Source organism: Acinetobacter sp. (assembly GCF_041919735.1).
Taxonomy (GTDB): domain Bacteria; phylum Pseudomonadota; class Gammaproteobacteria; order Pseudomonadales; family Moraxellaceae; genus Acinetobacter.
Genome location: NZ_JAYRTF010000027.1, coordinates 1 through 48,991, shown reverse-complemented (window position 1 = coordinate 48,991; position 48,991 = coordinate 1). Strand labels below are relative to the sequence as shown.

The 48,991-nt window shown below is 47.9% G+C and carries 45 protein-coding genes and 1 pseudogene; 23 read left to right on the top strand and 23 right to left on the bottom strand.

What is annotated here, in order from left to right; translation table 11 throughout:
* Positions 1-204: 204 nt before the first annotated feature.
* On the bottom strand, positions 205-768 hold the full coding sequence (locus ACE3T3_RS13960; protein ID WP_374667938.1) for a peptidylprolyl isomerase: 564 nt from the start codon (positions 766-768) through the stop codon (positions 205-207).
* A gap of 285 nt (positions 769-1,053) precedes the next feature.
* On the opposite strand from ACE3T3_RS13960, the gene ACE3T3_RS13955 reads away from it, so the two are divergent.
* Positions 1,054-1,320 (top strand): hypothetical protein, encoded by a 267-nt coding sequence (locus ACE3T3_RS13955; protein WP_374667936.1) that lies wholly within the window; start codon positions 1,054-1,056, stop codon positions 1,318-1,320.
* A 74-nt stretch (positions 1,321-1,394) separates the two neighbouring features.
* Here the strand turns inward: ACE3T3_RS13955 and ACE3T3_RS13950 are convergent, their stop codons facing one another.
* Positions 1,395-2,468, bottom strand: coding sequence for an alpha/beta hydrolase (locus ACE3T3_RS13950; protein WP_374667934.1), 1,074 nt, complete (start codon positions 2,466-2,468; stop codon positions 1,395-1,397).
* A 197-nt stretch (positions 2,469-2,665) separates the two neighbouring features.
* Between ACE3T3_RS13950 and ACE3T3_RS13945 the strand changes: the two genes are divergently transcribed.
* The gene (locus ACE3T3_RS13945) at positions 2,666-3,112 is read left to right on the top strand and encodes a hypothetical protein (RefSeq protein ID WP_374667932.1); all 447 of its coding nucleotides are present in this window, start codon (positions 2,666-2,668) and stop codon (positions 3,110-3,112) included.
* On the opposite strand, the gene ACE3T3_RS13940 is transcribed toward ACE3T3_RS13945, so the two are convergent.
* The 3 genes from ACE3T3_RS13940 to ACE3T3_RS13930 all read right to left on the bottom strand — a co-directional run bounded on the left by ACE3T3_RS13940 (position 3,109) and on the right by ACE3T3_RS13930 (position 5,232).
* Entirely contained in the window at positions 3,109-3,321 is a 213-nt protein-coding gene (locus tag ACE3T3_RS13940) for a hypothetical protein (RefSeq protein WP_374667930.1), read from the bottom strand. The genes ACE3T3_RS13945 and ACE3T3_RS13940 overlap by 4 nt on opposite strands.
* 234 nt (positions 3,322-3,555) lie before the next feature.
* Positions 3,556-3,792 carry a hypothetical protein gene (locus ACE3T3_RS13935; RefSeq protein WP_374667928.1) on the bottom strand — a complete coding sequence of 79 codons (237 nt, stop codon included), beginning with the start codon at positions 3,790-3,792 and terminating at the stop codon, positions 3,556-3,558.
* A 579-nt stretch (positions 3,793-4,371) separates the two neighbouring features.
* On the bottom strand, positions 4,372-5,232 hold the full coding sequence (locus ACE3T3_RS13930; RefSeq protein WP_374667926.1) for an MBL fold metallo-hydrolase: 861 nt from the start codon (positions 5,230-5,232) through the stop codon (positions 4,372-4,374).
* Positions 5,233-5,351: 119 nt separating this feature from the next.
* On the opposite strand from ACE3T3_RS13930, the gene ACE3T3_RS13925 reads away from it, so the two are divergent.
* From ACE3T3_RS13925 to ACE3T3_RS13905, 5 genes are all read left to right on the top strand, one after another.
* Positions 5,352-6,239 (top strand): LysR substrate-binding domain-containing protein, encoded by an 888-nt coding sequence (locus tag ACE3T3_RS13925; protein WP_374667924.1) that lies wholly within the window; start codon positions 5,352-5,354, stop codon positions 6,237-6,239.
* A 167-nt stretch (positions 6,240-6,406) separates the two neighbouring features.
* Entirely contained in the window at positions 6,407-6,949 is a 543-nt protein-coding gene (gene grpE / locus ACE3T3_RS13920; protein WP_374667922.1) for a nucleotide exchange factor GrpE, read from the top strand.
* A 120-nt stretch (positions 6,950-7,069) separates the two neighbouring features.
* On the top strand, positions 7,070-9,010 hold the full coding sequence (dnaK, locus tag ACE3T3_RS13915) for a molecular chaperone DnaK (protein ID WP_374667920.1): 1,941 nt from the start codon (positions 7,070-7,072) through the stop codon (positions 9,008-9,010).
* 117 nt (positions 9,011-9,127) lie between these two features.
* On the top strand, positions 9,128-10,042 hold the full coding sequence (locus ACE3T3_RS13910) for a matrixin family metalloprotease (protein WP_374667918.1): 915 nt from the start codon (positions 9,128-9,130) through the stop codon (positions 10,040-10,042).
* Positions 10,043-10,152: 110 nt separating this feature from the next.
* Entirely contained in the window at positions 10,153-10,536 is a 384-nt protein-coding gene (locus ACE3T3_RS13905; RefSeq protein ID WP_374667916.1) for a hypothetical protein, read from the top strand.
* Between the two features lie 103 nt (positions 10,537-10,639).
* On the opposite strand, the gene erpA is transcribed toward ACE3T3_RS13905, so the two are convergent.
* The 4 genes from erpA to ACE3T3_RS13885 all read right to left on the bottom strand — a co-directional run bounded on the left by erpA (position 10,640) and on the right by ACE3T3_RS13885 (position 14,611).
* Positions 10,640-10,975, bottom strand: a complete 336-nt coding sequence (gene erpA, locus ACE3T3_RS13900; protein ID WP_374667914.1) for an iron-sulfur cluster insertion protein ErpA — start codon at positions 10,973-10,975, stop codon at positions 10,640-10,642.
* Positions 10,976-11,085: 110 nt separating this feature from the next.
* The gene (locus ACE3T3_RS13895) at positions 11,086-12,057 is read right to left on the bottom strand and encodes a putative solute-binding protein (protein ID WP_374667947.1); all 972 of its coding nucleotides are present in this window, start codon (positions 12,055-12,057) and stop codon (positions 11,086-11,088) included.
* 280 nt (positions 12,058-12,337) lie between these two features.
* Complete coding sequence (locus tag ACE3T3_RS13890) at positions 12,338-13,348, bottom strand: putative solute-binding protein (protein ID WP_374667912.1); 1,011 nt, start codon at positions 13,346-13,348, stop codon at positions 12,338-12,340.
* 255 nt (positions 13,349-13,603) lie between these two features.
* The gene (locus tag ACE3T3_RS13885) at positions 13,604-14,611 is read right to left on the bottom strand and encodes a putative solute-binding protein (RefSeq protein WP_374667910.1); all 1,008 of its coding nucleotides are present in this window, start codon (positions 14,609-14,611) and stop codon (positions 13,604-13,606) included.
* 223 nt (positions 14,612-14,834) lie between these two features.
* On the opposite strand from ACE3T3_RS13885, the gene ACE3T3_RS13880 reads away from it, so the two are divergent.
* Positions 14,835-16,772, top strand: coding sequence for an ATP-binding cassette domain-containing protein (locus ACE3T3_RS13880; RefSeq protein ID WP_374667908.1), 1,938 nt, complete (start codon positions 14,835-14,837; stop codon positions 16,770-16,772).
* A gap of 564 nt (positions 16,773-17,336) precedes the next feature.
* Here ACE3T3_RS13880 and ACE3T3_RS13875 read toward each other — a convergent pair.
* From ACE3T3_RS13875 to dnaA, 5 genes are all read right to left on the bottom strand, one after another.
* Positions 17,337-17,705, bottom strand: coding sequence for a hypothetical protein (locus tag ACE3T3_RS13875; protein ID WP_374667906.1), 369 nt, complete (start codon positions 17,703-17,705; stop codon positions 17,337-17,339).
* Between the two features lie 167 nt (positions 17,706-17,872).
* The gene (gene gyrB / locus ACE3T3_RS13870; RefSeq protein ID WP_374667904.1) at positions 17,873-20,344 is read right to left on the bottom strand and encodes a DNA topoisomerase (ATP-hydrolyzing) subunit B; all 2,472 of its coding nucleotides are present in this window, start codon (positions 20,342-20,344) and stop codon (positions 17,873-17,875) included.
* A 52-nt stretch (positions 20,345-20,396) separates the two neighbouring features.
* Positions 20,397-21,479, bottom strand: a complete 1,083-nt coding sequence (gene recF, locus ACE3T3_RS13865; protein ID WP_374667901.1) for a DNA replication/repair protein RecF — start codon at positions 21,477-21,479, stop codon at positions 20,397-20,399.
* Positions 21,480-21,495: 16 nt separating this feature from the next.
* Complete coding sequence (dnaN, locus tag ACE3T3_RS13860; RefSeq protein ID WP_374667899.1) at positions 21,496-22,644, bottom strand: DNA polymerase III subunit beta; 1,149 nt, start codon at positions 22,642-22,644, stop codon at positions 21,496-21,498.
* Positions 22,645-22,754: 110 nt separating this feature from the next.
* Entirely contained in the window at positions 22,755-24,134 is a 1,380-nt protein-coding gene (gene dnaA, locus ACE3T3_RS13855; RefSeq protein WP_374667897.1) for a chromosomal replication initiator protein DnaA, read from the bottom strand.
* Between the two features lie 660 nt (positions 24,135-24,794).
* On the opposite strand from dnaA, the gene rpmH reads away from it, so the two are divergent.
* From rpmH to mnmE, 5 genes and pseudogenes are all read left to right on the top strand, one after another.
* Positions 24,795-24,929: a 50S ribosomal protein L34 gene (rpmH, locus tag ACE3T3_RS13850; RefSeq protein WP_000831329.1), complete on the top strand. Its 135-nt coding sequence runs from the start codon at positions 24,795-24,797 to the stop codon at positions 24,927-24,929.
* A 34-nt stretch (positions 24,930-24,963) separates the two neighbouring features.
* The gene (gene rnpA, locus ACE3T3_RS13845; RefSeq protein ID WP_374667895.1) at positions 24,964-25,356 is read left to right on the top strand and encodes a ribonuclease P protein component; all 393 of its coding nucleotides are present in this window, start codon (positions 24,964-24,966) and stop codon (positions 25,354-25,356) included.
* Between the two features lie 9 nt (positions 25,357-25,365).
* Positions 25,366-25,687, top strand: a pseudogene (gene yidD, locus ACE3T3_RS13840) (membrane protein insertion efficiency factor YidD).
* A gap of 5 nt (positions 25,688-25,692) precedes the next feature.
* Positions 25,693-27,459: a membrane protein insertase YidC gene (gene yidC, locus ACE3T3_RS13835; protein WP_374667893.1), complete on the top strand. Its 1,767-nt coding sequence runs from the start codon at positions 25,693-25,695 to the stop codon at positions 27,457-27,459.
* A 103-nt stretch (positions 27,460-27,562) separates the two neighbouring features.
* On the top strand, positions 27,563-28,918 hold the full coding sequence (gene mnmE / locus ACE3T3_RS13830) for a tRNA uridine-5-carboxymethylaminomethyl(34) synthesis GTPase MnmE (RefSeq protein ID WP_374667891.1): 1,356 nt from the start codon (positions 27,563-27,565) through the stop codon (positions 28,916-28,918).
* Positions 28,919-28,998: 80 nt separating this feature from the next.
* Here mnmE and ACE3T3_RS13825 read toward each other — a convergent pair whose 3' ends face one another.
* On the bottom strand, positions 28,999-30,183 hold the full coding sequence (locus ACE3T3_RS13825; protein ID WP_374667889.1) for an MFS transporter: 1,185 nt from the start codon (positions 30,181-30,183) through the stop codon (positions 28,999-29,001).
* A gap of 133 nt (positions 30,184-30,316) precedes the next feature.
* Positions 30,317-30,583 (bottom strand): metal/formaldehyde-sensitive transcriptional repressor, encoded by a 267-nt coding sequence (locus tag ACE3T3_RS13820; RefSeq protein ID WP_374667887.1) that lies wholly within the window; start codon positions 30,581-30,583, stop codon positions 30,317-30,319.
* 54 nt (positions 30,584-30,637) lie between these two features.
* Here ACE3T3_RS13820 and dmeF point away from each other — a divergent pair, with 54 nt between their 5' ends.
* Positions 30,638-31,606 carry a CDF family Co(II)/Ni(II) efflux transporter DmeF gene (gene dmeF / locus ACE3T3_RS13815; protein ID WP_374667885.1) on the top strand — a complete coding sequence of 323 codons (969 nt, stop codon included), beginning with the start codon at positions 30,638-30,640 and terminating at the stop codon, positions 31,604-31,606.
* 129 nt (positions 31,607-31,735) lie between these two features.
* Positions 31,736-32,437, top strand: coding sequence for a DsbC family protein (locus ACE3T3_RS13810; RefSeq protein WP_374667945.1), 702 nt, complete (start codon positions 31,736-31,738; stop codon positions 32,435-32,437).
* 72 nt (positions 32,438-32,509) lie between these two features.
* On the opposite strand, the gene ACE3T3_RS13805 is transcribed toward ACE3T3_RS13810, so the two are convergent.
* The 3 genes from ACE3T3_RS13805 to guaD form a co-directional block, all read right to left on the bottom strand.
* A complete protein-coding gene (locus ACE3T3_RS13805; protein WP_374667883.1) occupies positions 32,510-32,767 on the bottom strand; it encodes a GlsB/YeaQ/YmgE family stress response membrane protein in 258 nt (85 codons plus the stop codon).
* A 180-nt stretch (positions 32,768-32,947) separates the two neighbouring features.
* Positions 32,948-33,475: a hypoxanthine phosphoribosyltransferase gene (gene hpt, locus ACE3T3_RS13800; RefSeq protein WP_374667881.1), complete on the bottom strand. Its 528-nt coding sequence runs from the start codon at positions 33,473-33,475 to the stop codon at positions 32,948-32,950.
* 220 nt (positions 33,476-33,695) lie between these two features.
* Positions 33,696-35,021, bottom strand: coding sequence for a guanine deaminase (gene guaD, locus ACE3T3_RS13795; RefSeq protein ID WP_374667879.1), 1,326 nt, complete (start codon positions 35,019-35,021; stop codon positions 33,696-33,698).
* A gap of 103 nt (positions 35,022-35,124) precedes the next feature.
* On the opposite strand from guaD, the gene ACE3T3_RS13790 reads away from it, so the two are divergent.
* Positions 35,125-35,712 carry a nucleotidyltransferase family protein gene (locus ACE3T3_RS13790; RefSeq protein WP_374667943.1) on the top strand — a complete coding sequence of 196 codons (588 nt, stop codon included), beginning with the start codon at positions 35,125-35,127 and terminating at the stop codon, positions 35,710-35,712.
* Between the two features lie 72 nt (positions 35,713-35,784).
* Here the strand turns inward: ACE3T3_RS13790 and ACE3T3_RS13785 are convergent, their stop codons facing one another.
* Together ACE3T3_RS13785 and ACE3T3_RS13780 are read right to left on the bottom strand one after the other, a co-directional pair.
* Positions 35,785-36,753 (bottom strand): TerC family protein, encoded by a 969-nt coding sequence (locus ACE3T3_RS13785; RefSeq protein WP_374667877.1) that lies wholly within the window; start codon positions 36,751-36,753, stop codon positions 35,785-35,787.
* A gap of 311 nt (positions 36,754-37,064) precedes the next feature.
* Entirely contained in the window at positions 37,065-38,273 is a 1,209-nt protein-coding gene (locus tag ACE3T3_RS13780; protein ID WP_374667875.1) for a sugar transporter, read from the bottom strand.
* Between the two features lie 83 nt (positions 38,274-38,356).
* Between ACE3T3_RS13780 and ACE3T3_RS13775 the strand changes: the two genes are divergently transcribed.
* A complete protein-coding gene (locus ACE3T3_RS13775; protein ID WP_374667941.1) occupies positions 38,357-38,686 on the top strand; it encodes a GNAT family N-acetyltransferase in 330 nt (109 codons plus the stop codon).
* Between the two features lie 346 nt (positions 38,687-39,032).
* A complete protein-coding gene (locus ACE3T3_RS13770; RefSeq protein ID WP_374667873.1) occupies positions 39,033-39,320 on the top strand; it encodes a GNAT family N-acetyltransferase in 288 nt (95 codons plus the stop codon).
* A gap of 67 nt (positions 39,321-39,387) precedes the next feature.
* On the opposite strand, the gene mpl is transcribed toward ACE3T3_RS13770, so the two are convergent.
* Entirely contained in the window at positions 39,388-40,752 is a 1,365-nt protein-coding gene (gene mpl / locus ACE3T3_RS13765) for a UDP-N-acetylmuramate:L-alanyl-gamma-D-glutamyl-meso-diaminopimelate ligase (RefSeq protein WP_374667871.1), read from the bottom strand.
* A gap of 272 nt (positions 40,753-41,024) precedes the next feature.
* On the opposite strand from mpl, the gene ACE3T3_RS13760 reads away from it, so the two are divergent.
* From ACE3T3_RS13760 to ACE3T3_RS13745, 4 genes are all read left to right on the top strand, one after another.
* Positions 41,025-41,363, top strand: a complete 339-nt coding sequence (locus tag ACE3T3_RS13760; RefSeq protein ID WP_374667940.1) for a DMT family protein — start codon at positions 41,025-41,027, stop codon at positions 41,361-41,363.
* Positions 41,364-41,592: 229 nt separating this feature from the next.
* Positions 41,593-42,105, top strand: coding sequence for a 5-(carboxyamino)imidazole ribonucleotide mutase (purE, locus tag ACE3T3_RS13755; protein ID WP_018572700.1), 513 nt, complete (start codon positions 41,593-41,595; stop codon positions 42,103-42,105).
* Between the two features lie 15 nt (positions 42,106-42,120).
* Entirely contained in the window at positions 42,121-43,242 is a 1,122-nt protein-coding gene (locus ACE3T3_RS13750; protein ID WP_374667869.1) for a 5-(carboxyamino)imidazole ribonucleotide synthase, read from the top strand.
* A gap of 687 nt (positions 43,243-43,929) precedes the next feature.
* A complete protein-coding gene (locus tag ACE3T3_RS13745; RefSeq protein WP_374667867.1) occupies positions 43,930-45,204 on the top strand; it encodes a lytic murein transglycosylase in 1,275 nt (424 codons plus the stop codon).
* A 90-nt stretch (positions 45,205-45,294) separates the two neighbouring features.
* On the opposite strand, the gene ACE3T3_RS13740 is transcribed toward ACE3T3_RS13745, so the two are convergent.
* Positions 45,295-46,422, bottom strand: coding sequence for an anhydro-N-acetylmuramic acid kinase (locus tag ACE3T3_RS13740; protein WP_374667865.1), 1,128 nt, complete (start codon positions 46,420-46,422; stop codon positions 45,295-45,297).
* 63 nt (positions 46,423-46,485) lie between these two features.
* Here ACE3T3_RS13740 and tyrS point away from each other — a divergent pair, with 63 nt between their 5' ends.
* Positions 46,486-47,718: a tyrosine--tRNA ligase gene (gene tyrS / locus ACE3T3_RS13735; protein WP_374667863.1), complete on the top strand. Its 1,233-nt coding sequence runs from the start codon at positions 46,486-46,488 to the stop codon at positions 47,716-47,718.
* Positions 47,719-48,991 lie beyond the last annotated feature (1,273 nt).

Genomic DNA, 48,991 nt, shown 5'->3' with positions numbered 1-48,991 from the left:
TTCGTTCGTTCCGGCTATCTCGTCGGTATGGGGTGCATTCTAGACCATTTCTGAATCATTGCAAGCGCTTTCAACAACCTGTTTTACCGTGTGTTTCTTTTTTATGCGCCAAAATAGCGCATAAAAGCGACAAAAAACACTTAAAACAATGTTTTCAAACAATAAATTTTATTAATTTATTATTTGCGTTATTTTTCATTATTTTTACACTGCCGGTGTTTTTATCTTCACACTCTGAATCAATACAGGGCTTTGCGGTACATTCTGATGCATGCCGCGATTGGAAGTCGGCACTTTTTCAATTTTATCGACCACATCCATGCCTTTAATGACTTTACCGAATACGGCGTAACCTGCATTCATTGCACTTTTATCGAGAAAGTCATTATTGACCGTATTGATAAAGAATTGGCTGGTTGCTGAGTTTGGATCATTGGTACGCGCCATGGCTAATGTGCCGCGTGAATTCTTCAAGCCGTTGTAGGATTCGTTCTTAATCGGCGCACGGGTGGTTTTTTCTGCCATCTGCGCATCCATCCCGCCGCCTTGAATCATAAAGCCAGGAATGACACGGTGGAAAACCGTTCCTCTATAGAAGTCAGCTTTGACATAATCTTCAAAGTTTTTCGCTGAAATGGGCGCTTTATCATTAAACAGCTCAATTTCAATGAGCCCCTGATTGGTTTTCATTTCAACAATCGTGTTGCCTGCCCATACATTTAAACTCATAACTGCTGCTGCAGCCGCAAGAAGCGCGCTTTTTAACATGTTTAACCTATTAAATAAAAAGTGGTATTTGATACTGACTATATTTTAATCTTATAGCAGAAATAAAGCATCTTTTAGCTGCAGTCTCATAAGAACGTAATGAATCCCAGTTTGAGCCTGTTTCCATCTCCGCTATGCGCACACTATAGAAATGCCTCTCTATAAAAGATTGATTATTGCTGTCATTGTTCCAGCTTTACCCCTTCCCGCTATTAATGGAATAGCTCAAGCCCTTCTGGAGACTGTCTAAAGCGCCAGCCAAATTGAAGTGGAACGAATAGAAGCATGAAATGGAATGCATACATACTTCCAATCCAGCATCAGCGCCTGCACGTCCGCCTGTGCAAACGAAAAATATCCCGTTTCTGTCAACAGCTGCGCTGCACCTGCCTCTTTATTGACGATATAAGGCAAGGTGAGCAAAACCGCATTTTCAGTTTGCTTTGCAATTTCAAGGCAAATCCGCTCAAATTAGAAGAACAGCTTGGCAAAACATTCAGAATTCCCCCTGTTCTATCAGAAGAAAATACTAAAAATAAATCATATCATTGATTTTAAATACATTTTATTAAAAAAAAATTGCAACTCAAACACCAACGGCGTTCCACGTGGAACGCCGTTGAGATTTATTTGCCTTTCTTATCCCAAAATTTCCGGAAGTTTTTGCTGATCTCTATCACATATTTTTTAGCCTGAACCGACACAGGTGTTAAATTGATAAATCCATGGGTTTGATCTGAATATTCCTGATAATGCACCGTGACGCCCTGCTGGCGCAGTTTGTGCGAATAAATTTCCGCTTCGTCATGCAGAATATCAAATCCGGCTGTAATCACATAAGCAGGCGCCAGTTTGTCCAGCTTGCCATAGGTTGGTGAAATCAGCGGATCATCCAGTGCAACCTGATGCTGTGATGCATAATAATCAGTGACATGATCCACATCGCGGCCGGTCAGCACCAAGCCATCTTTATATGCATAAAATGACGGATGACGGCTTTTGAAATCCACCACAGGGTACAGCAGCAATTGCGCATGCGGCGCATACGCTTTCTGAGCCGTGCGCTGCGCAACCACCGTGGCAATATTGCCGCCTGCGCTGTCGCCGGCTACCGCAATGCGTCCTTTTAAAATTCTCAATTGACGGCTGTTTTGAAACACCCATGCCAGCGCATCTTCACAGCACTGAATTAACTGTTTCGGGCTAGCTTCCGGCGCGAGCGGATAATCAATGCTGAGCACCTGCGCTTTGGCGTGTACCGCCAGCAAGCGGCACGCTTCGTCATGCGTCTCTAAATTACCCACCACAAAACCGCCGCCATGATAGAACACAATCATCGGCAGTTTTTTATTCGGTGCAGGATGATAGTGGCGTGCAAAGACAGTGCCGCTTTGCAGCGGCAGGCGCAGATCTTCAACCTGCTTCACAGCGGTCGGTTTCGACAGGATGGACTGCATCTGCAAATCAAAAGCTTTGCGGGAACGCTGCACGTCTTCGCCAATAAAGCCTGTTTTTCCCTGCTTCAGCTGCGCCGCCATCATGCATTTAATCAGCGGATCCAGTTCTGGAAATACATAGGGATAACCTAACGCTTTAGCCAAGCGCTCTTGCGCAAAGCTTGGCAGCTTATCCAATGCCCGCACCGCCGCGCCTTGGCCTTTTTCCAATAAACTTTGCATTTTTTGATTAAACGCAGTCATTGCACACATCCTTTTATCCATTCTTCATAATTTCTACATGATCAGCTTTTATGTGACCATATTCTTATACAAGTCTAAACAAGCAAATACATAGCGTAATACAGCATAAGCTAAGCTTCTTTCATAAGCATGTCATTGACAATTTTCATTCAATTTTTGGAGTTTTATGCTGCTCCTTTTCACAGAGGATTCAGGCCATGGCTAAAAAAATAATTTTGCTGTCGATAGCGACGGCATTTATGGCTGTTGGCTGCGTCGCTTTTCCAGATGACGACTACTATGACGGCCGTTATGACCATGGCCGGGATTATGGCTATGACCGCGGCTACGATAGCCGCTACGAACGAGACCGCGAGCGCCAGCGCTGGGAATATCAGCAGCACCGCAACCGATTGGAACAGGAACGGCGCAGGCAGGAAATTGAACGGCGCAACTGGGAACAAAACCGCAAAAATCAGCACGATTGGGAACACCGGAGAAATGATGCTGAACGCCAGCGTTTAGAGCAGCAGCGTCAAAAAGCGCAAAATGACCGGAAAAAGCGCGAACAGGCCAACCGTCATGCTGAACAGCGGAAACAGTGGGATAACCGCCATCAGGAACAGGATAAACGCTGGAATGATGCACGGCGCGGCCAAGATTAATCAGGCAACTGCGGTGATTCCCCTACCGGTATTTCCGCACACCGGCTGAACCGTTGCAACCAAAGTTCAGCCAATAAAAAGCCCTGCATGATGCAGGGCTTTTTATCTTGCATAGAAGCTGAATATGATCTTGCTGCATGCACAATGTCAGTTTTGCTGACCGCAGCGGATGCAGCCGCTTCAATTTTTGATCCAAAGCATTCATACATTCATACATTCATAACAATACAATGCCTGCTGAAACCTGCTTGCGATGACCCGCTATAAAAAACAAAAGCATCCCTTCCATCAGCGTTTTAAATATGGCGGCCCGCGGTTTCAAACAGGCAGCAGCATGTGCCGAAGCAACTGCAGTTTATATTGATGCTGTATCAGAGGGCATCCCTATACCGGCTTCCATCTTTCATTGCAGCGGCAAAAGCGGCTCAGCATGAAGGAAGCTCTTATTGCTGTACCGCAGGCTGTTCCTCTGCCGGTGCAGATTGAATATCGGCTGAGCCTTGAGCTGATGCATCCGGCTGCGCCACGGCACCAGTTTGATCCGCCGGCGGCGCTGTTGTTTCTGCACCCTCAGTGACTTGAGCAGTCTCCGGCGCCTGTGCTGTTTCACTTGAGGTACATCCGACAGCAGCCACAGCAAACCCAGCCAACGCTAAAAGCAATAAACCTGTTTTTTTCATAATCACTCTTTCCTGTATTTTTTAAATAAAAAGCAAAACCGATGTTTGCGGACCCATGATGGTCAAAATTTATGTGAACTGCGCACATCATCAGTAGGAGTTTTAGGGCGTGCAGGTACAGGGAATGCTGCGTTTTATTAATTCAGTAAAGTTGATGTAAAAAACAATATGCATTCAAAAAAGTAATCAATGCACATGAACATGATTGCATGAATCCAGTCTTGTTCCGGCGGCTGCGGACATGGCTCAGCTCCTCTTGAAGATCCCCCTGCTGCAAGGCAGCATAGCAGCTGCATGCATGACCTGAAATTCATATGCTCAGACGTTTCTTCTGAGGCGTCTAAATTCAGGCAAAAAAAAAAAGCCTATTCAGATGATGAATAGGCCATGAAAAACACATTTAAAAAAAAGAGAAGAATCTACAGCGATAGAATATATGGGTTAAATAATAGCCACACCAAGGCACGCTGTGAAATACATAATTCCAATCACATTAATCGTTTTTAAGTCTAAATATAGACTGCATGATAAAAACCATGCCCTCCGCCTCTATGATCTTCCGCATTTTTTATGCCTGATTTAAGGCCACTGCATTTCCCCTTTCACTACTTTGGCGCCCAGCTCAAGACTCGAATCGCCGGCTAAAGCCGGATAGTGCTGCTTCATCATCTGGATCAGCTGCGCTGCATTTTGGCTTTTTTTCACCGCTTGCTCATATTGGCGGTAATAATCTAAGGAAAAATTCACTGCGGCCAAATTTTGCGGCGCATCAATGGACGTATGCGCTGGCACCACAATTGCTGGATTCAGCTTTTTGATGTCATTCAATACAGCAGCAACTTTCTGACGGTCCTGCATTTTAGGGGTATCCGCCATCCACATATGCGTGCCTGAAGTGACAGGAATGCCGCCAACCACCGCTTTCATTTGCGGCAGCCATAAATAGGTCAGCTCATCCTGCCCTTGAATTTGGATATCCGCATTTTCCAATTTCAGGCTTTTGGCTGCATACGCCTCCGGCACATATATTTTAGACGGCGCATTGGCCCCCATTTTTGGCGCCCAATAATCTATCTTATGCTGATAAGTGCTTTGGATATGCCGCACGGTTTGCGGCGTCGCAATCACTTTTGCATCTGGAAAATAAGTTTTAAACACATCCAAAGCAAAATAATAATCGGGATCGCCATAGCTGATGAAAATTGTTTTCAGGGTTTTGCCCGAATCCAAAATATCCGCGGCAATTTTTAAAGCTTCAGATTTTGAAAATTGCGCATTGACCAATACGGCGTCTTGATCCCCTTCAATCAATGTTGAGGTGACGCCAAAATGTTCCGGGGCTGCATAATAGTTTTTAAGCGTCAGTTCTTGCGCCATCACGCTCTGCATGCCCAAAGCCAGGGCAGTCATGCAGAGCACTGCTGTTTTGAAATATTGCATTTTAAAAAATCTCTGGTCTGATGAGAGATACTTTAAGTTTCAATAATGGATGAATAAACCGCATATTTCGATATAAACTATTGCATATATTGCAACAATAATAAAATCGAACACACGCTATGGACACCTTAAAAGCCATCCAAGTCTTTGTCTGCATTGCTGAACAAGGCAGCCTGACCAAAGCGGCAGATCAGCTGGGCTATTCGCGCGCCATGGTCTCCCGCTATTTGGAACATTTGGAAAAGCACTTTGCAGCGCGCCTATTTCACCGCAACACGCGGAAAATTTCACTGAGCGCGGCGGGTGAGAAAGCGCTGCAGCATTGCCGAAATATTTTACAGCAGCAGCAATTTTTGCAGGAACTCAGTGCAGATGCGCAATTCAGCGGATGCATCCGCCTGACCTGCGGCCTGTTTATTCTGCAAAATGGCTTGGCGCGGTGCATTCGGCAGTTCCAGCAGGATTATCCGCAAGTGCAGTTTGATATTCTGATCACCGAAGACACGCTGGATTTAATCGATTCTCAAATTGATCTGGCCTTTAGAATCACCGCCAAAGTCGCCGATGGGCTGATTGCGCGCCCCGTTTTAGCTGTCGATTCGGTTCTTTGCGCGCATCAGGATTATTTACAGCAGGCACCGGATCTTGATCATCCTGAACAGCTGGCGCAGCACCCCTGTCTGGTGCATCAAAGCATGCAGCAGGCTTGGACCTTGACCGCTCAAAATCAGCAGCCGCAGAATTATCCGCTGCGCACAGCAGTGTGCAGCAATGATGCGCATGCCCTCTATGAAATGTGCCTGCAGGGTTTAGGCATCGCCATGCTGCCGGCTGCCCTGGTCGAAAAAGATCTGGCGCAGGGCAATCTTCAGACCGTGCTGAACGGCTATAGCGCGCCCAGCCTGACGCTTTGCGTGGTGTATCCATCGCGCCTGCACCTTCCCGCCAAAATCCAAAAATTCATTGCGTATGTCATTGAGCAGCTCAATTTTGATGAAAAGAAGTAAATTCTGATAAATTTAATCGGCTGCTTCGCTTGAATTTTTACAGCCAGCCCCGATTTCTTTATTAATCATGACATTTGGTAAATCATGGCAGTTCAGAATTAACGCAGTTAGAGCTGACGCCAAAAGGACTGTACATGTTTAAGAACCCTTTTAAACGGAGTAAATCAATGGCGACTGAGCAAAACCAAGACGCTCAAGATCTCGGGCAAGAGCAGGCAGCAGAACAAGAAGCTCAAGCGGTAAATGAGCAAACTGAAGTTTCAGTTGAAGATTTACAAGCGAAAATCACCAGCTTAGAAGACAGCTTGAAGCTGGAAAAAGCGCGTACAGCCAATGCGGTTTATGAAGCGCAAAAAAGCGTAGAGCGCATCCAGCGTGAAGCTGAAAAGCATAAAGATACCGTGCTGGAAAAATTTGCAAAACAATTGCTGGAATCTGTCGACAATCTGGAGCGCGCAATCGCTGCAGGCGGCGAAGAAGAAACGCCAGTCCTTGAAGGCGTCAAGCTGACGCTGAAATCCCTGCTGTCTACACTGGAAAAATTCGGCATCGTTGAGGCCGACACCTCTAATGGCTTTAATGCAGACCTGCATCAAGCTGTCGGCATTGATCCGAATGCGCAAGCCAACCAAATCGGCACCGTATTGCAAAAAGGCTATATCTTAAATGGCCGCCTGCTTCGTCCTGCCATGGTGATGGTCGGCGCATAAGCCTTTAAATTCGGGAGTTTGTGAAAAATTTTCATCAAAAGAACTTGAAAAATTTGGAACGGCTCTCATATTCGATAACAAGCGAAAACATTGCATAAAAATTTTTGAGGAAATCATCTAATGGCTAAAATCATTGGTATTGACTTAGGTACTACAAACTCTTGCGTAGCAGTACTTGAAGGCGACAAAGTTAAAGTAATCGAGAACGCTGAAGGCGCTCGCACAACTCCATCTATTATTGCGTATAAAGATGGCGAAATTCTGGTCGGTCAATCTGCGAAACGTCAAGCAGTGACTAACCCGAAAAACACATTATTCGCGATCAAGCGTTTGATCGGCCGTAAATACCAAGACCAAGCCGTGCAAAAAGATATCGGCCTGGTTCCGTACAAAATCATTCAAGCGGGCAATGGCGATGCTTGGGTTGAAGTGAACGACAAGCAGCTTGCGCCGCAGCAAATCTCTGCTGAAATCTTGAAAAAGATGAAAAAAACAGCTGAAGACTACCTGGGCGAAACAGTCACTGAAGCAGTAATTACTGTTCCTGCTTACTTCAACGATGCGCAGCGTCAAGCAACTAAAGATGCCGGTAAAATTGCGGGCTTAGAAGTTAAACGCATCATCAACGAACCAACGGCTGCTGCCCTTGCGTTCGGTATGGACAAAAAAGAAGGCGACCGTAAAATCGCGGTTTATGACCTTGGCGGCGGTACTTTCGACGTATCCATCATTGAAATCGCTGACCTTGACGGCGACCAGCAAATCGAAGTGTTATCGACAAACGGTGATACATTCCTGGGCGGTGAAGACTTTGATAACGCGTTAATTGAATTCTTGGTTGAAGAATTCAAGAAAGAGCAAAGCGTAAACTTGAAACAAGATCCGCTTGCACTGCAGCGTTTAAAAGAAGCGGCTGAAAAAGCGAAAATTGAGCTTTCTTCTTCTAACGCAACTGAAATCAACCTGCCATACATCACTGCTGATGCGACTGGTCCTAAACACTTAGTGATCAACGTAACTCGTGCAAAATTAGAAGGCCTGGTTGCTGACTTAGTGGCCCGTACCATTGAACCTTGCCGTATTGCGCTTAAAGATGCTGGTCTTTCGACTTCTGACATCTCTGACGTAATTTTGGTTGGCGGTCAATCACGTATGCCAATGGTTCAGCAGCAAGTTCAAGACTTCTTCGGCAAAGAGCCGCGTAAAGACGTGAACCCTGACGAAGCCGTTGCAATTGGCGCAGCAATTCAAGGCGCAGTGCTTTCAGGCGACAAAACTGACGTGCTTCTTCTTGACGTAACTCCGCTTACTCTTGGTATTGAAACCATGGGCGGCGTGCTGACAGCAATCATCGAGAAAAACACCACGATTCCTGCGAAGAAATCTCAAGTGTTCTCAACTGCTGCGGACAACCAGCCGGCTGTAGACATTTCTGTGTTCCAAGGTGAACGTAAAATGGCGCAGCAAAACAAATTGCTGGGCAACTTCCAATTGGGCGATATCCCGCCTGCTCCACGCGGTGTGCCGCAAATTGAAGTATCGTTCGACATCAACGCCGACGGTATCTTGAAAGTATCTGCAAAAGACAAGAGCACCGGCAAAGAGCAATCAATTCAAATTAAAGCAAACTCTGGTTTGAGCGATGCTGAAATTGAAGCGATGATCAAAGATGCTGAAGCGAATGCTGAAGAAGACCGTAAATTTGAAGAGCTTGCAAAAGCGCGTAACGAAGCGGATGCTTTAGTTTCATCTTCACAAAAAGCGGTGAAAGATCTTGGCGAACAAGTATCTGCTGACGAAAAAACTGCGGTTGAAACTGCTGTAGCTGAATTAGAAGCGGCTACAAAAGAAAACGACGTAGAAGACATCAAAGCGAAAACTGAAGCGCTTCAAAACATCATCATGCCAATTACTCAAAAGGCATATGAAGCTGCACAAGGCCAAGGCGGCGCTGAAGGTTTCGACCCGAACGCTTTCCAAGGCGGTGAAGGCCAACAGCAAAAAGCAGACGATGGCGTTGTAGATGCTGAATTCACTGAAGTGAAAGATGACAAAAAATAATTTGTCAGCTTAACTGAAAAAGACCGCGCGAAAGCGCGGTTTTTTTATGCCCAGAGATATTTGAAAACCGCTGATTTTCAGTTAAATTAATTTAAATACTAAAATTTATAATAACTTATGCGCATTGTTCTTATTGCTCTGATTCCGCTGCTGGCGCTTTTTTTCTTTGTACAGACCCAAAACCATCCGCAGCTGCGCTATAACGCCTGGTCAGACCGGCTCATGCATCCGCTGGACACGCGCCTGCGCTACCGCATTGCCGATGTGGATCCGCGCTTCGGCATGAGCAAAGAGCAAGTCATCCAGCTCAGCAAAGAAGCCATTCAAATTTGGCATGACGGCATGCATCAATCCCTGTTTGCCTATGATGAGCAGGCCAAACTGCAAATTCACCTGATCTATGATGCGCGGCAGGAAGACTACAATGCCTTTAAAAAGACCCAGCAGGCGCTGGAGCATGAAAGCAGCACCAATCAGCGTATCTCGAGCAATTTGGATGTCTCGAAAAGCAGCCTGGAACACATGCAGCGCAGCCTGCAGCAGGAGCAGGTCCAGCTGCAGGCTGAATTCAATCACCTCAGCCAGCAGCGCATGAACTGGAGCCGTCTTGAAGATGAGCAAGGCGAAAACCGCCAGCGCATAGAAGCGCAGTATCAAGCGCTGAAAGACCGGGCGCGGCGCATGGAAAGCAACATTGCCTATTTCAGCCAGATGAATGCGCAGTACAATCAGCAAGTCAGCCAGCACAACAGCAGCCTTGACCGCTACAACTGGAATATCATGCAGGCCCAAAAGCGCTTTCCGCCGCGCGAATTTCATAAAGGCGTGTTTATGGGCGACCAGATTCAGATTTATCAATTTGATGCTGAAGATGACTTGCGCCTGACGCTGGCGCATGAATTGGGCCATGCACTGGGTTTAGGCCATCATGCAGATCCTTCGGCGTTGATGTATCCTATTTTAGGAGAACAGAATATGGCGGATTTTAAGCTGCAGCCCGCAGATCAAAGCCTGCTCTATGCGCGCAAATAACAAATCGCTGCATAAAGCCTTATTTTATTTATGTCTTTATTCGGTATTTAACCTTAAAAAACTGAATTCGTGCTATTGTGAACAGCCAGACCCAATCCAAAATCATTTGAATGGAGAGCAATGTGAGTTACTACCATATCTTAATTGAAGCGAATGACCACATCAGCACAATTGAACAAACGCGTGATATCGAAATATTTGATATTATTGAAATTCAGCCGTACCTCCATTCAATTCTGCTCCCTTTTTTCAATGAACAGCTGATTGAGCTGGAAGACGAAAATCTGGACTTTAAAGACGTGCTGCATTTGCAGGTCAAGCAGACCCTGCTGCCGATCAATGATCTGATTGAAGAAGAGCAGAAGCTGCTGCCGAGCGATACGGACGTCACCATCAGCGCCTATGAAATTTTCAATAACCGCAGCCTCAGCCAGGATGTGACCACCATTGTGTTTGATCTGCTCGAAGCGGTCAAATTCGATCCTGAAGCCTGATGCCTGATGCCGCGGCCAGCGCTTTAACGCGGCAGCATAAAACATTAAGATATAAAAAAGCCCTGAATTGATCAGGGCTTTTTTGATGAACCGTTGCTCAGCCTTAGATAGAAAAAGACGAGCCGCATCCGCAGGTAGTGGTTGCATTCGGGTTTTGCACGATAAATCTTGAGCCATCCAGGCCTTCAACATAATCGACCGTTGAACCCACTAAATACTGATAGCTTAAAGAATCCACCAGCATTTTGACATCGCCGTTGCTGTATTCTGCATCGTCTTCATTTTGGCTTTCTGCAAAGTTAAAGCCGTAAGAGAACCCGGAACAGCCGCCGCCTGTCACATATACACGCAGCATCAACTCTTGATTACCTTCACTGTCACGCAGTTGACGTACTTTATTGGCAGCATTTTCAGTCAGCACAAGTGCTTGGGCATTCATGATCGGTTCCTCTGTTCGGTTCACATCTTACAAAAAGACTGTTTTTCAAGTATAGCATACTCGATATAGGGTCAATCTGGCAGATTAAAAGTCAAATCAGAGTAATTTTATCAAGATTGTTTATAGTTCTCATCCTGCAATGCGCATTCAAAGTTTTTCGGGTCCTGCTTGCAGCGGAACTGCCACAGCAGCTTCATCATGCGCTTGTCATATACGGCGCGCTTGGTTAAATCAATCCGCGCTTCACGCATCATTTTCTGATAGCCCGGCTTGTCTGCCGGCGGCACATCCATCCAGTATTTGCCTGGAATATCCGCCTTCATTTTGCCCAAGATATTGAATGCGCGCGGCAGCTGGCCTTTCACCCACTCACGCGACTTTTGGCCATAGCCTTCAGGAAATTTGTCCGGACGGATAATAATATTGCCGGTCACCTGCAGAATCGGATAATTCACAATGGCGCCCTTTGCGCCCAGCCCTTTATGCAATTCCAGCGGCTTGAACACGGCTGCCGGCGCGCCGATAATATCCACCTGGCCATTGTTGAATTTTGCGCCAAAATTGGTGACATCCGCGCTGACCGCCTGCGCGCCCACCTGCTGCACCATGATTTTTTGCGCTTCATCATAATCCAGCACCGCAATTTTTTTACCTGCCGCTTTGGCGACGGTATTGATGCTGCGGTCATTGACCAGCAAATAGGCATCGCCGACAGGAATCACGCCAGCGACTTCATATTTGCCATGGACCATATTTTTGGCAAAGGCCGGATTGGCCAGCCCCTGCATCACTTTCACCGCCAGCTTGAGATCCGGAATTGCGCCAATCGCGTCTAAAGAGCCGGTAAAAGAATTAAATTGGCGGCCGCGCATGCCGGTTACGCTGATGCCGTCACATTTGCCGGCTTTAAAATCTTCTGCGATCACCGCCTCATTCTGGCCCACGCGCAATTCGATATCTGCGCCCCAGTTTTTAGCCGCCAGCTGATAATCCTTCATCAAGGTAAAGACATCGCCATTTTTACCTACCAAGTCGAATACGCATACGACTTGTTTTGCCTGTGCTGCTCCAGCCGCCGCCATCAGGCCTGCGCCTAAGGCGCATGCTTTGATCCATTGCTTCGCCATATTTTTCTTCCTTTGATATCCGGTTATTTTTGCTTTTCTTCTTTAGAATTATTTTTAAGAATCATGCGGATGTTCAAGGATGCATGCATCCTTATTCATCCTCTCTGCCGATTGCGCTCAAGCTGAAGCAGCTTTTTCCGCACAGAGAGTATGCGCTTTCTGCTTCATCGCGGAACTGGCAAATGATCATGTGAAAAAGCCTAGATCATGCTAGGCTTTTTCCTGATAAATGAAATTATTCACCGCCAAGCGAACATTCAAAGTTCGCTTTATCGACAGAGCAGCGCGCTTTTTTCAGCACAGACATCATGCCCGGATCATAAATGCCGCGCTTGGTCATATCCATGCGGCCTTCACGCAAAAGTTTTTGATATTTGGTTTTTTCTTCCGCAGTCAAATTCAGCTTATATTTCGCTGGAATGCCAGCTTCTAAACGGTTGATCATCGCAAAGCTCTTCGGCAGATTCTTCACAAACCAGTCACGGGATTTTTGACCAAAACCGGCAGGGAACTGATCAGGACGCACAATAAAGTCAGCAGTCACCTGCAATACCGGGAAGTTGAACATGGCGCCGTTGCTGCCTAAGCCTTTATAAATTTCCAGCGGCTTATACGCATATGCTGGAGCGCCGACCATGTCCACCTGGCCATTGTTGAATTTCGCGACAAAGTTAGAAACATCTGAAATCACCGCTTGCGCGCCTACACGCTGCACCATGATTTTTTGCGCTTCGTCATAGCCTAACACTGCGAATTTTTTGCCGGCCGCTTTTTCGATGGAGTCAATGTTCTTATCGCGGACAAAAATAAATGCTGAACCTAAAGGCGCGATACCCGCTACTTCATATTTTTTGCCGCTCAAGTTGCTGACCATTTTGCTTTCATTGCGCTTGTCGAGTGCAAAAGTAATTGCGCGTTTGGCAATTTCATTGCTTGGCGCGCCGCCCAGCGCGTCAATTGAACCTGCAAATTTGTTGTATTGGCGGGCGCGCATGGCTGTCATGAATACGCCGTCGCATTTGCCGGCTTTGAAATCGTTATCCGCTACAGCTTCATCCTGACGCGGAATCAGATTCACTTCCGCACCCCAGCTTTTTGCTGCCAAGGCCCATTCTTGCGCCATCTGGAACGATTCGCCTGACTTGCCCAGCAAATCAAATACGCAGACATCGACTTTTGCCGCTTGTACAGTGCCTGCAAGTCCAATTGCTGAAAGCGCTGCCAATGAGAGGAGTGTTTTTTTCATTGTATTTATCCTTTTGGAATCTTTTTGTTCAGAGGGTATCCCTACACACTGCAGATATTAAGCAAGTTATTTTTAAAAAAATAGAGCATTTGCTCCATTTTTTTATGTCATTTCAGCCTATTTCCGCTCTTCATTTCAGGCCGGAAATGATATTTTTTAAATTTTATATATTTATTAAATAGTTATCATTTTTTAAAACTTATGCATAAAAACTGCACATGGCTGCAGTTTTTACAAAGTTATAAAGAATGCCGACTATTCACTGCTTAAAGAGCACTCAAAATTGGTTCTTTCGACAGTGCAGCGCGCTTTTTTCAGCACCGTCATCATGGCTGGGTCATAAATGCCCTGACTGGTTAAATCCATGCGGCCTTCACGCAATAACTTCTGATATTCCGTTTTTTCATCTTTGGTCAGCGCAATTTTATATTTCGCGGGAATTTCCGCTTCCATGCGCTTCACCATGGCAAAGCTTTTCGGCAGCTGCTTGACAAACCATGCGCGGGACTTTTGCGCGTAGCCCTCTGGAAATTGATTTTTGCGCACAATTAAATCGGCAGTAACGTTGACGACAGGAAAATCAATCATGCCGCCTTTGCTGCCCAAGCCTTTATAAATCTCTAAAGGCCGAAAAGCGTAAGCCGGCGCTGCAACGATATCCACTTCGCCGTTATTAAATTTATAAATAAAATTGGAAATATCGGACATCACAGGAATGGCGCCAATCCGCTCGACCATCTGCTTTTGCGCGCGGTCATAATGCAATATGGCGAATTTCTTGCCTTTGGTTTTTTCAACCGTGTTTACACTGCGGTCTTTGACAAAAATATAGGCTGAACCAATTTGGCCAATTCCCGCCACCTCATAGGTTTCATCACCCGCTTTCGTCATCAGGCGCTTGTTGTTGCGGTTGTCGAGCACATAGGCAATGGCTTTCTGCGCAATTTGATTGCTCGGCACGCCGCCCAGTGCATCAATCGAACCGGCAAATTTGTTATAGGCTCTGGCGCGCATCGAAGTCATGTAAAAACCGTCGCAGACACCGTCCTTAAAGTCTTTTTCGACTTTGGCTTCATCCTGATAAGGCAGCAAATTCACTTCAGCGCCCCAGGTCTTGCTCATCAGCGACCATTCTTCCAGCATTTTGAAGGATTCACCGGCTTTTCCCAGCAGATCAAAGACGCAAACATTCACTTTGGCCTGAATTGGCATAGAAACGGCCCCAATTCCCAGTGCAGATAAGATTAAAATTTTCTTTTTCATTTTCTGATCCATCCGTGGTTTTACTTATTTTAGTTATTGAATATATGCACTTTTTTTAAGAAATCCTAGATCCATTTCAAAATTTCCGACCAATGCAGAATACATGATATTTCACCCAATTTACGTTTTTCCGCCCGATGCAAAATAAAGCCTGCGGTTTTTTCATTTTTCGCCAAGCTTCCTTTAGAATAGGCGCATCTTTTTGGTGTGTTTTGACAGTTTCATGATTCAGTTAGATCAGCTTTCTATACGTCGCGGCGGACGCGTTTTATTTCAAAAAGCCTCTATGCAGCTGCATCCAGGATGGAAAATTGGCCTAACTGGGGTGAATGGCGCAGGCAAATCGACATTATTTGCAGCCCTGCTGGGCGGCATGGAGTCCGACAGCGGATCGCTCACCCGGCCTGCCGTATGGACTGTGGCGCATATGGCGCAGGAAATTAAAGCCTTGAATATGAAGGCGATTGATTTTGTCCTATCCGGCGATGAAGAATACTGGGAGATTCAGCATAAGCTGGAACATCCTGAACAGCTGGACAACGAAGAGCTGGCTCATCTCTATGGCCGCTTTGATGAAATCAACGGCTATTCAGCGCCCTCTAAAGCTTCGCAATTGATGGCTGGCTTGGGTTTCTTTGAACATCAGTCACAGCTGGACGTCGCCAGTTTTTCCGGCGGATGGCGCATGCGTCTGAATTTGGCGCGCACGCTGATGAGCCGTTCTGACCTGCTGCTGCTGGATGAACCGACCAACCATTTAGACTTGGATGCAATTTTATGGCTGGAAGACTGGCTGAAAGCCTATGAAGGCACGCTGGTGCTGATTTCACATGACCGTGATTTCCTAGATGCCATTACCGATCATATCCTGCATATCGAAAACCAAGAACTGACGCTGTACACCGGCAATTATTCAGCCTTTGAGCGCACCCGCAGTGAACGCTTGGCGCAGCAGCAGCAAGCTTATGAAAAGCAATTGGAAACCCGTGCGCATCTGCAAAAGTTTATTGACCGCTTTAAAGCCAAAGCCACCAAAGCCAAACAGGCGCAAAGCCGCATCAAGCAGCTGGAACGCATGCAGGAACTGTCTGCAGCGCATGTCGATACGCCGTTCACCTTCAGTTTCCGCGAACCGAGCAAAATGAGCTCGCCCCTGCTGCAGCTGGAACATGCAGATATCGGCTATGGCGATAAATTGATTGTCACCAACGTGAATCTGCAGATTACCCCAACCAGCCGCATCGGCTTGCTGGGCATGAATGGCGCCGGCAAATCTACCCTGATCAAATCTTTGGTTGGCGATTTAGCCCTGTTGAAAGGCACGCGAAAAGCCTCTGAACTGCTGAATATCGGCTATTTTGCCCAGCATCAGATGGATGCATTAGACGGCAATGCCAGCCCGATGCTGCAGCTGGCGCGGATTGCCGATAAAAAAATCAGTGAGGCGACGCTGCGCTCATTCTTGGGCAGTTTTGGCTTCAGCGGCGAACGCATGGATACGCCTAGCGAAAGCTTTTCCGGCGGCGAACGCGCGCGCCTGGCCTTGGCGCTGATTGTCTGGCTGCGTCCAAACGTATTGATTCTGGATGAACCGACCAACCATCTGGATTTAGACATGCGCCATGCGCTCACTATGGCCTTGCAGGATTTTGAGGGCGCTGTGGTGCTGGTTTCGCATGAACGCCAGCTGATTGCCAGCGTCTGTGATGAATTGATTTTAGTGCATGGCGGCCGCAGCCGTGAATTTGACGGCGATTTAAGCGCTTATGCCGACTGGCTGCGCCAAGCCCGGATCGAGCTGATGAAAAATGGCCAAGCTGCGCCGCAGCCGGTGCAGTCGCAAGTCACTGCTCAGCCCGTGATTTCTAAACTGGACAAAGAAGCGCAGCGCAAAGAAACAGCACGCCGCCGGGAACTCAGCCGGCCTATTCGTAAAAACATTGAAAAATGTGAACAGCAAATCGAAAAACTGCAGCCGCGTTTGGCTGAAATCGAGCATTTGCTGGGCGATAGCGCAATTTACGATGCTGAGCGCAAAGATGATCTGCTGAAGCTGATGAATGAGCAAACCGCATTGAAAGGTAAACTGGAGCAATTTGAAGAACAGATGCTGGAGTTAATGATGGAGCTCGAAGAGCTTGAATCATCTTTTGGCGAATAAGCCTGTCTGAAACTCTCTTGGACAATGGAAAAGCCCTGCTCTGCAGGGCTTTTTTTGATGGAATGAATCAATCAAAAATAGATCACACCGCTTCAGCTTCTTCTCAGCGTCAAAATGCATAAAAAAACAAAAAAAATCTTTTAATAACAGCAAGATAACAGCCAGCATGATGCAGGGCAAAATTCCATGCACTAAAAAATATAAAAATTATGTTTTAAATCAATATATTAAAACAAAACAATAAATTATTAAGTTTTTCTTCAAAAGCAAATACCCACATTATTAAGAATTTCTTAAAAGGATGAATTTTCATGTTATTTATATTCAAACCTGCAAACTGGGATTGCAGCAGGCACCAAACAGCAGTCCTCTCACGAAAAAAGGCCGCAAAAAACATTCAATCTTCCTGAAAGCGCAATAAAGCCCCAGCGCATAGCAATGCATGGTTATTTAAATTCAAAAAAAATTGATACAGATGAATTTAAATTGTCTTATTGTTTTTAAATTCAAAAGCCGCGCTGAGTTTTAAATTCATTCTTTCAGCAATGCGCGGCTGTGGACAAATTAATGCGCCGCCGCCCTTTTGGCCTTTAAAAACCGCAGTTCCCTGATTTTCCACGTGCCGTCAAAGACCCAAATTTCTCTGATTTGCTGCTGATTTTCCTCCAAGCCGATCAGCACATGGCATTCAGTCTGATCATGATTGAACTCATATTCCTCATACTCCACATCGGGCTTTTTAGGCTTCCATACGCCATTTTTCACCGCATGCGCGATCCGGTCATAACGGGTATAGGTGCTTTCTACACGGCCATCCTGCTCATAGACAGCTTTAAAATGCTCATCCTCATACTGCGCCAGCACTTCATAATTGCCGGTAAAAAAAGCATTCACCCAAATATCCCGAACTTTTTCCAATTGATTATCCATCATAATGACCTCGCCTTTACCGCATCAAAAAATAGCCGTTTTCAGCATCATGACACGCGTATAAGTCAGTTTCATAACAATCCAGCTGATTATAATTTAATCTATTTATTTACCATAGCACAAAAAAAACGCCCCGCAGGGCGTTTTTCTTTGGTGAATCTGTAAGCAGATTAAGCGTCAATATCCGCGTTTAAAGCATTTTCTTCAATAAATGCGCGGCGCGGCTCGACATCATCGCCCATCAAGCAGGCAAACATGCGGTCCGCTTCAATGGCATCCTGCACAGTCACTTGCAGCATATTGCGGTTTTCAGGATCCATAGTGGTTTCCCACAGCTGCTCTGCATTCATCTCCCCCAGACCTTTATAGCGCTGAATCATCATGCCGCGGCGTGAATCCTGCAGAATCTGCTGCCAGACCTGATGGAAAGTGCTGACTGGAATTTTACGATCGCCTTTTTGCAGATAAGCGCCTTCTTCCAGCAGGCTGAACCAGCTTTTTGAGTTTTTCAGCAAGCGCGCATATTCACCTGAACCTAACAGGCCGGCATCCAGCAGATAGCTGTGCGGCAGGTTATGCACATAGATGGTAATGCGCGGCAGGTAAGTCTGAATTTTCTGACCTTCCGCGGTGTCTTTGTCCAAAATTTCCAAAGACAATTCCGGACGCAGGCTCGGCTGCGTTTTCGCAATTGCTGCGCAAACCTGTTCACCCCATTGCTGCACATAAGCCTGATCCGCCATTTGATCCAGCTTAAAGCCGTCAACCGCAATCAGCGCATCCAGCAGGCTGGCAGGGTAACGCACGGTCAAACGGTGCAGGCTCTTCTGCGAGGTTTGATAATCAGCAATCACTTTCGCTAAGGCTTCACCGCGGATTGCTGGCGCTTCAGCGCTGATATGCAGTTCCAGCTCATCAATCGCGTTGGAAATCAGGAAGGTTTCCAATGCATCATTGTCTTTGATGTACTGTTCCTGCTTGCCTTTTTTCAGCTTGTACAGCGGCGGCTGCGCGATGTAAATATAGCCGCGTTCAACCAGTTCCGGCATTTGACGGAAGAAGAACGTCAGCAGCAGCGTACGGATATGCGATCCATCCACGTCGGCATCGGTCATGATGATGATTTTGTGGTAGCGCAGTTTATCCGGATTATATTCTTCGCGGCCAATACCGCAGCCCAGCGCCGTAATTAAGGTGCCGACCTCCTGTGAAGAAATCATCTTGTCAAAACGCGCGCGCTCTACGTTCAGAATCTTGCCTTTCAGCGGCAAAATCGCCTGCATCTTGCGGTTGCGGCCCTGTTTGGCAGATCCGCCAGCAGAGTCACCTTCGACTAAGTATAATTCAGACAGCGCAGGGTCTTTTTCCTGGCAATCCGCCAATTTACCCGGCAAGCCTGCAATATCCAGTGCGCTTTTACGGCGCGTCATTTCACGCGCTTTACGCGCTGCATCACGGGCGCGCGCGGCGTCAATAATTTTTCCGGCAATCGCTTTGGCTGCTGTCGGATTTTCCAGCAAATATTCAGAGAATGATTTATTCATCGCCTGTTCAACCGCAGACTTCACTTCACTGGAGACCAGTTTTTCTTTGGTTTGCGAAGAGAATTTCGGATCCGGCACTTTCACCGACACAATTGCGGTCAAGCCTTCACGCGCATCATCACCAGAAACCGCTACTTTCTCTTTTTTGAGCAAGTTTTCGTTTTCCATGTAGCTGTTCAAGCCGCGGGTCAGCGCAGCGCGGAAACCGGCCAAATGCGTACCGCCATCTTTTTGCGGAATATTATTGGTAAAGCAGCGGACGTTTTCCTGATAAGTATCATTCCACTGCAATGCCACTTCTACGCCAATGCCGTTATCAGCTTGCACTGTAAAATGGAAGATGTCATTTAAGTGCGTTTTGCCCTGATTGATATATTTAACGAACTCAGACAAGCCGCCTTCATAATCAAAAACATGTTCCGCATTGATGCGTTCATCACGCAGCACAATGCGCACGCCTGCATTCAGGAAAGACAGTTCACGCAAACGGCGCGCCAAAATATCCACATTGAAAATGGTTTGGCTGAAGGTTTCAGCGCTTGGCCAGAACCGCACTGTTGTGCCGGTTTCTTCGGTATCGCCAATCACTTTCAGCGGATAAACCGCATCGCCATGCTTGTATTCCTGCTGATGGATGTGGCCAGCGCGCTTAATGGTCAATTCCAGCTTGCTGGAAAGCGCATTCACCACCGATACACCTACACCATGCAACCCGCCGGACACTTTATAGCTGTTGTCATCGAACTTGCCGCCGGCATGCAGAATGGTCAAAATCACTTCCGCTGCTGAAACACCTTCTTCCGGGTGAATATCTGTTGGAATGCCGCGGCCATTGTCAGATACGCTGACCGATTCATCTTCGTGAATGGTCACTACAATTTCGTCACAGTGCCCTGCAAGCGCCTCATCAATGGCGTTATCCACCACTTCAAACACCATATGGTGCAAGCCTGAACCATCATCCGTATCGCCGATATACATGCCTGGACGTTTGCGGACCGCGTCCAAACCACGCAATACTTTGATGCTAGAGGAATCATAAGCCTTTTCTGTGGTTTGTTCTGTTTGAGAAGCAGCTTGTTGATCTTCTGAACTCATGGTTTCTCCCTAGTGGAAAATAGGTCTATCCCAAGACGGGTAAAATCTAAAATCATTGTGCGACAGCTTGAACGCAACCGTTTTCAACTTTGAATAATTGATAGGAAATAGACAGATCATGTAGATGATTTTGTACAGACTCATGGTCTAAAGTGGTTATAAAAACCTGGCTGCCAAGCTGGCTCAAACGATCAATTAAACGTTGTTGTGCGGTTAAATCTAATTCTGCTGTCAGATCATCTAATAATACCACAGTTTCCCTATTGCACGCATGCAGCATTGCAATCTGCGACAGTTTTAGCGCCATGATCAGCAGCTTTTTCTGGCCGCGCGAGAGCACGGCATCCGCGTCGCCCATTGCGGTCTTTAAGCGCAGATCGGCGCGGTGCGGGCCATATTCGGTATAGCGCCGCTCCAGATCTTTGTAATGGCTGTTGGTCAGATCATTCAGCAGGCCTGTTTCACTGTGGAAGCCGGGGCTGTATTCCAATTCAATGTCCAAATCCGGCAGCAGATGCTTGAGATCCTGCGCAAAAAACACCTTCCATTGCTCAACGGCGCTGGCGCGCTGCACATGCAGCATTTCACCATAATCGCTGAGCATCTGGTTCCACGGCTCCAAGTCGGACAGGCTCAGCCGGTGCTGGCTTTTCAGCAGGCTGTTGCGCTGTTTCAGCGCCCGCGAGTAATACTGCCAGGCATGATAAAACTCAGGTTCCACGTGAAACATCATCCAGTCCAGCATCTGCCGCCGAGGCTTAGCGCCGTGATCGATAATGTCGGTGCTTTGCGGATCAATCAGCTGCAGCGGCAAGATTTTCGCCAATTGCCCCTGGGTCGCCACCAGGTCGCCATTGACCTTAATCAGCTGTTCGCCGGACTGCATTTTCTGCATGCCGATTTTGTCCGTTGCAGACTGGGCAAAGACAATGGCATCTGCCGCTTCATTTTGAATGTAGTGTTTGGGAATATGCGTGCGGAACGAGCGGCCTGTCGCCAGCAAATGCACCGCTTCAAGAATGGAAGTCTTGCCTGAACCATTTTGCCCGTAAAAGACGTTAAACGGCTGCAGCTCAGAGAGTGCAACCGTTTTTAAATTACGAACACGTTCTACATGTAAACGCGTAATGTGCATAATATTTCAGGGAAAATTAAACACGCATCGGCATGACAACATAGGTTTGATCCTGCTGGGTCGGATCCTGCACCAACACAGACTGATTGGCTTCCGTCATGGTCATCGACACATCATCGCCATCCAGTACGCTCAGCACATCCAGCAGATATTGCGCATTGAATGACATTTCCATTGGCGTATCCGCATACTGGATCGCCAAGTCTTCAATCGCCTCATCCTGTTCCGGGTTATTGGCGCGCAGCTGCAAGGTATCTGCATCAAAATTCAGAAAGACGCCGCGCAATTTCTCATTGCTTAAAATCGCCACGCGCTGCAAAGACTGCTTAAACACATCATGCGCAATCACCACATTTTTGTCGCCGCCGCGCGGAATCACCCGGCGGTAATCCGGGAACTTGCCGTCAATCAGTTTTGTGGTGAAACGGACGGTAATATCGCCCTGCTCTTTGTCGCGGCTTGGAATACTGATGGTCACATTCAGCAGTTCACGGCCAATCAGCAAAGACAACTGCTCATCTTCTACGCTCAGCAAACGCTGCAATTCGCCCACTGCTTTACGCGGCGCAATCGCCTGCACCAATTGCGATGCATTGGATGAAGCCGCCGTTTCACACAGGGCTAAACGGTGACCATCGGTTGTTACTGCACGCAATTGATTCTGATCAATTTCAAGCAAAGTGCCGGTCAAATAAAAACGCACATCCTGCACCGCCATGGCAAAGGCTGTTTTTTCAAATAAACGTTTTAATTCACGCTGTGCCACCGTCACTTGCGTGCCTTGGGTATTTTCAGTATTCAGCAGCGGATAATCTTCTGCCGGCAAAGTCCCCAGCACAAAACGGCTGTTGCCGGATTTTAAAATACAGCGCTGATCTTCAGTAATCTGCAGATCAATGAGGGCAGCAGAAGGCAGCGATTTGCAGATATCCATCAGCTTACGCGCAGGCACTGTCGTGTCGCCTGCTTGCAGGCATGCGCCTTCTGCAAGCTGAGTGCTGGCCACCAATTCCACTTCCAAGTCAGAACCCGTGATCGTCAGCGCCTGTTCAGTCACCTGAACCTTCACATTAGACAAAATATTTAAGGTATGGCGACGTTCAACCGCTCCTACGACATGTGATAGAACATTCAGTAAGCTTTCTTTCGCGATTTTTAAACGCACGATACTTTCCTCTAAATTGAAGATGCAGATGGATAAAATTAATTTTTTAGCAGTGTACTATGCGGCAGAATATGCCGCATTGCAAGAACAGAATTTAGGCAAAAAAACGCTTAGCTTTGCAGTAAACGGAGCAAGTTTTTATAGTCTTCGTTAAAGATTGGATCTTCCTCGCGCAGGCTCTGCACTTTTTCGCAAGCATGCATCACTGTGCTGTGATCACGGCCGCCAAAGGCCATGCCGATTTCAGGAAAACTGTCCCCTGTCAGCTCACGCGCCAAGCCCATCGCCAGCTGGCGCGGGCGGGCATAAATACGGGTGCGTTTCGGGCCAATCAATTCTTTCAATGGAATGCGGAAGTACTCACTGACCACACGCTGAATATTTTCTGTGCTGATGGTGCGCGCGCGGATCGCTAAAACGTCTTTTAAAGACTCACGCACCACTTCCAAATCAATCGGCGTGCCCTTAAAGCGGGAAATAGCCACCACTTTATTCAGCGCGCCTTCCAATTCACGCACGTTGGCCACCACTTGCTGCGCAATAAACAGCGCGCAGTTGCGCGGCAGCTCAACATTATTGCTTTCAGCTTTTTTCAGCAAAATCTCGATTCGGGTTTCAATATCCGGCGGTTCCACCCCCACAGACAGGCCCCAAGAGAAGCGTGAAACCAAACGCGGATCCAGTTCCGTCAATTCTTTCGGATAACGGTCAGAAGTCAGGATAATCTGCTTGGATTCATCCAAAAGCGCGTTAAAGGTGTAGAAAAATTCAACCAAGCTGGCTTCTTTACCGGCCAGCAAGTGAATATCATCCACCAAAAGCAGATCCAAAGAACGGCAATTTTTCTTAAATTCTTCCACTTTGCCTTGCTGCAAAGAACTCACGAAGTCCTGCACAAAACTTTCTGCCGTCATATACATGACACGGGCATTCGGCTTCGCCTGAAGCAGCGCATTGCCGACCGCCTGCATTAAATGCGTTTTACCCAAACCCGTTGGGCCGTATAAAAACAGCGGGTTATGCTGTGAAGCCCCCAGCTGGGTCAGCACTTTACGGCAGGTCTCCGCCGCCATTTGGTTTGAACGGCCTTCAACAAATAAAGAAAAAGTAAATAGAGGGTTCAGCTGGCGCTTGCGGCTGTTTTTCGATGCAGATTCTTCTTTTTCTTTTCTCGGCTTCACTGCAGGAACAGGCGCAGACTCCAGCGCGGCAGTCGTGGTCGCGGGCTGTTCACTGGCGGATAAAATTGCGCCAGGACGCGAATCGACTAAAATTTCAACATGCCGGACGCGGCCTTCCGACAGCTGTTCAGCCAAAATAGTAATCAGCTCTAAATGGTGCTCTTGAATATAGCGGGTCCAATAAGGATTTGGCGCAAACAGGCGCAATGTATCCTCAGCTTCTTCCGCGACTAAAGGGCGGATCCACATTGTGAAGACATTGCCGGATAACTCTTGGCGCAAACGAGTTAAGCAATCTGTCCAAAGCATGTGAAACCCCTATTTCAATCCATTGTGCATAAAAAAATATGATTTGCCCGCCTAAGCGGGCCGCCATTCTAACCAAGTTATCCACATCTGTCATGGTTAATTCGGCATTTTTTGGCTAAAAAATCGCAATTCAGTCTAAATTTAAATTTAAAACCTAGTGTGGATAACCTCACCAATAGGCTGTGGATAAAATATAGCACAAAGTTATCCACAAACTATCAAAATTATAAAAACAGAGTTATTCACAACATATCTACATGTTAATTAAAACAAAATATACGATTTCCACAAGAAAATGCGACCCTTATAGTAATAAATTTAAATTTTAAAATTTGAATTTAATAATAACGTTCGATGATTTTGGGGATAACTTCACATCAGGTTTAAATTCAAATTTAAATCAGGAATGAAATTCAAATAACCTTTGATATTGTGGATAACCTTGTTGGTAAACTTGGTGATAATTTATTAGTTCATTATAAACAGCATCTTAGCTTGTGTGTAACTTTTTTTTGCTTTTTAAAGCAAAACAGCGGATAAAAGCAAAGCAGCTGAAATACAGCTTCAATTTTGAAAGAAAGCTTGTTTTTGATTGACAGCTCAAGCAATGAGCACTAAAATCGCGAACCTTTATAGAAAGATCATTTTTGGAGTTTCGACATGAAACGTACTTTCCAGCCTTCTGAACTGAAACGTAAACGTGTTCACGGTTTCCGTGCCCGCATGGCGACTAAAGCTGGCCGTCAAGTATTGGCTCGCCGCCGTGCTAAAGGCCGTCATAGCTTAACTGTTTAATTTAATCAGTTAGCGCTATAACGACTTGGGCGTTATGACAGCACTTTATGGCTTCAGCACAGATGTACGCATACACTGTGCTGCCGATTATAAAAGTGTCTTCGATGGTGCGCTTTTTAAAGTGCATCAGCCCCATTTCTTATTTCTTGCAAAGCATTCCGAACTGCGTCATAGCCGTTTGGGTATCGTCGTTGCAAAAAAGAAAGTGCGCCGCGCACATGAACGAAATAGAATAAAACGTCTTGCCCGCGAAAGTTTTCGCCTGCATCAGCAGCAATTGGATGAATTAGACATTGTTGTTATGCCGAAAGCCGGCATTGATGCAATACCTAATGCCGAATTGCATCAGCAATTACAATTTGCATGGCAAAAGCTGAACCGCCAAGCCAAAAAGCATTCCAAAACAGCTTCCTCACAGCAAAAGTAGAGATGGCCAATGGTACATTTACTGCATTGGTTAATCCGTTTTTATCAGATAGCAATCAGTCCGCTTCTTGGACCCCGCTGCCGCTATATTCCCACATGTTCTCAATATTCATTGGAAGCAGTGCATTTGCATGGCGCTGCACGCGGAACCTGGCTGTCTGTGAAGCGCATTTGCCGCTGCCATCCTTGGGGAGGTTCAGGCTATGATCCTGTCCCGCGCAAAGCATTTCGTTTTATTTCGTTTCAGCAAATAGATTCTCAAACGCTTCACGTTGCTGTACCCTTTCGTGATCGTTTATTGAACCAAAAATCACTCTAACCATTTGGGGTAATAGAAATGCAACAATGGGCCAGGATTGCTATTCTCGGGGCCATGTTTGTTGTCGCATATTTGCTCATTTTGGCTTGGCAAAAAGATTACGGCCATGCGGACAGCAAACCGCAGCAAAATAATGCTGCCGTCGTGTCTCATGAAGTATCTGCCGATTTGCCGAACAGCCAGGCTGCAGCCGCATCATCCGATGTGCCGCAGGCGAATATTGCAGCGCAGCAGACAGCAGACGCCACTGCACCTGTAAGTCAACAGCTTGTTTCAGTGAAAACTGACCTTTACCACCTTTGGATCAATCCGAAAGGCGGTGATATTGTTCGTGTTGAATTACTCAATCATGACAAAAATAAAGACAGCGATGAACCTTTTGTCATGCTGGAAAGCGATGCCAAGCGCACTTATGTGGCTCAATCAGGCTTAATTGGCTTGAATGGCCCGGACAGCAGCCGCAATGGCCGTCCAACGTATGAAGTTGAAAAAGCTTCTTACAGCCTGGCGGATGCGCAGTCTGTTCAGAATAAAGACGGCAAGGCGGAAAAAGTTTTAGCAGTGCCGATGGTGCTGAAAACAGCTGACGGCGTTGAAATTATTAAAACGTTCCGCTTTACCCAAGGCGAATATCCGGTTGTGGTGAGCTATAAGATCGCGAACCGCAGCAGCCAAAACTGGCAAGGCCAGATGTTTGGCCAGCTGAAACGTGATAATTCGGAAGATCCGGGCAAGTCTGACCAAGGTATTTTCACTTTGGGCACCTTCTTGGGCGGCGCATGGGGTTCACCTGATGAGCACTATAACAAGCTGAAATTCGCCAACTTTAATGATGAAAAGCTGAATGTTGAAGCGAAAGGCGGCTGGGTTGCCATGGTGCAGCACTACTTCGTCAGTGCATGGATTCCAGGCGAGCTGAAGCTGACTCAAGCGGAAGGCCAGCCATTTGCAGCCAAATTGGAGTCGCGCAAATCTTCAGATGATATGAATATCATCCAGTTTACTTCGCCTTCATTCAATGTTCCGGCAGGCACAGCGGCGGAAGTGGATGCCACTTTCTATTCAGGTCCAAAAATTCAGTCTGAATTGAAAGATTTGGCTGTCGGCCTGAACCAAACAGTGGATTATGGCTGGTTGTGGCCAATTGCCAAGCTGCTGTTCTTGGGCTTGCAATTCTTCCACGGTTTAATCGGCAACTGGGGCTGGTCAATCATTCTATTGACGATTCTGGTGAAACTGATTCTTTGGCCGCTGTCGTCTAAGAGCTACCGCTCGATGGCGAAAATGCGCGTGATTGCGCCTGAAATGCAGCGCATGAAAGAAGAGTTCGGTGAAGACCGCATGCGCTTTTCGCAGGAAATGATGGCGCTGTACAAGCGTGAACAAGTGAACCCGCTGTCGGGCTGCTTGCCGCTGCTGCTGCAAATGCCGATCTTCCTGGCGCTGTACTGGGTATTGATGGAGTCTGTTGAGCTGCGCCATGCGCCGTGGCTGGGCTGGATTCAAGACTTATCAGCGATGGATCCATGGTTCATCCTGCCGCTGCTGATGGGCGCAACCATGTTCATTCAGCAAAGCTTGAACCCGCAGCCGGCAGATCCAATGCAGGCGAAAGTGTTCAAAGTCATGCCGGTGATCTTCACTGTATTTATGCTGTTCTTCCCTGCCGGTCTGGTGCTGTACTGGATCTGCAACAACAGCATCACGATTTTGCAGCAAACACTGATCAACAAAAGTGTGGCGAAAGACCGTGAAAAGCGTGACGGTGCGAACCCAGCAAACTAAGTGCTGCTGATGAGCTGAATAAATCCGCTTAAGATGGTAATCTTAGGCGGATTTTTCTTTGCCAGCAATTGACGATTTTGAGGTAAATATTGAGGTGAATACAATGCAAAACCGAACCACGATCGCTGCCATTGCGACTCCGCCGGGCCGCGGCGGCGTCGGTGTGATTCGCCTGTCCGGGCCAAAGTCTTATGCAATTGCTGAAGCGCTGAGCCAAACGGCGCTGCCCAAAGCGCGTTATGCCGGTTTCCGCACATTTTTGGATGCGCAGGGTGACGTCATGGATGAGGGGCTGACGATTTGCTTCCCGAATCCGCATTCGTTTACCGGTGAAGATGTGGTTGAGCTGCAGGGGCATGGCGGTCCAGTCATCCAGAATGCCTTGCTGGCGCGCCTGCTGGAGTTAGGCGCCGTGGCGGCCAAAGCCGGCGAATTCTCCATGCGTGCATTTGAAAACGGCAAGATGGATTTGGTGCAGGCGGAAGCGATTGCCGACTTGATTGATGCGACCTCACAGGCGGCGGCCCGTTCAGCGGTGCGTTCATTGCAGGGCGCTTTTTCCGGCAAGGTCAATACTGTGCTGGAACAGCTGATTCACTTGCGCTTGCATGTGGAAGCAGCCATTGATTTTCCGGAAGAAGAAATTGACTTTTTGGCTGACGGCAAAATATTGAACTTGCTGCAGGGCGTGCAAAAAGCGGTATCCGATGTGCAGCAGTCTGCGCGTCAGGGGCAATTGCTGCGTGAAGGCCTGCAGGTGGTGATTGCCGGCAAGCCGAATGCCGGAAAATCATCTTTGCTGAATGCGCTGGCCGGGGTTGAGCGCGCCATTGTGACGGATATTGCCGGCACTACCCGTGATGTGCTGCATGAAAAAATCAGCCTGAACGGCTTGCCGATTACCCTGACCGATACCGCCGGCCTGCGCGAAACCGGCGATGTGGTGGAAAAAGAAGGCATCCGCCGGGCAATTAAAGAAATTGAACAGGCGGACCTGCTGCTGCTGGTGTATGACTTGAGTCAGGGCGAAGACCCGCTGCAGCTGGCGCAAAGCTATTTTGCCGATCATCTTGAACGGAAACGCCTGATGCTGATCGGCAATAAATGTGATTTAACCGGAACGCCGACGGCGCTGAGTGATTATCAGGGCTTCCGGCATATCACTGTGTCTGCAAAGCAGGAAACTGGCGTTCAGGCGCTCATAGATGCCGTTACAGCGCATGCAGGCTTCCAGCCGGAAGAAGACACCTTTATTGCGCGTACACGCCATTTAGACGCAATGAAGCGCACTCAGCGCTATCTGGCTGAAGCGCATGAGCAGCTGACAGTCTATCATGCGGGTGAATTGGTCGCGGAATCGCTGCGCCTGGCGCAAAATGCTCTAGGTGAAATTACCGGTGATTTCAGCGCCGATGATTTGCTGGGCAAGATCTTTGGATCATTCTGCATCGGGAAATAACCGCTGTTGCATGATTAAAAAAGCCCTCGATTGAGGGCTTTTTTAATGGCTTTATTTTAGGCCTACGCCGGATGCTGGGCTTAATGCTGCAAGGCGGTCCGCATGTTGCGCTGGCACAGCAGCAGGACACAGCTGAGCAGGCCGATGGCCAGGCAAAAGCCGAGAATCCCCGCTGAAAAACCGTAATGATCAGAGAGAATCCCAACACCGATAATAGGAAAAATGGTGCCCAAATAGCCAATAAACAGGTAAGTGGACATCACTGCGGCGCGGTTGTCCAAATTGGTCATGCCGTGAATCATGCCGAATGCGCCCATCAGGCCTAAGCCGTGCCCCATGCCGGCGGCAACCACACTGATAAAAAACAGCAGGCTCCAATGCGCGGCAATGCAGATCGCCAGCAGGATGCAGCTGAGGGTTAAGCTGATAAGCCCCGCGTTCAGCGCTTTGCGCGGGCTGACTTTTTTGGCGCTGAATTGCACGATAGCCGAGACCATTAAAATGCTGGAAATGGTGATGCCGCTGACCAGCGGGCCATGCCAAGGGATAATGTCTTTAATGAATGAGGGCGCCAGTGAAGCGAACAGGCTGAAGGCGGAGAACGCGCCGAATGCGGTCCAGCCGGCAATATGAAACAGGCCGTGATATTTCGGTTCGGGCAGCTGCAGATGCGGCGCGGCGGAAAACGGCTGTTTTTGCACCGGTTCAGCTTTGAGCATGCCTAAGCCCAGCAGGCAGAGAAGCGCGCCGGCAATAATGGGCAAATACGGCGTAAACAGCGGCTGGCTGGAAAACTGCGCAATGATGCCGCCAGTCAATGGCCCCAAGCCAAAGCCGACGACGGTAATGATCGAGCTGAGCTGAGGCGCATTCTGCTTGTGGCTGTCTGGGATGGTGTAAATCAAGCCCAGCATGGCGGAAGTGCTGATCAGCCCGGATGCGATGCCGATTAAAAAGCGGGCTATAGACAGCATCAGCGCATTTTGCGAGACGGCAGACAGTGCAAGGCCAATAATCACAAACAGCATGCCGGCCTGCAGGGTTTTCAAAAAGCCGAAACTGTTGCTGGCGCGGCCAAAAAACAGCAAAGTCGCCAGACAGCCAAACATATAAGCGACAAAAATGTAGGTAATTTGGCTGGGCAGCAGCTTCCACAGTTCTTGATAAATCGGATACAGCGGACTGGCCAGAGCGGTGCCGATGGTTCCCATAATCAGAGCAAGGCTGACCATGATAAATGGACGCCAAGATTGAGAATTTGTCATGATTCAGATCACAAAAAGAGACTCAAATTCCTGATTAAAAGGCAAGAAATGAGAATGTAAGGGGGATTTGAGCAGTGTAAACGTGATGCGCTTCCAGGGTCAATTTATCCCGTGTAAATGTTTTAAGCCGAGCTTAGGCATAGCGTTTTAACAGCTTCATAAACTCCGCCAGTTCAGCTTCATTTACTGGATGATCTGCGCCGATGACATGGTGGCGTAAATGCGCTTCGATCAGCTCATTCATTAAACCATTGACTGCACCTTTAATCGCTGCTGCCTGCTGCAGCACGGCAATGCATTCAGCATCGGGCTGCAATAGCGACTGTTCTACTGCATTCAGCTGACCTTGCAGGCGCTTAACACGGTTTAAAATTTTTTTATCTTGATGCAAATGGCTCACACAATGCTCCAAAAATAAATATACTATAGGGGAGTATATTTAAAACTTAAGATAATGCAAAACACTCCTTCTATCCGTACCCATAGCCATCAATTTGATGAAGGCAATCCACTGGCTCAGAAACGTATTTTACTGGCCACCATTTTAACTGCAGTTATGATGCTGTTAGAAGTGATTGGTGGCTGGATTTTTAACTCGATGGCACTGTTGGCGGACGGCTGGCATATGAGCTCTCATATGTTGGCACTGGGATTGGCTTATATGGCTTACCGCGCGGCTCGCCATTTTGCACAGGATAGGCGCTTCAGCTTTGGGACATGGAAGATTGAAGTGTTGGCAGGTTATAGCAGTGCAATTTTACTGTCTGTGGTGGCTATTTTTATGGCTTTTCACTCCATTGAACGGCTGCTCTCTCCTGTCCAGATTCATTATAACGAAGCGATTCCAATTGCAATTTTAGGTCTGCTGGTAAATTTGCTGTGCGCATGGCTGCTGCATGATGATCCTGCGCATCACCATCATCATAGGCACAGTCATAGTCATAGCCACAGTCATCATCATAACGAACATGATCATGAGGTAGGACATCACCATCATCATGATTTAAATCAGAAAGCTGCATTTTTGCATGTGGTGGCAGATGCTGTAACTTCGGTCTTAGCAATCATTGCGCTCATTGCAGGCAAGTACTTGGGCTGGAGTTTTTTGGATGCCGTTTTGGGGATTGTTGGTTCAATTCTGGTGGCACGCTGGGCATGGGGGTTAATTAAAGACACTGGCAAAACATTGCTGGATGCCGAAATGGATCATCCCGTGGTAGAAGAAATCCGTGAAGTGATTGCAGGCTTGCCAGTCTTGGCAACAATAAGCGATTTGCATGTCTGGAAAGTGGGTAAAGGCAAATTTTCATGCATTTTAGCACTGGAAACTGCGGATGTTTTGACTGCAGATCACGTGCGCAGCGCCTTGGCCGTTCATGAGGGGCTAGTGCATGTTTCGGTAGAAATCAATGCGCCGGCATGAACCCAGTCCGTTCCACGTGAAACAGCGCGCAAGCATGTTGCATTTGAGTAAGCCTTTGAAAAAAAAGATGCCTGATAGCGGCTAATCCAAGTACACTCTGCGGCATAAAAATTTTGCAGGGTACATGTGATAATGAAAAAAATGGGCGCAATGCTTTTGGCGGCAGCCGTCTCACAATGGGCTATGGCGGATGCGGTTTCTGTTCAAAATCAGCTGAACAAGAAATATCCTGCATTGAAGATTGAAAATATTCAAGCGACTGAAATGCCGGGCATCTACAGCGGATCGGTCGGCAATCAGATTGTTTATACCGGTGAAGATGCTGAATACATTTTAGCGGGGTCAATGATCCGCTTGAAAGATCAGAAGAATCTGACCAATGCGCTGATGATGACGCAAAATCAGGTCGATTGGAAAAAACTGCCTTTCAAAGATGCAATCAAAAGCGTGCGGGGGAATGGCAAGCGCCAGCTGGCGATCTTTTCTGACCCAAATTGCCCGTATTGCAAACAGCTTGAAGTAGAATTAAACAAGCTGACGGATGTTACGATTTATACTTTTGTGCTGGCGTTAAAGCCGCAATCGGTTGCGCCGTCCAAGCAGCTGTTCTGTGAAACGGATCCTGCGCTTGCGTGGAGCAATCTGATGTCTAAGGGAATTCAGCCGGGCAGCAAGAAAAGCTGCGCCAACCCTGTGGAACGCAATCTGCAGCTGGCCCAAAAATTAGCGGTCAGCGGCACGCCGGCGATTATTTTCTCCAACGGCACCAAATTAATGGGCGCCTACCCTGCGGCTGAAATTGAAAAAATTTGGCAGGAATTGGGCTTATAAGCGGCTGCAGTTCAGTCTGAAACAAAAAAATCCCCGCCATCTGCGGGGATTTTTTATGGGAGAATCGACTTGCTAGGCAGAGGTTTTTTTAGCAACCATATTGTAAATAAATAGAATAATCAGCGCGCCAATGACCGAGGCAATAAAGCCGGCTGCTGAATTTTCACCGTACAGGCCGAGCAGCCGGCCGCCATAGGTGGCAAGCAGCGAACCGGCAATACCCAATAAGGCTGTCACGATGAATCCTGCTTTATCATCTCCAGGATGGATTGCACGGGCGATTAAGCCTGCAATGAAACCGACCACGATGGCAACAATAAGTGACCACATGAGTGTTCTCCTTTTTTTATCATGTCTTTGTTTTTACATCATGTTGATGGTTTTATCTTGGTCTAGACAGGAGCTAAGAAAAAGCGCAGTTCAGCTAAGAACTGTTGCTTTTTTGTTCGGAATGGCTCCGCGGCAATAAAAAAAGCGGCGCAAGGCCGCTTTTTTATTATCCGCTGGCGCTTAGAGGCCAATTTCACCAATAAAAGGAATATGGCGGTATTTTTGATCATAGTCCAAGCCGTAGCCGACAATAAACTTATCTTCGACTTCAAAACCTAAGAAACGGACATCCAGATCAATTTCACGGCGCGACGGCTTGCTGACCAGCGTGCACAGCTCAATCGAGTTTGGGCCGCGGGTTTTTAAGATTTCCAGCACTTTGCTCAGGGTGTTGCCTGAATCAATAATGTCTTCAACCACCAGCACGTCTTTGTCGCGGATATCGCCGTCTAAATCCTTTAGAATTTTAACGTCGCGGCTTGACACGGTGCCGCCGCCGTAGCTTGAAACCGTCATAAAATCAAGTTCGTGCGTTTTAGTGATGGCGCGGCATAAGTCCGCCATGAAAATAACAGAGCCGCGCAGCAGGCCGATTAAGACCAGTTCTTTACTGCTGTTGGCATAGTGTGCGTCAATGATGGCGCCAAGCTCTTTGACTTTAGCTTGAATTTCTTCGGTCGAAATCAATACGCTCATTTGAACAGTCATGGGTAGATACCTAAAAACAAAAATCAAAACTTCAAAATAAAAAAGGCGTTGACTAGCAACACCTCAAAATATGCCCCAATTTTAATACAACTTCAGCAGCCTTGCATTATCTTTTCCGCTGAAAATGTAACCGTCCCGGTCCGGAAGCGCGGTCACGGCGCAGAATCCGCATGCAGCCCAGCAGCGCGATCAGGCTGCTGAGCCGTTCCCTGCCTGCTGTTCAGGCAGCGCCTGTTTTGACATAAGCGCGCTGTCCATACACATAGGTGCTGTGAATATTGCGGTCATCGCCCATCATCATTAAAGCGAACAGGCTGTCTTCCAGCCCTTTGGCACGGGATTGGCGCAGCTGCTGCAAGGCTGTCGGCTGCAGGTCCAGCACCACAAAATCGGCTTCTTTGCCTAAATTGAAATTGCCGAGCTGATCCGCCAAGTCCAGCGCTTTTGCGCCGCCCAGTGTGGCATGATACAGCGCTTCAAAGGCGGAAAGCTTGTCGCCCTGCAGCTGCTGCACTTTATAGGCTTCATTGATGGTCTGCAGCTGGCTGAAAGACGTTCCTGCGCCGATATCCGTGCCTAAGCCAACCTTGACCTGCTTTTCCCAGGTTTTCTTCAAGGGAAAGAGGCCGCTGCCCAAGAACAGGTTTGAAGTGGGGCAAAAGGCGATGGCGGAGCCGGTGCTACGCATGCAGTCCCATTCGTGCTCTTCCAGATGCACGCAATGGGCAAACACCGACTTAGGCCCTGTTAAGCCGTAGTGATGGTAAACATCTAAATAGCCGTTCTGTTCCGGGTACAGTTCTTTAACCCAAGCAATTTCATTTTTATTTTCACTCAGATGGGTATGCACATACACATCCGGATATTCCGCTTTCAGCTGCCCTGCCCGCGCCAATTGCTCGGGTGTCGAGGTCGGCGCAAAGCGCGGCGTGATGGCGTACAGATTGCGCCCTTTGCCATGCCATTTTTTAATCAGCTGCTTAGAGTCGCGATAAGCGCTGTCTGCGCTGTCGCACAGCTCTTCAGGCGCATGGCGGTCCATCAGGACTTTGCCGGCAATTAAGCGCATCTGATGCTGCTCGGCCGCTGCAAATAAAGCATCGACCGACTGCGGATGCACGGTGCAGAAGACCAGCGCTGTGGTGGTGCCGTTTTTCAGCAGTTCATGCACAAAGAGCTGCGCAATGCGCTCTGCATAGTCAGGATCGGAAAATTGCAGTTCGGTGGGAAAAGTATAGGTCTCCAGCCATTCCAGCAGCTGTTCGCCGTATGCGCCCATCATTTCGGTTTGCGGAAAATGAATATGGGTGTCGATCAAGCCGGGAATGATCAGCTGATCGGGATAATGCTGCACCTGAACCTGCTTTGGGATCAAATGCCGCCCTTCATCCCAAGGGCCAAACCATTGGATGATGCCATTTTCACTGAGAAGTAAACCATCTTCTACATATCGCACTTGGTCGTGAATTTCACGCGCTTGGGCAACCGTATTCTGAATGTCGAGGAAGCGGCCGCGAACCGCCGTCGTTGCAATTACAGAAGACATTGATAACCTGCGTTTTGAATTTTTTCGGTTGATTATACCGTAAAATGATCCGGGCTTCGCCGCTATCGCCTTTCCCTTCTCTGCCGAGTACCTGATTCAAATGATGCCGCAGTCTGTTCCTCATCGCTATACGTCGCAGCTCATGGCCTTTATTGCCGCGCATCCTGAACTCATGCAGATGCTGGCCGCTTTGCGTGCAATTGAACCCCAGGCCTATCTCGCCGCTGGGGTGATCCGCAACAGCATTTGGGCGCAGCTGCATGGACAGGCCTATCCGCTGCATCAGACGGACATTGACGTGGTGTATTTTGATCCGCAGGACGACGGCGCACGCGAACAGCAGATCCGTGAACAATTAGAGGCGCGTTTTCCTGACTGTGTGTGGGATGTCGCCAATCAGGCGCGGGTGCATCATTGGTACCGCTTGGATAACGGCGGCTGCATCGCGCCGTATGCTTCTTTAGCGCAGGCCTTGGCGATGTGGCCGGAAACCGCCACCGCCGTTGCGGTGCGGCTGGATGCTGAGGGGCAATGCCGGATTGAAGCACCATTGGGGCTGCAGGATTTATTTGAGCTGAAATTGCGCTGGAATCCAGCGCTGGTCAGCTACGCGGTGTTTCAGCGCCGGCTCGAAGCCAAAGCTTTTTTAAGCCAATGGCCTCAATTGCAGCTCATCACTGTTCAAGCCTGAATGAGCACAGCCCTCCGTGCGGAGGGCTGTGCTTGATGGGTTCTCAGCCGATGCTTCAGCAGCGGCTAAGGCTTAGATGGTCGGTTCATGGTGCTTTTTGCTGTGGCGGATTGACAGCCAGGCGGTAATGCCCAGCACCAGAATGATAAAGCTCAATGAAATCCAAATCGGCATATGGAACACGTCCAGCATCAGCATCTTGAAGCCGATGAACAGCAGGATAATCCCGAGGCCATAGGGCAAATAATGCATTTTAGCCGCTGCGCCCGACAGCAGGAAGAACATGGCGCGCAGGCCTAAAATCGCCATCAGGTTTGCGGTCAGCACAATAAAGGGATCTGAAGTGACGGCGAAGATCGCTGGAATCGAATCGACGGCAAAAATCACATCCGACGCTTCCACTAAAATCAGCACCAAAAACAGCGGCGTCGCCCACAGCAGGCCATTTTGGCGCACAAAAAAGCGGTCGCCATGCATTTGCGGAGTGATGCGCATATGCTTGCGCAGCCATTTCAGCACCGCCATATCTTCAATATTTTTGTCTTCATCGTCATCTTGGCCTTTCAGGAATTTAAAGCCGGTATAGACGAGGAATGCGCCGAAGATGTACAGCACCCAGGAAAATTCCTGAACAAACCATGCGCCGATAAAAATAAAGATGGTGCGCAAAACAATCGCGCCAAGCACGCCGTACAGCAGCAGCTTGCGCTGCAAAGCCGGCGGAATGGCAAAAGCGGCAAAAATCATCAGCCAGACAAAGACGTTATCGACAGCAAGGGATTTTTCTAAGAGATAGCCGGCGAAATATTCCATGACTTTGGTATTCGCGACCGCAACGCCTGCAGTTTGCTGCAGATACAGCCAAAGCCCGCCGCCGAACAGCGCTGCCGCAGACACCCAAGCAATGCTCCAGTAGGCCGCGGTTTTAATTTTGACTTCTTGGCCTTGATTGTGTTTAAAGCCTAAAAAGTCGATGATAAGCATCACGGCCACTAAGCCGAAAAATGCCAGATACAGCCACAATGAGCCAATCGTTTCCATGTGAATCCTCCACATCTGACAATCGGCCATAAAAAAACCTTGACCTGCTGCCAGATGAATAAAAACATCTGTAACAGCATGATCAAGGTCTTGCCTACATTGCCCGCTGGAAGCGGGTCAATGCTCAGATACCGACTTTTTGCAAAGTGTAATGACGATATTCTGACACGCAGACTTTGCAGGAAAGCATGCAAAGTCTGCGCTTGGAGGAGGCTACTCCCCTTGTTCAGCTAAATTCTGTTTTGGGCGATGCCCAAATATGTGCGGCTAAGCATGGCAGATTTTTAAGCAATAGGCAAATATTTGCTGCACTAGCGGACAGATGGCGGCTGATTGATAAAATCACGGCGCTGCACCAGCACGGTGGCCAGCAGCGTGCCGCATACGGCAATGAGGCCGCCGGTCAGGCCGATATGGGATAAATCTGCATGGCTGGACACCAGACCGCCCAGCAGCGCGCCAGCGCCAATGCCGACATTGTACAGGCCTGAATAGATGGCCATGGCGACATCGGTGGCATCAGAAGCAAGATTCAGGGTTTTGGCTTGCAGCGCCAGGCTGAAGCCAATGATACCGATGCCCCACAAGAGGCACAGCAGGCTGAAACTGCCAAAACTGTGCGCCAGCGGCAGCATCAGCAGCATTGAAATGGCGAGCAGGCCGCAAAATAACGGAATGGCCAATTTAGGGAATCGGGCGCCAAATTTGCCGAATAAATAGGAGCCGATAAAGCCGGCAGCGCCGTAAATCAGCAGCAGCGCCGTTGTGGAAGCAGAAGAAAAGCCGGCGATATGCAGCGCAAAAGGCTCAATGTAGCTGTAAGCGGTAAATTGCGCGGTGATCACAATGACGGTTAAGGCGAAGACCATCATTAAGCTGGGGCGCCGGATGAGCGTTTTTAAGCTGCTGAGCGAACCGGAGTTTTGGCTGGGCAGTTTAGGCAAGGTTTTGGCCAAAGTCAGGCACACTACAAGCGCGCACAAGGCAATTAAAGCGAACGTGTTGCGCCAGCCGTAGCTCTCGCCAATCATGCGGCCAAAGGGAATGCCCAGCACCATGGCCAGCGCCGTGCCGGTCGCCAGCCAGCCCAGCGCCTGAAGCTCTTTGCCCTTGGGCGCGACACGGACCGCCAAAGACGCGGTAATCGACCAGAACAGCGCATGTGAAAATGCGATGCCGATCCGGCTGATCATCAAAACCTTGAAGTTCCAGGCGGCATAGGACAGCAGATGGCTGGCAATAAACACCGCAAACAGGCTGATCAGCAGGAAACGCCGTTCAATATTTTTGGTCAGCAGCATCATCGGCAGGGAAATCGGCGCAACAATCCACGCATACAGGGTAATCATGATGCCTGTATCCGTAGCTGGCAGATTGAAGCTGCGGCCTATGTCACTGAGCAAAGCTACAGGGATGAATTCGGTGGTGTTGAAGATAAATGCGGCCAAGGCAAGCGTAATGACGCTCACCCATTGACGGAATTCATTGGGAGCGATAGCGGGAGATGCGGCAACGGACATGAGCCATACAGTTTAAAAAGAATAGGCTTTTATTTTAAAGAGATGGTTCTGAATTGTTAAGCGCTATTGAATTGCAGCGCAGGATTGAATACAACCATGAGGAAACCAGAACAAAAAAGGATCAGTGGAACATGATTGTGCAGCACGAAGATGACGGGAAAAAAGGCGCTTTTTTTATTGCGCAGAATCAGCAGCGCTTAGCCGAAATGGTCTATGTCTGGGCAGGTGAAGATAAATTGATTATTGAGCATACCGATGTCAGTGATGCTTTGCGCGGCCAAGGCGTAGGGCGGCATCTGTTGGATGCGGCGGTGCAGTTTGCCCGCGAGCGCCAGATTAAAATCATTCCGCTCTGCCCTTTCGCTAAATCTGTTTTTGATAAAGATGTATCTATACGGGATGTCTTGGTCTAAATTTCAAAAAACCTCCAATTCGTACAGGGGGCGGATTGAAGGTTTTTTGAAAACTGTTGAATGCCGCGCAGCTGTGGCCGGCATCATGCGGTGCCGGCGCTAGAAGCGGGATTTGTATATGGAGACTCCCAGCAGCAAGGCAACCAGCAATAAAAACAGGACAGCAATCAGATACATGTCCATATATGACGCACCCCTTGAAAAAGTTAACAATAAATCATAATTTTATAACTCTACTTTAAGGCGGAGCACTTCGGTTTCATATCCCTGAAATTGGGTATTTTTAAGCTTTAATCCGGGAAAATGTCTAATATTTCAAATTTTTAAAATCTTGAGGTTGCACAGAATGACGCAAATACAGCACAGCGATAACGGCCAGCAAGGCGAATTTTTTATCAGCAATGAAACCGGCCAGCGCATCGCGGAAATCAGCTATATCTGGTGCGGTGAAAAGACGATTGATGCAAACCACACTTGGGTGGACGATTCCCTGCGCGGCCAAGGCACGGCGCGCCAGCTTTTGGATGTCCTGGTGAATTTTGCCCGTGAACAGAATTTAAAAATTATTCCAAGCTGCTCGTATGTAGAGGCGATGTTTAAGCGTGATCAAAGCCTGAGTGATTTGGCGGCTTAAAAATTTACAGCTTCTGATCATGAAAAAGCCCGCAATCTGCGGGCTTTTTCATGATCAGGTGACGGTTTTATGCTTTCAGCGCTGCAAGCAATTTCTGATGCAGGCCGCCAAAGCCGCCATTGGACATAATCACCACCGCATCGCCCTCACCGGCTTCTGCAGTGACTGTGCGGATGATGTCATCCAGTGACCGCGCCACAATGGCTTTGTTTGGCGCAGCGTCAATCACGGGCTGCAGATCCCAGTCCAGGCCTTCCGGCTGATACCAGATCACTTCATCCGCCAAGCGCGCTGAATGCGCCAAACCGTCTTTGTGGCTGCCCATGCGCATGGTATTGGAACGCGGTTCAATGATGGCCCAGAGCTTGCGTGCGCCTAAACGCTTGCGCGCGCCTTCCAGCGTGGTGTCAATCGCGGTTGGGTGATGGGCAAAGTCATCATAGACTTCAATGCCCTTCACGGTATCCAAAAGCTCCATCCGGCGCTTTACGCCGCCAAAGTTGGACAGCGCTTCACAGGCGGTTTCAATCGATACGCCGACATGCTCAGCGGCAGCGATGGTGGCTAAGGCATTGGCTACGCTGTGCTGCCCTGTCATGTTCCATTTCACTTCACCTTTAACTGCGCCGTGCTGCAGCACTTTGAAATGAGAGCCATCGGCAGACAGCTGTTCTGCATAAAGTTCAGATTGTTCATTGGCATCTAAAGATGTGCGCACTACTGGCGTCCAGCAGCCCATTTCCAGCACTTCATCAATGTTGGTTTCCGTGATTGGCGCAATGATGCGGCCTTCACTTGGAATGGTGCGGACTAAGTGATGGAACTGCTTTTGAATCGCGGCCAAATCATCAAAGATATCGGCATGGTCAAATTCTAGATTATTTAAAATCGCAGTTTTAGGGTGGTAATGTACAAACTTTGAACGCTTATCAAAGAAGGCAGAATCATATTCATCCGCTTCGACGCAGAAGTATTTGCCGCCGCCCAAGCGCGCGCTTTCACTGAAGCCCAATGGCACGCCGCCAATCAGGAAGCCTGGATTCAGGCCTGCCTGATCCAGCACCCAGGCCAGCATGGTGGTGGTGGTGGTTTTGCCGTGCGTGCCGGCCACACCCAATACGTGCTTGCCCTGCAGCACGTGATCTGCCAAAAACTGCGGGCCGGAAATATACGGCAAGCCTTCATTGAGCATATATTCGACCGCATCAATCCCGCGTTTCATGGCATTGCCGACAATGACCAAATCCGGATGCGGCTGCAAATGGCTACGGTCATAGCCCTGCATTAAAGTAATGCCTGCATTTTTAAGCTGGGTTGACATTGGCGGGTAAACATTCTGGTCTGAACCTGTCACCTTATGGCCTAAGTCCCGCGCCAGCAGCGCCAGTGAGCCCATAAAGGTGCCGCAAATACCCAAAATATGCAGATGCATGTGTTTTAACTCCACTGCTTTTTAGACACATCACTTCATTATTGTGGTGTTGTCATTATAAATTTGACTTAAAAGGTGATTCGATTTGAAAGCAACGATAGCAAGGGTTTTGGGGAAAAGATAGTTTTTCTTGTATCTATTCAATGCTTTTAAAACACTTGTTTCAAAGCGGAATCTGCGCTGTTGAGCCTGCGCTTTTTCCTGCAGGCAAAGCGCATGCAATTTATCCTGAAACGGGTAAAATACCGCCGTCTGTTCTGGAACTGCCCGCTATGTCCCTGCCCTTGCTTCTGCTGATTATTTCCAACTGTTTTATGACTCTGGCATGGTATGGGCATCTCAAATTTTTGCATGGCGCGCCGCTGTGGCAAGCGGTTCTTTTCGGCTGGCTGATTGCCCTGCTGGAATACAGTTTTATGATTCCAGCCACCCGCATGCTGGCGGCGCATGGCTGGTCGATGGGGCAAATGAAAATTACCCAGGAAGTGGTCACCCTGCTGGTGTTTGTACCTTTTATGATTTTTTTGTTTAAACAGCCTTTTAAGCTGGATTATCTCTGGGCGGGCTTATGCCTGCTGGGCTGCGTGTATTTTGTGTTTAGAAGCCAATAAGCTGCTGCGGCCCTTGCCTATTCAGGGCGCCGTATTGCGGTGAATGGCATCCGGTCAGGTGAATGGTCTGAATTTTGGCTGCATTGTTGGAAAAAAAGCATAAAAATACGCGCTTCATTCCGCTGTGAACTTTTGGCGAGATGAAAAATCAGTCTATAATATGGGGCTCTTATTAAAGCTTGGCTTTCGTCGAGATTTATCTCACTTAATTATCTCTGGAAACATTGCAATGAATGCGGCCGCTTCACAAGACACTCCTCTCGTTGGAATTATCATGGGTTCTCAATCTGATTGGGCCACTTTAGAAAACACTGCCAATATGCTGAAACAGCTGGGCGTGCCATTTGAAGCGGAGGTTGTGTCAGCGCACCGTACTCCAGACCGTTTATTTGAATATGCCGAAACGGCGCGTGATCGCGGCATTCAAGTGATTATTGCCGGTGCTGGCGGCGCAGCGCATTTGCCGGGCATGTGCGCGGCTAAAACTGATCTGCCGGTGTTGGGCGTTCCAGTCAAATCTTCTATTTTAAACGGTGTTGATTCACTGCTGTCGATTGTGCAAATGCCTGCAGGCATCGCCGTAGGCACTTTGGCGATTGGCCCTGCGGGCGCAACCAATGCAGCGATTATGGCGGCGCAGATTTTGGGCTTAACGCGTCCAGACATTGCTAAAAATGTGGCAGATTTCCGCGCTGCGCAAACTGAAAAAGTGGCAGGCAATAATATTCCGGGCCAAGCTTAAAACGGGACACAGATCATGGATAAAACCATCGGTATTTTTGGCGGCGGCCAGCTCGGCCGCATGATGGCGCAGGCAGCGCTGCCGCTGAATATTCAATGCACTTTCTTTGAAGCCAATACAGACTGCCCTTCAGCCGCTTTAGGCCCGGTTTTCTCTACCAAGGCAATTGATGGCCTGCAGCAGTTTATCGACAGCGCAGATGTATTCAGCTTGGAATTTGAAAACACGCCGCTGGCAGATGTGGATGTCTTGACCAAAAACAAAGACCTGCATCCGCCGCGCCAAGCTTTGGCGATTGCTCAGCACCGCCTGTCTGAAAAAGCCCTGTTTGATGAGCTTTCAATTCCTGTGGCGCCGTATAAAGCGGTGACTTCACTGGAAAGCCTGCAAGCTGCTGTGGCTGAATTGGGCCTGCCTATTGTTTTAAAAACATCGCGCGGCGGTTATGACGGCAAAGGCCAATTTGTGCTGCGCTCAGCCGATCAGATGGATCAAGCGTGGGCTGAACTCGGCCCGGCAGGCGAATTGATTGCTGAAAGCTTTGTGACTTTTTCGCGTGAAGTGTCGATCATTGCGGTGCGCGGTCAAAATGGCGATGTAAAAACCTGGCCATTGGCGGAAAATCATCACCACAACGGCATCTTGTCGCATTCGATTGTGCCTGCGCCAAACAGCGCAGATTTGCAGCCGGTGGCGCAAGACTACATTACCCGCCTGCTCAATCATTTGAATTATGTCGGCGTACTGACCCTTGAGCTGTTTGTCACAGACCAAGGCTTATATGCCAATGAAATGGCGCCGCGTGTGCATAACTCAGGCCATTGGTCAATTGAGGGCGCGATTTGCTCGCAGTTTGAAAACCATATCCGCGCAGTCGCTGGCTTGCCTTTAGGTTCAACGGCTGTGGTGCGTCCAACAGTGATGGTCAATATCATCGGCCAGCATCCCAAATCTGAAGATGTGCTGGCTTTGGAAGGCGCGCATTTGCATTTGTACAACAAGTCCGAACGTGAAGGCCGCAAGATTGGCCATATCACGCTGATGCCGAATGACAGCGCGCAATTAACCGTATTGTGCCGTCAACTGGCGAAAATTCTGCCAAATCCATTGGCATTGAGTGAAGATATGAGCATTTAAACCTGCGTTTGAATGTTAAAAAAGCGGTCATGTCGATGGCCGCTTTTTTTATACCTGCGGTTCAGGCATGATTGCGCCTCTTTGAAAAAAACAGTCATTGATCGGATCTTTATGCAAAATAATTGCCGATTAAATACACTGTTATCCTCTATAAAAAGCAGAAGAAATACTGAAATTTTATGCTTTTTGCGATGAATTAAAAAAATACAGCCTGTTTTGCCAGCAGCAAAGCTGAAAAAAATCCACCGTCTGGCAGACAGAACAGACTCATATCAGATTTTGAATTTAAATTCATAAGAGGTTTTATGAATTTAAACCGGTTCTTTGAATTTAAAAACTGCAGAAATGAGCAAATTTTTTAAATTTAAAATGAATTTAAAGCTGAATCGTCAGCTGTACGGGGTAAATAAATTTAAAAATGGGCTTTTAAATTCAAAAGGTTTGTCTTGTTTTTATTCTTTGTTGTGGATAAGTGTTTTAAATTCAAAACTCAAATATGAATTTAAATTTAAAAACAAAAAAGAATGAATTTAAAGTGGTAATTGTGGGTAAGTTTTGAATTTAAAAATGAATTATGAATTTATTGTGGAGAAAAATGAATTCAAATTTACAGATTGCTATCTGTCATTTAAATGCAGGAATGTTATGGTGTAGGCGTATTTGAAGTTAAAAAAAGAAAAGGACGATATGCGCCAGTCAGCATTGCTTTTGGGTTCAGTATTGCTTGCCGCTTCTCAAGCTCAGGCTGAATTGATTATTAATGGCCAGCCTGTTGCGGTGTCCGGCATGCCGGTGTACACCTCACAGAATAATTTTCAGGGCTGTCTAGCCAATTTGCGCAGTCAGGCTATAAATTCAGGTGTTTCTGCCAGCAGCTATGACCGTTATACGCAAAATCTGACGCCGGATTATTCAGTCATTGAAAAGCTGAATTATCAGCCAGAGTTTTCAACGCCGATTTGGGATTATCTGTCTGGGCTGGTGGATGATGAGCGCGTGCAGCTGGGGCAGCAGAAATTGGCGCAGCACCGCGATGTGCTGAACCGCGTTGCAGCCGCTTATGGCGTGCCGCCTGAAACAGTGGTAGCAGTCTGGGGTGTCGAGAGCAATTTTGGCGATATTTCCGGTTCTTATCCTTTATTGCAGTCTCTCGGCACACTGAGCTGTGAAGGGCGCCGTCAAAGCTATTTCCGCGGTGAGTTTTTTGCAGCCATGCGGATTTTGCAGCGCGGTGATTTAACGGAACAGCAGTTGAAAGGCTCATGGGCAGGCGCGTTTGGCCATACCCAATTCATGCCGTCTACTTATGAAGAACTGGCTGTTGACTTTGATGGCGATGGGCGCCGTGATTTGGTTTCCAGCACTTCAGATGCTTTGGCTTCTACAGCAAACTTCCTGCAAAAACGCGGCTGGCAAACGGGACAGCCGTGGGGTTTTGAGGTGAAGGCGCCTGCGAGCATGCCGCTGAGCGGTGAAAGCCGCCGCAATAAAAAACCGTTATCATATTGGGCCAGCCAAGGGGTCAGCCGTGCAGACGGCACGCCGTTGATTCAGGGCGCCTTATCGGAAAATTCGCCTGCCGGATTGATGTCGCCTGCTGGCGCCAATGGCCCGCTATTTTTAGTCTTTAAAAACTTTGATGCTATATATAGTTATAACGCTGCTGAAAGCTATGCCTTGGCGATTGCGCATTTATCGGACCGTTTGCAGGGCAAGGGCGGTTTTGCTGCGCCGTGGCCGACCGATGATGCCGGCACCTCGCGCGCCGAGCGCCGTGAAATCCAGCAGTATCTGCTGAATAAAGGCTATGATATTGGCGCAGTGGATGGCCTGATTGGTGATAAAACCCGCCAAGCCATCCGTCAGGAGCAGATTAAGTTCGGTTTGAGTCCCACAGGCCGTGCCGGGCAGCAGATTTTACGCGTGATCCGCAGTGAAAATGCCAAAAGCATGATGCGCTGAAGAAAAGATTGAAGTTAAAAGTCATTTGCAAAAAAAGCCTGCTGTTCGGCAGGCTTTTTTCATATGCCAGTGGTTCACTGGCAGCAGCGCTTAAACGGAGGTGATGCTGCCTAATATGCGGTAGCCTTCAGCACCCGTCACCGCGGGCAGGTTGCCCGCCAGCTGATTCATAAAGCGCATAGCCAGCCAGGCAAAGGCGGTGGCTTCCACCCATGTTGGGCTTAAACCTAAGTCCGCAGTACTTTGTACCGTCCATTGATGCTTGCGCAGGCGCCAGCGCAGCTGTTCCAGCAAGTGTGAATTATAGGCGCCGCCGCCGCAGACATAGACTTCACCGGTATCCATATCGGAACGGTAAATGGCTTTTTTAATAGCGCGGGTGGTCAGCTTCATCAGCGTAGCTTGGATATTTTCCGGCGTATCTTCCAGTTCGTCATATTCCAAGTCGCCGCGCCAATCGAGAATCTGCTCATCCAGCCATTCCAGGTTGAAATCTTCACGGCCCGTGCTTTTTGGCGGCTCTTTCGAGAAAAAGGCATGCGCTTGCAGGCGGTCCAGCAGGCTGCGGATCGGGGTGCCATAAGCCGCCCAGTTGCCGTTTTCATCATAAGGCTGGCCGGTATAGCGGTGGCACCAGGCATCCATCAGAATATTGGCCGGTCCGGTATCAAAACCGTAAACGCCTTCAGGATTGCCGGCTGGCAATAGGCTGACATTGGCGATGCCGCCTAGGTTTAAAATCACCCGGTGAATGCTGGGGTGCTGAAATAAAGCTTGATGAAAAGCCGGCACCAAAGGCGCGCCTTGACCGCCCGCTGCCATGTCGCGGCGGCGGAAATCGGAAATCACCGGAATTTGCGTGATTTCGGTAATAATATTCGGATCACCGATTTGCAGGGTAAAGCCGTGTTCCGGACGGTGGCGGATAGTTTGCCCGTGCGAGCCGATGGCTTTAATCTGGTTGCGGTCTAAATGATTTTCTTCAATCAGGCGGTTAATGCCGTGACCGATCATTTTGGCCAATGACACATCGGCTTGGCCCATGCGGTCAATTTCATTGTCGCTGGGCAAAGTCAGCGCCATCAGTTCATCGCGAAGATCGGGATCAAATTCGAGCGTGAGGGTTGCGTGAAGCTGCAAAGGGCCGAACGACGCAGCGGCAATATCGACACCATCCATGCTGGTGCCGGTCATCACGCCAATATAGATCGCGGTCATGATTATTCTTAAGCCTGCAATGTGCTGAAAAAGTGTTAGTATATCGCACAAATTGAATAACTGATGTGTTTGGGTTTTGTGATGTCAAATTTCCTGCCGGCTGAAGAACAACTTGCCCTCATCCAACGAGGCACTCATGAAATTATTTCTGAGGAAGATCTTCTTAAAAAACTGAAAGAAAACCGTCCCCTTAAAATTAAAGCGGGCTTTGATCCTACCGCGCCAGATTTGCACTTGGGGCATACGGTGCTGATCAATAAATTGAAGGTTTTTCAAGATTTAGGCCATGAAGTGACATTCCTGATCGGTGATTACACTGCGATGATCGGTGACCCGACAGGCAAGAGCGCAACGCGTCCGCCATTGTCACGTGAGCAAGTGCTTGAAAACGCGAAAACTTATCAGGAACAAGTATTTAAAATTCTTGATCCGAATAAAACCAAAGTGCGTTTTAACTCGGAATGGTTTGCGACCAAGACTGCGGCGGATCTCATCCAGCTGGCGTCTCAGCAAACTGTTGCCCGCATGCTTGAACGTGATGATTTCACGAAGCGCTACAGCAATCATCAGCCGATTGCGATTCATGAATTTTTGTATCCATTGGTGCAAGGCTATGACTCAATTGCGCTGGAAGCCGACGTTGAATTGGGCGGTACCGACCAAACCTTTAACCTGCTGATGGGCCGCACACTGCAAGGCCGCTATGATCAGGAAGCGCAAGTCTGCATTACCGTGCCGATTCTTGAGGGTTTGGATGGCGTGAACAAGATGTCTAAATCTTTAGGCAACTATATTGGCGTATTTGATGCGCCAGGCGCGATGTATCAAAAAGTGCTGTCGATGCCGGATGCTTTAATTGAACGCTATTTTGACTTATTGAGCTTCAAATCTCTGGATGAAATTGCGCAGCTGCTGAAAGAAATTGCTGAAGGCCGCAATCCGCAAGAAGTGAAAAAGATTTTAGCGCTGGAACTGGTTGAACGTTTCCACGGTGCAGAGGCTGCGGCCAATGCGCATAAAGGCGCCGGCAATTTGATTACCGAAGGTGAACTTCCGGAAGGTACGCCGGAAGTGACGTTGTCACGCGGTCAATATGGCGGTGAAATTGCGATTGCGTCTATTTTGCGTGAAGCGGGCCTGACTAAAAACTCTGCACAAGCCAAAGATGCTCTTGGCCGCGGCGCGGTGAAAGTGGACTGGAAGCCAGTTGATGCGTCATTCAGCGTCAAAGAAAACGTGACTTTGATTGTTCAGGCGAGCAAAAAAGCCATTGCAAAAGTCATTTTTGTGGATTAATCCGGCCTTAAAATTAGTTAAGTTATTGATAAAAAAGCAGGCTTCGGCCTGCTTTTTTATTGGAATTATTATATTAATAAATTAAATAATGAAATTCAAAAAAACCCCTATAAAAACAAGAGTTAAATTTTTCCAAATGGCTTGCATTTTGTTTTGGTTATGTATAGGATTTATCCATCCAGAAATTTTGTGTCAAAGCAGAACCAGAGGGTAAATAACAAAACTCCACAAGTTTTTAGTCTCTTCCCCAAGAGGCTATTTTTTGAAATTTAATAGAATAACTATAACAACAGCGATGGATCGACTATAGATTCAACTCCGAGGAAGATATTTTGGGAGAGATATCTTCCTTTTTATTGCCCGAATTATCTGAATATTAATTGAATGCGCTTTTTTAAAGCTGTTTAAAAGCTGAGGCTGGCGTGCGTGCAGAATTTTTTACTTATATAGAACTGGGGCTGGCTGCTGTAAATGGAATAATGTTCAATTCCGGCCATCGGCGCTTCGAGGCTTCCTGTTCAAAGTGAGCGCATCACATAGAGTGAGCTTAAGCTGTGAGGGGGCAGAAAATCGGTGAAGCGCCTGAATGGGAATGAATAGATAGCGCTGGACTAAAAGTCATAAAAGCTGAACTGGAAATCAGCGGAATCAGGCGAGAAAACATTGCCTAGCTATAAGATGGGCAAAATTGGAAAATAAACAGCAGTGCAGCTTGAATAAAAATGCATTTTTATATGCAAAAGCCTAAAACTGGCAGTTTTACTGTGAATGATCATCAGCGGCATTTATCTATGGATCTGAAAGCCAGCTTTTGTTACAGAATAAGGGTGAAAAATACTGTGAAATAAAAAGGCTGTTAACGTATTTAGAGGCGTGCGCCCTATACCAGCTTTTCATCTTAGTTGACTTCAGCTGCCGAGATGCACCAAATAACGGTGCTCTGCGGAAGTTTTTGGCGCCAGCCGCGCCTTGCATGCACGGCATGATTTTGCGGAACTGCAGCAAACAGCCAAAATATAGAGGATTTGAAGCGCCTTTGTGCTGTTTTTAGTTGGAAATATTTTTGCATCGCATGACCTATTGATAAAAATTATTTTAATAAAATGAACTTTTATTACTTAAAATGATCAAAAAATAAGTAAAAAAGCATTTTTTTTACCAAATTCGTAGAAAAAAGATACATGCGTTAAGAATCTAGTGAATTGGGGGTTGCAATGATTCAGAAATGGTCTAGAATGCACCCCATACCGACGAGATAGCCGGAACGAACGAA

What these genes read in the sequence shown, in the direction of transcription:
- ACE3T3_RS13890 (WP_374667912.1), bottom strand. Translation starts at nt 13,348, where the DNA reads ATGAAAAAAACACTCCTCTCATTGGCAGCGCTTTCAGCAATTGGACTT.
- ACE3T3_RS13750 (WP_374667869.1), top strand. Translation starts at nt 42,121, where the DNA reads ATGGATAAAACCATCGGTATTTTTGGCGGCGGCCAGCTCGGCCGCATG.
- yidC (WP_374667893.1), top strand. Translation starts at nt 25,693, where the DNA reads ATGCAACAATGGGCCAGGATTGCTATTCTCGGGGCCATGTTTGTTGTC.
- ACE3T3_RS13780 (WP_374667875.1), bottom strand. Translation starts at nt 38,273, where the DNA reads ATGTCCGTTGCCGCATCTCCCGCTATCGCTCCCAATGAATTCCGTCAA.
- ACE3T3_RS13930 (WP_374667926.1), bottom strand. Translation starts at nt 5,232, where the DNA reads ATGCAATATTTCAAAACAGCAGTGCTCTGCATGACTGCCCTGGCTTTG.
- dnaA (WP_374667897.1), bottom strand. Translation starts at nt 24,134, where the DNA reads ATGCTTTGGACAGATTGCTTAACTCGTTTGCGCCAAGAGTTATCCGGC.
- ACE3T3_RS13760 (WP_374667940.1), top strand. Translation starts at nt 41,025, where the DNA reads ATGTCCCTGCCCTTGCTTCTGCTGATTATTTCCAACTGTTTTATGACT.
- ACE3T3_RS13880 (WP_374667908.1), top strand. Translation starts at nt 14,835, where the DNA reads ATGATTCAGTTAGATCAGCTTTCTATACGTCGCGGCGGACGCGTTTTA.
- ACE3T3_RS13950 (WP_374667934.1), bottom strand. Translation starts at nt 2,468, where the DNA reads ATGACTGCGTTTAATCAAAAAATGCAAAGTTTATTGGAAAAAGGCCAA.
- ACE3T3_RS13905 (WP_374667916.1), top strand. Translation starts at nt 10,153, where the DNA reads ATGGAGAGCAATGTGAGTTACTACCATATCTTAATTGAAGCGAATGAC.
- gyrB (WP_374667904.1), bottom strand. Translation starts at nt 20,344, where the DNA reads ATGAGTTCAGAAGATCAACAAGCTGCTTCTCAAACAGAACAAACCACA.
- ACE3T3_RS13785 (WP_374667877.1), bottom strand. Translation starts at nt 36,753, where the DNA reads ATGGAAACGATTGGCTCATTGTGGCTGTATCTGGCATTTTTCGGCTTA.
- ACE3T3_RS13960 (WP_374667938.1), bottom strand. Translation starts at nt 768, where the DNA reads ATGTTAAAAAGCGCGCTTCTTGCGGCTGCAGCAGCAGTTATGAGTTTA.
- ACE3T3_RS13935 (WP_374667928.1), bottom strand. Translation starts at nt 3,792, where the DNA reads ATGAAAAAAACAGGTTTATTGCTTTTAGCGTTGGCTGGGTTTGCTGTG.
- tyrS (WP_374667863.1), top strand. Translation starts at nt 46,486, where the DNA reads ATGTGTTTGGGTTTTGTGATGTCAAATTTCCTGCCGGCTGAAGAACAA.
- mnmE (WP_374667891.1), top strand. Translation starts at nt 27,563, where the DNA reads ATGCAAAACCGAACCACGATCGCTGCCATTGCGACTCCGCCGGGCCGC.
- ACE3T3_RS13925 (WP_374667924.1), top strand. Translation starts at nt 5,352, where the DNA reads ATGGACACCTTAAAAGCCATCCAAGTCTTTGTCTGCATTGCTGAACAA.
- ACE3T3_RS13745 (WP_374667867.1), top strand. Translation starts at nt 43,930, where the DNA reads ATGCGCCAGTCAGCATTGCTTTTGGGTTCAGTATTGCTTGCCGCTTCT.
- dmeF (WP_374667885.1), top strand. Translation starts at nt 30,638, where the DNA reads ATGCAAAACACTCCTTCTATCCGTACCCATAGCCATCAATTTGATGAA.
- grpE (WP_374667922.1), top strand. Translation starts at nt 6,407, where the DNA reads ATGGCGACTGAGCAAAACCAAGACGCTCAAGATCTCGGGCAAGAGCAG.
- ACE3T3_RS13895 (WP_374667947.1), bottom strand. Translation starts at nt 12,057, where the DNA reads ATGGCGGCGGCTGGAGCAGCACAGGCAAAACAAGTCGTATGCGTATTC.
- dnaK (WP_374667920.1), top strand. Translation starts at nt 7,070, where the DNA reads ATGGCTAAAATCATTGGTATTGACTTAGGTACTACAAACTCTTGCGTA.
- rnpA (WP_374667895.1), top strand. Translation starts at nt 24,964, where the DNA reads ATGACAGCACTTTATGGCTTCAGCACAGATGTACGCATACACTGTGCT.
- purE (WP_018572700.1), top strand. Translation starts at nt 41,593, where the DNA reads ATGAATGCGGCCGCTTCACAAGACACTCCTCTCGTTGGAATTATCATG.
- ACE3T3_RS13805 (WP_374667883.1), bottom strand. Translation starts at nt 32,767, where the DNA reads ATGTGGTCACTTATTGTTGCCATCGTGGTCGGTTTCATTGCAGGCTTA.
- ACE3T3_RS13825 (WP_374667889.1), bottom strand. Translation starts at nt 30,183, where the DNA reads ATGACAAATTCTCAATCTTGGCGTCCATTTATCATGGTCAGCCTTGCT.
- ACE3T3_RS13940 (WP_374667930.1), bottom strand. Translation starts at nt 3,321, where the DNA reads ATGTATGAATGCTTTGGATCAAAAATTGAAGCGGCTGCATCCGCTGCG.
- ACE3T3_RS13885 (WP_374667910.1), bottom strand. Translation starts at nt 14,611, where the DNA reads ATGAAAAAGAAAATTTTAATCTTATCTGCACTGGGAATTGGGGCCGTT.
- guaD (WP_374667879.1), bottom strand. Translation starts at nt 35,021, where the DNA reads ATGTCTTCTGTAATTGCAACGACGGCGGTTCGCGGCCGCTTCCTCGAC.
- ACE3T3_RS13910 (WP_374667918.1), top strand. Translation starts at nt 9,128, where the DNA reads ATGCGCATTGTTCTTATTGCTCTGATTCCGCTGCTGGCGCTTTTTTTC.
- mpl (WP_374667871.1), bottom strand. Translation starts at nt 40,752, where the DNA reads ATGCATCTGCATATTTTGGGTATTTGCGGCACCTTTATGGGCTCACTG.
- rpmH (WP_000831329.1), top strand. Translation starts at nt 24,795, where the DNA reads ATGAAACGTACTTTCCAGCCTTCTGAACTGAAACGTAAACGTGTTCAC.
- ACE3T3_RS13740 (WP_374667865.1), bottom strand. Translation starts at nt 46,422, where the DNA reads ATGACCGCGATCTATATTGGCGTGATGACCGGCACCAGCATGGATGGT.
- erpA (WP_374667914.1), bottom strand. Translation starts at nt 10,975, where the DNA reads ATGAATGCCCAAGCACTTGTGCTGACTGAAAATGCTGCCAATAAAGTA.
- ACE3T3_RS13770 (WP_374667873.1), top strand. Translation starts at nt 39,033, where the DNA reads ATGACGCAAATACAGCACAGCGATAACGGCCAGCAAGGCGAATTTTTT.
- recF (WP_374667901.1), bottom strand. Translation starts at nt 21,479, where the DNA reads ATGCACATTACGCGTTTACATGTAGAACGTGTTCGTAATTTAAAAACG.
- ACE3T3_RS13790 (WP_374667943.1), top strand. Translation starts at nt 35,125, where the DNA reads ATGCCGCAGTCTGTTCCTCATCGCTATACGTCGCAGCTCATGGCCTTT.
- ACE3T3_RS13945 (WP_374667932.1), top strand. Translation starts at nt 2,666, where the DNA reads ATGGCTAAAAAAATAATTTTGCTGTCGATAGCGACGGCATTTATGGCT.
- ACE3T3_RS13875 (WP_374667906.1), bottom strand. Translation starts at nt 17,705, where the DNA reads ATGATGGATAATCAATTGGAAAAAGTTCGGGATATTTGGGTGAATGCT.
- ACE3T3_RS13955 (WP_374667936.1), top strand. Translation starts at nt 1,054, where the DNA reads ATGAAATGGAATGCATACATACTTCCAATCCAGCATCAGCGCCTGCAC.
- hpt (WP_374667881.1), bottom strand. Translation starts at nt 33,475, where the DNA reads ATGACTGTTCAAATGAGCGTATTGATTTCGACCGAAGAAATTCAAGCT.